The organism is Candidatus Nomurabacteria bacterium (genome assembly GCA_023898625.1).
Classification (GTDB): Bacteria; Patescibacteriota; Saccharimonadia; order Saccharimonadales; family JAGQNJ01; genus HK-STAS-PATE-36.
In genome coordinates, this window is record CP060231.1 from 749728 (window position 1) to 807398 (window position 57671).

The window sequence follows — 57671 nt, forward strand, 5'->3', positions numbered from 1 at the left end:
TTTGTTAGTTGTGGGGTCGCGACGTAAGTCAGGCCATACTATTGCATGCAAGGATTCCAAGATGTTAACAAGGAAAGGTCGTGAAGAATTATTCAAAACTTTTGCTATGTATTACGAATTTGGTGAAGGTTGGGTATCTGCCGATGAAATTGACCAATTGGGGTTGAGTAATGCCATGCGCCTAGGGGTTGAAAGGGCACTCAAAAATCTTAAAGCTGAACTAAACGAAAAGATTATTATGGACGGTAATATCAATTATTGCCCGGAGGAGTATACCAATACGACATTTTTAGTAAAGGCGGATAACGTTATTAATGAAGTAAGTGTAGCTAGTGTTTTTGCTAAAGTTGTGCGCGATAGATATATGTTGCTTGAGTCACACAAATATCCTAAATATTACTTTGAGAAAAACGTAGGTTACGGAACTCAAAAGCATCGGCAAGCTCTTAAAGTTTTTGGATTGACAAAAATTCATAGGCGATCCTTTGCGCCAATGAAGGGAATGATAAATGACTAACTATTCTACTGGGCATTACGCCGAACAAGTCGCTAGTCAGTACCTGAAAGGCCATGGTTATCAGATAATCGAAACAAACTGGAAGACTCCTAAATGCGAGATTGACGTCGTAGCTAAACAAAACGGAGCGATCTATTTTTTTGAAGTAAAATATCGGCGCACTCACAACCAGGGTGCCGGACTAGATTATATTACCTCTAAAAAGCTTTCTCAAATGGCTTTTAGTGCAGAGATGTGGGTGCAAACAAATAATTGGCGAGGTGATTATCAGCTTGGCGCAATCGAAATGAGTGGGGAGGAATTTCAGATTGACAACGTCGTTCTGGATATCTATGGCAACCGATAAGGGTATGGATTAGTGCTGTAATTTGAAATAATCAATAATCTTTTGACGGTCTCTCTTGCGCCAGGCAACACGAGCCTCAATATCTGCAAAACCAATTTTGATGTTGCGTTCTAATGTTTTGTTATCAAGCTTTGGTTCAAAAAACTCGTGGTAACGTTTTTGCCACTTTTCATCATTCATAGCATTTGCGGTATACACAGGCAAGAAATCGAAAGCTTTACTTTTAGATAGTGTTTCTTCAAACCATAACCAGTTTTGTTCCATAAATTCCCATATAGTTTCTCGGGTGTGACGATTGCGCAAAAACATGGCCATCCAGCGCATAATATCTTGTGGTCGGACAAAGCCGTCTTGGCCGAGTGCTTTAGATATTACTTTGTGTGCGACTTTGGGGTCTTTGGTACTCGACAGCCCACTGGTAATATCGGTTTGAACCTCAGAACTGGCTTGTTGATATTCATTGATTAATTTATCGATTACATCAGGAGATCCATAACGAACTGCCGAACTTAAAATTGTTGGTCTAATTTCAGCATCAATATCGGTTATTGATGAAACTTGGTTGTATTTGCCTAGAGCTTCACTTATCGCTGGCTTATGCTCTCCGGCTATCATGTAGGCAATCATTGTATGGCGTAACTGCTTGGTGTTAGGGTTATCTCTGGGTTGATCATCCCAGCCCAGTTTTTTGTACCAATCGCGAGCAAGCCGAATGCGGAGCTTTTTTAGCGCATCTTCGGTAGCCTGATGACCTTCGGTTAACTGGAGTACGTATCCTAATGTTCTGCTAATAAGCGCCCAAACACTATCGCGATCTTCTTTATGGCAATCAGATATTAATTTGACGGTAGTTAGAAGTGAATGAGTTCCTCCTCTTGCCAATAATAAACTATCATTAATGAGATTAATCCTAGTAACGGCATCAACGGTCATGTTGGCGATTGAACTAGCTAGAAATTCTTGATCTTCTTGGTCTTCGTATTCAACGAAGTAGTGACCACTACCATTAATATTTAACAAAATTGGCGAGTTCTTAAGATGGTTAATATTCTGGGCTGGCTTGCTTAGTAGTTCATGAGAAAGATTTTCGTTAGCAAGTAGTGGAATAGGCCATAGGGTGCCATTCGTAGCCTCATCTAGAACGAATCTTTTCTGAGATAAGCTAATGATATTGTTTTGATGATTAATTTTAACCACTGGCATACCAGATTGTTCAATCCAGGGCGTCATGAGTTTAGATATGTTTTTGTTGCTAGATTTAGAGAAAGCCTCCCACAGATCCTCGCGAGAAGTATTGCTATAGGCGTGTTTTTTGAAGTATGTGTTTAATCCTTTTCTGAAGGCCTCTTCTCCGATGTATTCGCGTAACATTTTCAGAAGTCTACCACCCTTGGCATAAACAATACTCGGATCAAAGAGGGTGTCTATTAATTCTGGGTCGGTTACCTTAACACCAACAGGCTGAATATCTTTATAGATATCTCGATTAGAAGTTGTAATGACATCTGTTGACGTGTAGAACTCCCATTGTCGCCAACTAGGATGCAGTTCATCTAGTGCGATATGCTCCATGATGCTGGCGAAACTTTCATTCAACCAGAGATCGTCCCACCATTTCATAGTTACCAGATTGCCGAACCACTGATGAGATAGTTCATGAGCAATTACTAGGGAGATATATTGCTCGCTACTTATTGATGGGTTGTCTGGATCGCTAAGCAGAGCAACTTCCCTATAAGTGATTAGTCCCCAGTTTTCCATAGCGCCAGCATCAAAATCTGGTAATGCTACCTGATCACATTTCTTAAGAGGATACTTTACTCCAAAATATGCTGTGAAAAACTCCAGCACTCTCACTGCTTCATCAACAGAGTAGCGTAGCTCTTTTTTTGGTCTTGCTAAACTGGACCAAGTACGAACTATAACACCGTCTTTTGTTTTGCTTTCAACGCTGTGCATAGGGCCAGTGACAAATGCAAGCAAATAAGTAGACATTTTTGGGGTAGTTTCAAAGATTGTTGTGGTGCGATTTGCAATTGTTTTTTGTTTAGAGACCGGAGTATTAGACAGTACTACATCTTTACTATCTGTTGTTAAGGTTAGGTCAAAAGTTGCTTTGGCAATTGGTTCGTCGATACAAGGGAAGGCCTCTCGAGCATAGTGACTTTCGAATTGAGTAGCGATGATTGTTTGAGCCTTACCCTCATACTCAAATTTCGATGGATATATACCCAACATGCTGTCAGTAATTTGGCCTTCAAACTCTAGTTCCAGTGTATAATTTCCTGCGTATAGTTGATCTTTAGAGTGTAACCGTACTTCGTCATAAGATTTGTGACACAGTATTCTAGAAAGTTCGATTTCTTGATCCTCGTTTTTGTTGTGTTTTATGACTTTAGCAGACGTTATGCGTAAATCTCTTTGATGCAATGTAATCCTTTGACTAGGTCTGCCAACTTTTTTCCCAGTAATAACAACCACACCCTTAAATTTTAAGTTTGTTTTATCAATATCTAGAGTTAGTTGATAGTTATTCGGTTGAAACTGTTCGTAGAGATGTCGTAATTTTTTGCTCATTGTTATAGAGTATCATAAATGCAGTCATCGAATTGATTTACTTTTGACAGCAGGAGTTTTTTTAAGTTATAATGTTTGTTGTAAACGTCGACCGACAGGTCGGCTTTTTTCATAGTTTAGTTAAGAAAGGTAGAAATATGGATTTAGATGTAAAACAAATGGCTATAGCACTAAGAGCTATCGCAGAAGAGAAGAACTTGCCAGAAGAGACAGTGCAAGAAATAGTCGAACAAGCACTCGCGGCTGCTTACAAAAAAGATTACGGGGACAGAGAGCAAGAAGTAAGAGTTAGTGTAAATTTACACACAGGTGATGTTGATGCATACGTCACTAAAACCGTTGTCGATAAAGTAGAAGATGAGCAAACCGAAATTTCATTGACCAAGGCTCAAGCTATTCGCAAGAATATTGCAGTTGGCGACACACTAGAGCTACATCAAGATGTTTCAACATTTGGACGAGTCGCAGCTCAGACAGCCAAACAAGTTATATTACAGCGTTTACGTGAAGCTGAAAGAGAAATTATTGTCAACGAATATCAAGACAAAATTGGAACAATCCTTAATGGTATTGTGGCCAGGATAGAGGGTCGTTTGATTCGTGTTGATCTTGGAAAGGCACAAGGAATTTTACCAGCAAGTGAGCAGATTCAAGGTGAACACTACTATCCAGGGCAAAGATTAAAAGTATTCTTAAAAGACGTAGAACGTGGCTTAAGAGGGCCACAGCTAGTTTTGTCACGGGGAAATAGTGAATTTATTGAATGGTTGTTCAGGGCAGAGGTTCCAGAAATGGAAAGCGGTGCTGTTGAAATTAAGGGTATTGCTAGAGAGGCAGGGGTTCGCAGTAAAATCGCAGTTTCAAGTACTGTTCAAGGTGTAGATCCGGTAGGAACATTTGTTGGTGGTCATGGAACTCGTGTAAATGCTGTGATGAGTGAAGTTGGCGAGCAAGAAAAAATTGATATTGTTATTTGGGACGATTCCACGAAAGAGTATATTATTAATGCATTAAGTCCAACAAAGGTCAGTAGTGTAGATATTGACGAGGGACGCAAAAAAGCTACAGTAAAGGTGCCCGAAGATCAGTTAAGTATTGCAATTGGTAAAAGTGGTCAAAATGTTAGACTTGCTAGTAAACTTACTGGTTATGAAATCGACATCGTAGGAACAAAGGAAGAGCAGAAGGAAATCAAAGAAGAGCCCAAACAACCACCAAAGTTAAAGAAGAAAAGTGAACTCGAGAGTAGTTTACTAGAGGCAATAGAAGAACACGGCGAAGAAAGTAATTAGCACTCTTGACTTGCGAGTGCTAATTTAGTTATACTAAAAACAGCGATTTTGCGCTACATATAATTTAACGAGGGTATAACTAAAAAATGCCACCAAATTCATCTGATTTTCAAGAGATCCTGAATCATTTAACCGAAAATGCTCTGCGAAGCTTACAGCAAGCTGACGGTATTGCTCGTGCTTCAGGTAGTCCGTATGTTGGAACACAGCATATTCTTTTGGGTATATTGGCACAAGAAGCATCTATCGGCGCAAAAATGTTACAAGATAGCGGAGTAACACTCGATAGGGCTAGACTTGCCTTAAATCTGACACCAAAAGCCACTGTCATAAATATGGGCGCCAAAGGTTTGAGCGAAACAGCAAAGCTGACATTAAAAATGGCTTACGAAACAGCTCAGGATTACAGCCAAGAGTTTTGTGGTACAGAGCATATTCTTTATAGTATCCTAAGCCAGAAGAACTCTAGAGCAACTGTTTTGCTTCGAGATATGAATACAAATGTCGATAACTTAATAAATGGCCTGGAACAATTTTTGAATAGGCAACAATATGAAGATTCAGCAAATCCGAGTGGAGGACGTGTACGTACAAAGCAAAGGCGAAAGACTGCACTCGATTTTTTCGGGACAGATCTTACTCGGTTAGCAAAACAAGGGAAGCTAGACCCAGTGATTGGGCGCGAAGCACAGATTAGGCGAGTCATTACAATTTTAAACCGACGAACAAAAAATAACCCAGTATTAATTGGCGAACCTGGCGTAGGAAAGACTGCTATAGTAGAAGGCTTAGCTCAGAGAATTGTTAATGAGGATGTGCCGGATACCTTGCTAGACAAGCGAATTGTTATGTTGGATTTGACAAGTATGATTGCCGGAACAAAATATAGAGGTGAATTTGAAGAACGCTTAAAAAAGGTCATGCAAGAACTCGAAAATGATAAAAAAACGATTATCTTTATTGATGAGGTACACTTGATTGTAGGGGCGGGTTCGGCAGAAGGCTCACTTGATGCCGGCAATATATTAAAGCCAGCTCTTGCTCGAGGCAAAGTTCAGGTTATCGGTGCAACAACCACAGATGAATATACTAAGTATATTGAAAAGGACAGTGCTTTAGAGAGGCGATTTCAACCGGTACAGGTTCCGCAAACTAATCTTTCAGAAACTGTAGCGATATTAAAGGGGCTACGTAAGCACTATGAATCTTTTCATAATGTAAAGATTCCTGATGAAGTTATAGAAGATACTGTTAATCTGGCAGATCGATATATAAATGACAGGTTTATGCCAGACAAAGCTATTGATCTACTTGATGAAACTGCAGCACATCTGCGAATAGACAAAGGCAGAACACCACCAGAGGTGCGACGCTTAAAAAATGAACTTAAACTTGTGAATTCTAAAATTGATGATGCCGTAGATAATGAGGATTACGAAAAGGCGGCGCAGTTTAAGCAACGTGTTAGCCAAATTGACGATGAGTTAAAGAAGTTGCAATCAGCATCAAAAAGCGTTAATGAGCTTACAATGACAAGCGATGACGTTGCTGAGATTGTGGCACGAATAACAGGTGTTCCTGTGCAAAAAGTAATTAGGTCAGAAGCTAAATATTTGCTCAATCTAGAAAGTAATTTATCGCGTTTTGTAATTGGTCAAGAAGAAGCAGTTCATGCTGTTTCTAGGGCTGTACGACGAAACCGATCGGGTGTAAGCAGTGCCAAGCGTCCCATTGGATCTTTTGTATTCTTGGGTCCTACTGGGGTTGGCAAGACCGAACTTGCTAGGGTATTGGCTCGAGAGTTTTTTGGCTCAGAATCTGCTTTAGTAAAAATCGACATGAGCGAGTTTGGCGAACATCATAATGTATCTCGTTTAGTGGGAGCCCCGGCTGGATATGTAGGGTACGATGATGGAGGTCAATTGACAGACAAGATACGTCGTCAACCGTACAGTGTGGTTTTGTTTGACGAGATCGAGAAAGCTCACCCCGATGTATTGAATATGTTATTGCAACTACTTGAAGATGGGCATTTGACAGACTCAAAAGGCCGTAAGATTGATTTTACAAATACTATTGTGATAATGACTAGTAACATCGGTGCTGACAAACTCCAAAAAGAAGTTTCTCTAGGTTTTGATGCAAATAGCAAGATTGATTTAAGTGATTTAGACAAACTCCATGAATCAAACAAGGATAAAGTTCTTGATCAGCTTAAGAAGATGATGCGCCCAGAGTTACTAAATCGTATCGATAAGATTATTGTATTTAGGGCTTTAACAAAAAACAATATTTCCAAAATATTAGATTTACAAGTGAACGAGCTCAAGAATCGTCTAGCAAAACAGGGCATAAGCGTAAAACTAACTACATCTGCTCGAAATTATTTATTAAATCATGGTTATGATTCACTAAACGGCGTAAGGCCAATGCGCAGACTTTTACAAGATACTCTTGAGGATCATATCGCTGTAGAGTTGATTAAGGGTTCATACGACAAAGGGTCGATAGTTGAGGTCGGCACCAAGAATCGTGAACTAGCATATTCTGTAATATCTGAATAGCTAATTTAAGCTTTAGTGATATATAATTAATGTATATGAAGTTCGCGCGTCGGATCGCTAGCCTACTTGTTACGTTAGTTTTAATAGGTGCAATATTAATAACTTGGTTTGCAAGAGAAGATATCTATGACTGGTGGGTGTTACGCAATTATACTCCACCCCAGGAAGTAGCATCGTTGGCTGATGAAACTACTATGACTTCTCATGCTCGTCGAATATTTTATGTAAATCATCCTGATATTGCTCAGGCTTCACAATTTAATCAGGCATGTAGCCAAGAAACTTCTATTGTTATCGGATGTTATATCCCTGGTAAGGGTATCTACATTTTTAATATAACAGATCAACGACTTGCTGGAGTCAAGCAAGTAACCGCTGCCCATGAAATGCTACATGCTGCCTACGATAGGCTATCCTTGTCTGAGCAAAGACATGTCGATGCGCTAACAGAAGCTGAATATGATAAATTAACCAATCAAAGAATTAAAGACAATGTCGAAAAATATCGCTCTCAGGATCCTTCGGTTGTATCAAACGAACTTCATTCTATATTAGCAACAGAAGTAAGCGATCTTTCGCCGGAATTGGAAAATTACTACAAACAGTATTTTACTGATCGTCAAGCAGTGGTTAGATATTCAAATCATTACGAAGCTGAATTTACTAATCGGCAACAACAAGTTGCAAATTACGACAAACAGCTAGCAGAGTTAAAAGGCTCGATAGATGCTGGTAAAAATGAGTTAAATCTGCAGTTGAATGCATTAAAGGCTGAAAAAAATAGACTAGATAGCCTGATAAGCCAAAATAGAATAGCCGAATATAATAATGCGGTGCCTGGTTTTAATGCCAATGTTGGTTCATATAATGTACTGGTACATAAGGTCGATAACGATATAAACACCTATAATCAAATCGTCCAATCTCGTAATAATATCGCAGGAGAGATGCAAGATTTAGCAAACTCAATAGACAGCCGACCACAAAGTTTTTAATTATCTGATAGACTAAAGTTATGGCAAAGACAACAAAGAGGTATATTTGTTCAAATTGTGGGGCTGTTTCGCAGGCTTGGTCAGGTAAATGTCATGCGTGTGGAGAATGGAATAGGCTGGAGGAAGATATAATAGTATCGGTTGCTGGAACCAACAAAAATGTAGTACAAAGCCTCAAACCTCAGCCTATATCAGAGGTGATAGCCGATAAAGAGGAGCGATACCCACTGAAGTTTGGGGAGCTAGATAGAATTTTGGGTGGAGGAATAGTTAAGGGTGCGGTGATGCTTTTTGCTGGAGAGCCCGGTATTGGTAAGAGTACACTGTTAATGCAGGTATGCGATGCTTTTGCAAAACAGAATCACTCAGTGTTGTATGTTAGTGGTGAGGAATCTGCCCACCAGGTTGGAATTAGAGCAAAACGTCTTGGTGTTAACAGTGATAAGGTTAAGATTGTTTCGGGAAATGTCACCGAGGAGATAGTCGAATTAATCAAGGTGGGTGGATACAAACTCGTAGTGGTAGACTCAATACAAACTCTTCAATGTTTAGGTGTTGGATCATCTCCAGGCAGTGTTAGTCAAATAACTAATAGTACTCACCAGTTAATGAATTGCGCTAAGCAAACATCAACTAGCTTGATAATCGTTGGTCATGTTACCAAAGAAGGCACAATAGCTGGACCAAAAATCCTTGAACATATTGTTGACGCAGTATTTCAACTAGAAGGGGATAGATATGGTGGATTCAAGGTGCTTAGGAGCGTAAAAAATCGTTATGGATCGACCAATGAGACTGTTTTGTTTGACATGATGGACTATGGTCTCCAACCGATAGATAATCCATCGAAAGCATTACTGGCCCAAAGGCGAATAACGGATGGATCAATAGTTCTAGCGACAATGGAAGGGTCACGCCCAATCCTAGTCGAAGTCCAGGCGCTAGTTAACAAAACAAGCTTTGGGTATCCAAAAAGGGCAACTAGTGGCCTAGACTTAAGTAGACTAAATGTTTTAGTGGCAATGCTAGAAAGACGTACAAAGTTGAATCTATCAGACAAAGACATCTATGTGAATATTGTCGGCGGGATCAAGATTCAGGAGCCGGCAAGTGATTTAGCAATATGCATGGCGATTGGTTCTGCCTCTAGAGGACTAACTCTTAAAAAAAACTGTGTTGTCTTTGGTGAGGTTGGACTGTCTGGCGAGGTTCGTCATGTACCATTCATCGACAAAAGGATTGATGAAGCCAAGAAGCTAGGGTTTGAGGGAACAATTGGTCCTGTAACAAAGAAAAATGATTTTCATATTACTGTAGGTGATGTAAAGGACACACTTAATATATTCCTGAAATCAAGTTAATCGAATTAACTAGTTTCTAATCATCATCGTGATTATTCCATGGGTTTGGCGATTGATTATTATGTGAATTTCCGTTGTTTGATGATTGTGAAGAGTTGGAGGATGCCGTTATAGTTTTTGAGTCGCTGGCATCGTACAGCACACTATCAGTTACTGTTGCTGTTATGGTTGGTGCAGTTCCATTTGCTGGCTTATAGTTTTGGTAAACGACCGAACCAGAAGCACTAATTTCGTAGGAACCACCGGCAAGCTGTTGACCATCAGCAGTAAATGTAACGTTTCCTTTGAACTTATCACCGGATAGTGGGTGAGTACCTTGTACTACAGTTGCGACTAAGGTGTACTGATCACCACTCTTTTGTACGGTTAGGGTGATAGTTGGTTTTACGTCTTCGCATTTATGGACATCGTCTTTATCGTCGCCATTACCGGATCCACTTGATGAGCTATTGCCATGTAGTGTATCACTTGAGAAGGCATCAGCACCGCTATCGCTAGTTTCTTGTTTTGCTCGCGGTGGCGTACAGTCTGTGGCTAATTTACCTGATACTTGATCGAGAATTCGCTTTTCCGTTGTTGCTTTCTTAGTATTCTTATACCAAGAAGGGAAGAGATCATTATTCGGACCAGGGACACGGGCTCGACCACCGGGACTTGTCCTCTGAACATAAGCTGGTAGTGTTTGAATCCCGGCAGGCTTAGCTCGTTCTTCGGGTTTTAGATTATCATGTACCGCATTCATCCAACCCTTCCATATTGGGGAAGTCATGTTCTCCATAAATCCGCTCATATCTTTTTGTCTAGTATGGTATCCGACCCACACCCCAGCTGCATACTGAGTAGAATACCCCATCATCCAACCGTCTTTGGAATCATTTGTAGTACCAGTTTTTACAGAAAACTTATGACCTTTGTAGTTTTGGATCTTTGTAGCCATGTAGCTAGCGTTTGGATCAGATAAAATGTCCGAAATTATATAAGCTGCTTCTGGGTTAACGGCCTGTTCGCCTTTGCTAGGCTTCCATTCATCGACAACTTTATTGTTTGAATCTTCAATTTTGAGTATATAAGTTTGAGGTATATTCAACCCATTTCGAGAAAGAGATGCATAGCCGTGGACGTGCTCATCTAGTCGTAAGTATGCACCGTCACCAATAGCAGATGAAGCATAGCACTGAGATTCTTTTGTTAGGCTTGCGTCTGCGTAGCACTTATAACCACTTTTTAGACCTAATTTTTCGGCAGTTTGAATAGTTTTATCTATGCCCGCAATAAGCATTGCTTTCACGGCAGGTACGTTTCGTGATCCGGCTAGACCATAGCGGATAGTTGTTGGTCCAGGGTATCTGAAATCATAGTCCCAAAGACAGTTTCCACCTTGCTGAGGACGTTGTTTATTTGTGCAGGGGTAACCTTCAACTGGACCTTGAGTATCATATAATACCGAACCTGCTCCAGAATTGGTGGTGTTTTCAATGAGTGTTGTATAGTCGTATGGCTTAAAGCTGGATCCTGGTGGTAGGCGCATCCGTGCATAATTGTTTTGGCCAAAATCCGGATTACTAAAGTCACTACCTCCAACCAGCGCAACTATTTGCCCGGTTTTAACATCTTCTGCGGCAAAGGCAGCAACATCCCCACCTTGTCGGCGTACTTGTTTTAGTCCTTTACTAACTTGCTCTTCGGCTTTTTGTTGCAGATCAAGGTCTAGAGTAGTAGTCACTTTCCATCCACTCCTCTTTACTGCGTCTTGTCCTCTAGTCTGTTCTAGTTGCTCTTTGGCTGCCAAAACAAACCAGGGTGATTTTATACCATCATATTTAGGTTTGCGAGGCTTGACCTTGGCAACTGTGTCAACTTTTTTTGCTTCCTCTTTTTCCTCGGCAGTTATCATTCCTTGATCAGTCATTTGGTCTAATACATAGTGCTGACGACCAACAAAAGCATCTTTATCGAAGCTATTGCTATACGGAGAATAGTAGGTTGGCGATTTTGGAATAGTAGCAAGCATGGCCGCCTCATCTAAGGTTAAGTCTTTTGCTGACTTTTCAAAATAATCTCTGGATGCTGCCTCAACTCCGTATTCAATCCCTCCGTAAGGGGCAGTGTCTAGATAACCAGCCAGTATCTGTTGCTTAGAATATTCTCTTTCTAACTCAACAGACAAGATAAGCTCTTTAACTTTACGAGTATAAGTTTGGTCTTTAGTCCAATCCTGAGATAGCTTTACAAGTTGTTGGGTTATGGTTGAACCACCTTGTTGGCCACCGCTGAGTCCAAAGACGTTATTAACCCCAGCACGCATAATGCCTCTTACATCGAATCCGCCATGCTTATAAAAATCACGATCTTCTATGGCTACAGTGGCATCTTTCATGTATTTATTGATGCCATTTTCTCCCACAGGTATTCGTTTAACAGCATCGTAATCTTCAAATAATAAAACTTGGCCTGTTCTATCATAATATCTTATGCTTCCTCCAATATTATTGCCAGATATGTCCTTAAGGTTAGGTAAATCCTTTCGAAAGTAGGCAAACATACCAGCTAGCAGAACAAACCCGACAATGAATGACAGCCCAACAATCTTGAGCGCCATTATCCCACCTTCACGGCTAAACCAATAGGCTGCTAGTCGTTTAGGATGTAATCGATAGAAGAATCTTTTAAAACGAGATTTAGGCATGCCACTTAAGCGTTCAGCTTTGCGTAATGCTTTGCTGTCCTTCATCCCCTGAACACGCTGTGAGAGGCTTCTGTTTACTTTTACGCTTTTGCCACTTCTTGTAGTAAATACGTTTTTATTAACGCGCCCACGACGTTTTGATGTTTTCATTTAAGTACTATTCCTCATCGTTATGTAGATATTATAGCAAAAATAACCATAATTAAAGCCATAATTTTAATGTTTTGTTCTCCTATAAAAATTTGTCAATCTGTATTATGATAGTAATCATGACATTATCAGAAGAACTAAAGTGGCGAGGTTTTATCAATCAAACCACCATATCTAATCTACAAATCTTAGATGAGAAAAAGCTGAAATTTTATCATGGTTATGATGCTTCTGTCGATTCGTTAACTATCGGTAATTTAGCTGCAATTATGATGGATAAGGTATTTATTCGTCACGGGTGGCAACCGGTTATTTTGTCGGGCGGGGCAACCAGTTTGATTGGAGACCCAGGGGGTAAAGATTCTGAAAGGCCAATGCAATCAGTTGACCAGGTGACTCACAATGTTGATTCAGTAACAAAGCAGATCGCCAAACTTTTTGGGAGTGAGATTGAATTCGTTAACAATCTTGATTGGTTTAGCAACATGAATGTCTTAGAGTTTTTACGAGATGTTGGCAAACATTTTAGTATGACACCTTTAACCCAAAGAGATTATATTGCTAAACGCCTAGGCGATGGAGGAAGCGGAATAAGCTATACTGAATTTAGTTATACTCTTCTTCAGGGTTATGATTTCTTGTATTTATATAAGAATTACGGGGTTGTTCTGCAGTTAGCTGGTAGCGACCAGTGGGGAAATTCATTATCTGGAGTTGACTTAGTAAGGCGTGTTGAGGGAGCAGAGGTTAACGTATTAACATGCCCTCTTATTATCAATAAAGCTACTGGAAAAAAGTTTGGAAAAAGTGAAGCTGGTGCAGTATGGCTAGATTCTGAAAGAACGTCAATATATCAGTTGTATCAATTTTGGCTGAATGTTGACGACGAAGGTGTGGAAGATTATCTTAAAATCTACACTGAACTTTCAAAAGAGCAAATCGATGAGATTATTCAAAAGTTTAGTAATGATAAGTCAAAGCGTCTGGCACAGAAGACCTTAGCCTATGAGGTTACTAAATTAGTTCATGGCAAAGACTCTGCAGATGCTGTGGTGCGCGTAACGGATGTACTGTTTGGATCGAGCGACTATTCTTTATTAAAATCTGAAGACTTCGTTGTTTTGAAGACAGAGTTGCCCTTAATATCTACAAACTCTAACTCTTTGATATCTAAATCACTGGTTGAAAATGGTTTTATCCAATCAAATTCTGAGGTAAGAAGGCAAATTCAGCAAAAGAGTCTATATATAAATGGCGTATCACTGTCCGAAGATCGACCATGGAATAGTGCTGACTTTATTGATGGCCACCATGCAATTATCAGGCGTGGTAAAAACCATAACGCCATTGTTCAACTAGATCAATAAAAACTGATATACTGTTTTGGTATGACAAAACATAGTAAGAAAGCAATCGAACAATCGAAACATCCAAAAAAGAAAGCAGATCAATATGATAGCGGAAACTACAATTACTTAAAATATTGGAAAGGTCGCGATTACGAGCATGCTTCTGAAGAAATGGCCATACATCGACTATTAAAAGATAAGCATTTCAAAAAGGCCGTCGATATTGGAGGTGGTTATGGACGATTATGTATTCTGCTTCAGCAATATGCAGATGACGTTACATTAGCAGAGCCTAGTCAACAGCAACTGAATATTGCTAAAGATTACCTTGAAGATTATCCAGAGGTGCATCAGATAAAAATGCAAGCCGATGATTTAAAGTTCAAAGACAGCTCGGTAGATTTAATAACTATGATTCGAGTTATGCATCATCTACCAGATCCTTCAGCAGAGTTTAAGGAGCTAGCCCGCGTATTAAGCGATAATGGAGTTTTAATACTAGAGATGGCCAACTATGCTCACGGCCGAAATAGACTTAAACATGCGCTAAAACTTAAGAAATTACCCGTTGAACCGGTTGATATCAGAAGTGCCAAGAACAAGCGTGATGATGAAGTTGCGTTTGTCAATCATAATCCCAAAACCGTAGTCAAACAACTTGCCCATGCAGGATTAAAAGTAGATAAAGTATTGTCAGTCTCTAACTTACGATCAACAACATTAAAAAAATATGTACCTCAGAGTGTCATGTTATCCCTAGAGACATTTCTTCAATCAGCATTAGCTAAGACATATTTTGGTCCAAGCGTATTCTTTTTAGTAAAAAAAGCAAAATAAATTAACTAAGAGTATACTACTGATTGTGCACTTGAGTGATAATATTAGCGCAATATCTGGAGTAGGCGACAAGCTAGCAAAGCTATATTCAAAGCTTGGATTGTCAACCGTCGAGGATTTATTAACCAACTATCCCAGGAAGTACAACGACTACTCAAAAGTTGAAACAATCGATCGAATAAAGCCTGGTCAAGTATCAATCAAGTCTAAAATCAAGCAGATTAAAGGTCGATACATTAGGGGTGGTTTGCACATTACCGAAGCAGTAGCAAGCGATGAAACGGGCAGTGTTAGGTTAGTTTGGTTCAATCAGCCATACAGAGCTAATGGTATGAACGAAAACGAAGATTATTATATTTCAGGCTTGTTCGAGTTTCGCTATAAACGGCTATCAATAACAAATCCAGCAACCGAATTAGTGTCATCATTTCCAATAAACACAGCAAGAATTATTCCAATATATAGAGAAACCAAAGGGCTTACCTCCAGGCAAATTCGCAAGTCAATAAAAGCTGCGCTTTCAACTCAAGATTTAATACCTGAGACTTTACCTCCTAGCTTGGTTCGTGAGCAAAAATTGATTAGTCGCTCACGAGCTATCAAGTTAAAGCATTTTCCAAATAACTCAAAAGATCTTATCGATGCAGATGAGCGTTTAGGGTTCGAAGAATTATTCGAAATAATTTTGGCTTCACAATATGCACGCCGAGATATAAATCAAACTGGTGGTATAAAGATAGATTTCGATGCAGAGTTAGCTAAGGCCTTTACTCAAGGACTTCCTTTTACCTTAACAGATGGACAAAAGAAAGCGATTTGGCAGTCATATATTGATATTGGGTCTGGAAAATTAATGAATAGGCTGATTGAAGGTGATGTTGGCTCTGGTAAAACAGTCGTGGCAACAATGATTGCTGTTATGGTCATGTCCAAGGGTTATCAAGTGGCTTTATTGGCACCAACTGAAATCCTTGCTCAGCAACATGCCTCAACAATACGGGATTTACTCAAACCACTAGGTCAAGAGGATCAAGTGGTTGCCTTAACAGGGTCGTTATCGGCAACCAAAAAAAATCATATCCGAGAAGATATCAAGCAGTCAAAGAAATTATTCGTAGTTGGAACGCACGCTTTGATTCAGGATTCTGTTGACATCAAAAGACTTGCTTTGGTTATAGTAGACGAACAGCATCGATTTGGTGTTGAACAACGTCAAAAATTACTATCTAAAGTCGGGCATATGCCTCATATGTTAAGTCTCACTGCAACTCCAATTCCAAGAAGTCTCGCCCTAACCATATTTGGTGAGCTAGACATTTCAATACTTAGTCAAAAACCAAAAAATCGGTTACCAATTATTACTGAACTTGTGAAGCCAACTGATCGCCAAAAAGCATACAAAGACGTGACAAGACAGCTAGAATCTGGTCGACAGGTGTTTGTGGTTTGTCCGTTAATTAATGAATCGGATGTATTGCAGGCAAAATCTGTGGAGAATACGTTCAGCGAGATTGAGCAAATCTTTAAAGAATATAAGGTGGATTTGCTACATGGACGCATGAAGGCAGACGATAAACAGCGAGTCATGGAAGAATTCACCAAAGGGAAAACGCATATTCTTGTTTCGACGACTGTTATAGAAGTTGGTGTTGATATTCCAAATGCAACTGTTATGTTGATCGAAGCGCCAGAAAGGTTTGGACTAGCTCAGCTTCATCAACTTCGTGGACGAGTTGGCCGTAGCTCACATCAAGGTTACTGTCATCTGATGCTTAGTGATTCGAATTCAGTATCACGTAGATTGCGAGCAATTGAGTCAACAAATGATGGATTCAAATTAGCAGAACTAGACTTAGAAATCAGGGGTGCTGGATCATTGTACGGCACTAGCCAGCATGGAGAACTAGATCTGAAAATTGCCGATTTTACAGATACAAAATTGATAGCTAGAGCCCAAAAGTCAGCAAAAGTGTTTATGCAAAATGACGAAAATCTGTTAAAATATCCCTATATCAAGAAAAGGATTCATGAGCTTCAATCTGTAGTTCATCTGAATTAACCGAAAGGATCTGTTACGAGTAAGTAACATGAAGACAACAAAGATATGTATTCTGGAACAACTCTAACGCCTGTTTCTGGGCGTATTATGGGCGCTCATCAAAAGTTTGACCGTGTTGCTCGTAATCAACTTAGCAAGATATTGCCAAACGATAAGGTTTTCCCTAGCTCTAGAAAAATATTGCATTTTGAAGGAAGGAAAGGGCCGGATGCTATTAAGCGAAAGAGTCCGGCCAGGGATGAACCGTGGCACTATTATAGTCCTTTTGATAACAACGACTCACAGTTGATAGAGTTAATACAATCACATTATTCACAATTGGTTAAAGAGCTTAAAAATGATAATAAAGAACGAGTAGCCTTCGAATCCGCTTGGTTGGCTCATGCTATTGTTGATGGCCTAACCCCTGCTCATCACTATCCATATGAGGAAGAGCTTAGTAAAATACGTGGATCAGGCAAAGAAACAAGAACGACTGTCCGTGAAAAGCTCCTTCCAAAAGGCGAAACAAAACGGGACACCCTTAAAAAAAGTTGGAAAGTTTACGGGCCAAAAGGTTTGATGAGCACCCATGGATTATTTGAGCTCGGCGTGGCTTTCATTATTGCCCCTTTAAGTATGTCAAATGCCACAATAACAGAGCAGGATATCAATAATGCTCAGGTTCTTGGAGTCGTTGAGCTGTTTCGAAGAACAGCTCGTGAAATTGCCGTCTTAGACATGTTTGAAAGATTCAAAGATCGAGGTTGGACAACTAAATTGATGATGGATGTTCGCAATAAACTAGCTCCGTCAATCTCAAAAATGATAACCATGTCTTGGTACTTAGCGTTGGTTGATGCCAAGCTCATCGAACCTCGGGATATTATTTAGGTATGCGAATCATTTCAGGTATTTACGGAGGGCGGACAATACAATCACCATCTGGTCACAAAACTCACCCAATGAGCGAGAAAATGCGTGGCGCAATTTTTAATGCACTCGGTGATATAAAGGGATTGTCATTTTTAGATGCCTATGGTGGAAGTGGCGCGGTGGCGCTAGAAGCCATTAGTAGGGGCGCAACTAATGTTACTGCAATTGATTCGGATAAAAACGCTATTCAAACAATCAAAGCAAATGCACATGCACTAAAGGCAGATGTAAAGGTTACTCAGGTCAATATAAGTTCATGGCTAGATAATAATCCAGGGCATTGTTTTGATATTATAGTCGCCGATCCACCATACAATAATGTAAACAAAACACATCTTTATAAGCTCGCCAAAGCATTAAATAGTGGTGGTGTAATCATATATTCGTTGCCACCAAAGGAAGATATCCGTCTTAGTGATTCTTACCAAATTTTGTCTGAACGAGAATATGGCGATTCTAGGCTGGTATTCTATCGATTTATCGGTTAAAATATACCTCGTATTAAATGTACATTGCTTGGGCGAGTGGTGGAATTGGTAGACACGCTAGTCTTAGGAACTAGTGTCGCAAGACGTGAAGGTTCAAGTCCTTTCTCGCCCACCATTTTTAAGAAAACCTCAAACATCGCTCGAAAGGGCGATTTTTTGCATTTTTGGATTTTCCCGCCGATTTTCTTTTTTTAGTTGAGAAAAGTCAGGACGGTCGGTTTGTTTACACTGTTAGAGTGATATAATCATTCCCATGAGTGAAACGAATAGCAGAACTATTGAAAGTTACGACACGCATATACAAGAATATATTGACGGCACACCTCACGAGGTTTCTGGAGTTGTCAAAGATTGGCTAGACGCCTCTCTTGCAGGTGTGCCAAAGGACGCACGAATTCTAGAGTTTGGAAGTGCTTTTGGGCGTGATGCTGAATACCTTGCAGGACTTGGTTACGCTGTTGAGTGTACAGATGCTAGCACGGCATTTGTTGAGTTGTTGCAGACAAAAGGTTTTGACGCAAAAGTACTCAATGCTATTACTGACGAACTTCCGCTAGGACTTGATTACGTGTTGGCAAACGCCGTATTATTGCATTTTACGCGCGTTGAAGCAGAGCATGTTATTGCGAAAGTCTACGACGCACTAAATACAAATGGTAAATTTGCGTTTACATTGAAACAAGGTGAGGGGGAGGGTTGGTCAGAGGCAAAACTAGGCGCTCCACGCTTTTTCTGCTACTGGACTGAGCCACAAATTCATGAAGTGCTTGAAAACACAGGCTTTGGTGCTGTTGAGATTAGTGGCGATAAGGCAACAGCAAACTCTACATGGTTGCATATAATTGCGAAGAAGACCGAGAATAATGTCTAATTTACCAACGCCTGAGCAAATCGAGTTGTTGCACAAAAAATACGCGCCAACAGAAAGTGTCTTTGAGTTGGTTTTTACACACTGCAGAATTGTTAGTGAAATCGCTGTACAATTAGCGAAAAAGTCGGGCGCAAATGTAGACATCGAGCTCGTAAAAGTGGGTTCTTTACTTCATGATATAGGAGTCTATTCACTATTTGACAACAATGGTGTTGAGATAGATGTCAGTAAATATATTACACATGGTATTCGTGGGGAAGAAATACTAAGAAACGAGGGTTTTGCTAAGGAACTCTGCAGATTTGCATCACACCATACTGGCGCAGGAATCACAAAAAGACAAATAATAGAAAATAAACTACCTTTGCCGGCTAAAGATTACCTTGCTGAAACACCAGAAGAAGAATTGGTTATGTACGCCGATAAATTCCATTCCAAAATCGATCCACCCGTATTTAACTCTCATAAGTTTTATACAGAATACGTTGCTCGTTTTGGCGTTGAGGCGGTAGAAAGCTTTGATAAGTTAACGAAAAAATTTGGCAAGCCTGAGTTAGAACTGCTGATATCAAAATATAAACACGGCTGGAGGGATTAGGCCTGCTGTTTTAGAAAGTATACTTATGCCAAATCTGCTAGTTACTAAGCAGATTAGCCTGAGTCAGTGTGCATATAAGCAAACTGATGATAAAATACAGGTATTATTTAAAAAAGGACAAATATGAACTTAGCTTTATTAGCTCAATCAACAACATCATCAGGATGTACTCTAAATGGCCAACCCGTAAGTTGCTCGGAACTTGCCGACAAGGCCGGACCATTAATTGGCGGAATACTGATATTTGTATTGTTAGGCATCATCTTAGTGGCTTTGTTGATTTTTTGGATATTTATGTTGGTGCACGCTATCAGACACAATAGTCCTAACAAAACCGTTTGGCTTGTTGTGTTGATTGTGTCATTAATTCTGGGGTTTGCACCACTGGCTGCTATTGTTTACTTTTTTGCCGAGAAAAAGAAAGCCGATCAATTTCCTGCCTCAAGTCAAGTGGCACCAGTTGCATCCAGTAACACACCTGTATCTTCACCAACAGATATAAGCAGTAATAATACAACTACAACATCTCCAACCTCTCCTACGCCTCCTACCTCACCTACACCTCCAACTGCACCACCCAATGCTTAAAGTTCTTTATATACGATAAGTTATGCAAATTTTGCTTAGCATAGAGTTTTTGAACAAGCAGTTCCCCATGCGAGCTACTAAATTTTCAATTAATAAATGATATCTACATGTTTTTTATCGATAACGATAATGCTATGATTACATTAAGACCAAAGACATGAAGCGTATCAAGATATTTTTCATTAAGAAGCGAGTTATTGCTTCTATTGTAGTTGTTGCAATTCTAGGATCTGTGATCATTTGGTCAATAAAAGCATCTACATTTTCAATATCCCTTGAAATTGAGCAGGGAAATAGAACCTCAGAAGTAAGTATTGGTTCTGAGAAAAATGCTTCAGGTGGTTCTTTTGTGCTATTTGGAACCAAGCAAAATAGTGATGATATTAGTTCAAGCAAGCCATGCGGAGCAACAGCACCACCAGCAAAGTGGAATCATGTTGTAGTGCTAATCTTTGAAAATAAGAAATATAGTGAAGTTATTACATCTAAAAACTCGCCTTATATTGCAGACCTAGCTAAAAAGTGCGGCACTTATGCTAACTGGAAAGATGCAGACTATAAAGTCAACGGCCAAAAGGATGGGTCGTATTCGTCCAAACCAAACTATGCAACTTTAACAAGTGGTTTATCGCCTTCTGCTCACAACATTAAGGATAACGATTATGTCGACACTACATCTGTGGATAATATTTTTAACAAACTAAATAGCCTTGGTAAGATGGCCAAATCATATATCAGTACAAAAAATAAGATTCCAAATTGCGCAAATAGCGGTGACCAGAAGGGTTCATATCATGATCCAATGAGGTTCTATTCTAATCTTGGCGGTCAATCTGCCAGTACGAGTACATATTGCAATACTCATGACGTCCCGGCTAATACTTTTTTAACTGATTTAAACAACGGTAACCTGCCGGCTCTATCAATAGTAATTCCTACAAATGACGAGAACACTCATGATAACTCCATCCCTTCTGGAGATGCATGGGCACATAATTTTCTTAATCCATTATTTGATAGTAATGCGTATAAGAAGGGAGATATAGCATTTTTCTTTTTATGGGATGAAGATACCCCGATACCATCAGTTTTTGTTGCTCCATCTATTATTCCAGGTTCATCTCCAGTTCTAAAAAGTGGGAGCAATCCATTTAGTCATTTCAGTGCTCTTAAAACGTGGCAAGAAATGCTAGATGCAAAGCCATTTTTAGGGGAATCGGGACAAGCACCAAGTTTATTAGATTACTATAATGGGAGATGATTTATATGGCTGAGATAATTTCAAAGAAGCTGTTAAGAAATTCTAAAGCATATGCAGGCATGTTATTTATTGGGTTGTTGATAATCGCTTGTGTAGTTTCGATTTGTATATTTGTGTATTCACGAGGCTTAAATAGAAACATCAATACAGCTAGCCCTTTAACACAGCCAAATAAAGCAGATCAAAGCAATACAACCGAAGCTTCAGGTGCTAGTGATGAGTATGCCTTGGTTAATGGAGGACCTAGCAAGATGGCAACAGCCGGATTGTCAACAACAGAGTATTTTGAACGTCTCGAAAAGCCTACGGTCACATTTAACTTAGTCGTTGAGGAAGGAAAATTGATTAGTGGGCCTTCAAAAATCGAGGTCAATAAAGATTCCACGGTTCGTGTAAATATAAATGTTGAGGATGAGGAGGCGCGAGTACGTCTAGAAGGATATGAGATCATTACGGAAAGTGACTTACCCTCTCCCGGTGGATATAGCTTTATAGCAAATAAGACAGGTGCTTTTAATTTTTATGCTCTCCCAGAAGACGAGCATGAGCAGTCTGACTTTAATAAACCTCAAGTATTAGGGCAAATTATTGTAAAATAGAATAATATCCAATTAATGGAACTAGCTGAACTTTAATCAATGTGCCCTATAGAAAATATTAACTCTGTAAAGCGTATATCTGATAACAGATGTATGAAACTGTAACAGAATTTATTTAAAATATATATCGATAGTGGTAATATTGATTAGAGATGAGTTTATCAACACAACCATATAAAGGTGCTAGGGACTTCTATCCTGAAGACAAGCGTTTGCAGGAGTGGATTTTTAATAAGTGGCGCAATGTTGTTGAGAGTTTTGGATATGAAGAGTATGACGCACCAATGCTTGAACCTACCGAATTGTATGCTAGTAAAACTAGTGACGAAATTGTTAATGAACAAACCTATAGTTTTACCGATCGCGGTAACCGCCAAGTAACTATTCGGACAGAAATGACCCCATCGGTAAGCCGTATGGTGGCTGGCAAGCGTCAAGAGCTGGCGTATCCACTGCGTTGGTATTCTATCCCGAATTTATGGCGCTATGAAAGGCCACAGCGTGGAAGACTTCGTGAATTTTGGCAGTTGAACGTTGATTTGTTTGGCATTGGTAATTTATCTGCAGATTTTGAAATGATTCAACTTAGTCATGAAATAATGAAGTCTTTTGGCGCTAAGCCCAGGATGTATGAAATACATATCAATAGCCGGAAGTTAGTAAATTACCTACTTCAAGGTTATCTTGGCATGGATGAGGTGCAAGCCTCAACGGTGATTCGACTTGTTGATAGACTTCATAAAATGCCCAGAAGTGAATTTAGTGCCAAGATAGACGCATTGTTAACAATGCAACAACGAGAGGATAGGCTTACGGAGCGATTAAATACCTTGTTGCACGTACAATCTGTTTCTGAATTACCTGACGTAACCCAGTCCAATGCCACAGTCATGGAACTAACTAATTTAATGACGTTAGCCAAACAATCTGGAATTACAAATGTAATATTTGACATAACATTAATGCGGGGCTTTGATTACTATACAGATATTGTTTTTGAGGTATTTGATACGCATACCGAGAACAATCGTTCAATGTTTGGAGGTGGCCGATACGATGGTTTAGTGGCTCAGTTTGGAGTTGACCCTGTGCCTACAGTCGGCTTCGGAATGGGCGATGCTACTTTATATAATTTTTTGGTTTTGCACGATTTGCTTCCGTCGATAACTACTAATACAGATGTTTATGTTGCATTGCTAGGAAATGTTTACGAGCAAGCCTTGAGGCCAATTTCATTACTACGTGAAATGGAACTTAATGTGGCAGTTGATAGTAGTGGCCGAAAGGTAGAAAAACAAATTAAAACAGCCGATAAAAAAGGAATTCGCTACGTACTCTTTATTGGTGACCACGAGCTGGCCAGCGAGCATTATAAACTAAAAGATTTAAAAACTGGTGTTGAAGAACCGCATAGCTTGGAGCGAATAGCCTCGATTATAAAAGACTATCGACGCAAGTAACCAAAAATACTTTTGATTGAAGTAAATGCTCTGGACTGAAATAGGATTTGATGATACAGTTAGTCACTATGCAGATTAAAAGAAATGACATATCATCAACGAAAATAAAACTAATTATTAGTGCTGACGACGATGAAATATCAAAACTTAAAGATAAGATTCTGACTAAATTTCAGGTAAAAAGCAAGATTCCTGGCTTTCGTCAGGGTAAAGCACCTCTTTCGGTAGTAGAAAAGCATGTTGAAAGCTCCGCTCTTCAGGCTGAATTCATCGATGAGGCAATAAATTCGTTATACATAGGTGCTATTAATCAGGAAAAGATTAAGCCATTTGGTTCCCCAAAGATTTCGTTATCAAAATTCGTGCCATTCACTACTTTAGAGTTTGAAGCTGAAGCTGATACGCTTGGCAAAGTTAAGCTAACCGATTATAAAAAAATAAAAAAACAGCCTGTGAAGGCGAAAGTAACTGCTGAAGATGTTAATGAAGTAATTGATAGTCTAAGGACTAGGTCTGCTACAAAGAAAGAAGTAACTCGCGCTTCAAAAGAATCTGACGAGGTTATAATTGATTTTAGGGGTGTTGACAGCAAGAAGCAACCAATACAAGGAGCAGACGGGAAAGATTACGCACTTACATTAGGTAGTAAGGCATTTATTCCAGGATTTGAGGATAATCTCATTGGCCTAAAGCCAAAGCAGGAGAAAACATTTGATTTGAAGTTCCCTAAAGATTACGGAGTTAAGGATCTGTCTAGCAAAAAAGTAACCTTTACAGTAAACATTAATCAGATTAACGAGATAACTAAACCAAAATTAGACGCTGAGTTTGCTGGCAAAATTGGGCCATTCAAAACCGTTGCTGAAATGAAAGAAGATATCAAAAAACACCTCTTAGCTGAAAAACAAAAGCAGGAAGATCAAAAGCTAGAGAACGAAATTGTCCTTGAAGTTGTTGATAAAAGTGAGGTTGATTTGCCGGATGTTTTGGTTGCAGAGCAAATCGAACGATTAAAGACAGAAGTAAGGCAAAATCTAACTTATCGAGGTCAGACTTGGCAAGAAATGCTCGAGGAAGAAGGATCTAGTGAGGAGCAGTTTATTGATAAACAACTGCGACCTGAAGCCGAGAGAAGAGTTAAAACTGGGTTAGTATTATCTGAAATTTCAGTTAAAGAGAATCTAGATGTAACTAAAAATGAGCTAGATACCAGGATGCAAGAATTAAAAGATCAATATAGTGATCAAGCTATGCAGGCAGAGCTTGCAAAGCCAGAAGCCAGGCAAGAAATTGCATCGCGAATGATTACAGAAAAAACAGTTAAAAAGCTAGTTGAAATTGCTACAAAATAATTTTACGATGATTATAAATTAGCACTCTTGACTATTGAGTGCCAAGTTCTGTATACTAGATACTATATGAATATCAAATCTACAAAATCTATTAAAGATTCCGTGCTAGTGCCAACAGTTATTGAATCAGAGGGTCGTATGGAGCGCGCCTTTGATATATATTCTAGGCTGTTAAAAGATCGGATTATATTTTTAGGTACGGACGTTAATGAGCATACTTCAAACTTGATTGTTGCTCAGATGCTGTTCCTTGAAAACGAAGACCCAAAAAAAGATATTAAGTTTTACATCAATAGTCCTGGCGGCAGCGTGTATGATGCCTTGGCAATCTATGACACAATGCAATACGTTAAATGTGATGTTCAAACAGTTGGTATTGGTGTTCAGGCTAGTGCTGCAGCCTTTTTGCTGAGTTCAGGGGCAAAAGGCAAGAGGTTTTTGTTACCACATTCTACTGTGATGATACATCAACCATCAGCTGGCACCCGAGGTAAGGTTACGGATATGGAGATTGACCTCAAGGAAGGCCTTAGACTAAAACAACTATTGAATCAGATCATGGCCAAAAATACTGGTCAGACAGTTAAGAAAATTGCTCAAGATGCGGAACGTGATTTCTGGATGGACGCACAAGAAGCCAAACAATACGGTCTTGTCGACAAAATACTAACAACCTAATCATTGGTACCCATAGGATGGCATATAGCCATTATATTAAATATGTATTCTGTGCAGTATATGCGAGCTGTAGTATTTGACGCCTCTACCATTTTTTATTATCATAAGAGGTATTACAATCATTTGTATGATAAGTTGTGATTAATAGACGATAAATAAAAGAGGGGTGTAATAAATAAACTAACCATGAAAAAGATACTAAATAAACTATCTATAACAAACAAAGTAAAAATTATAAACTATCTAGTACTATCCCTACTATTCACTATAACTACCCTTATACCATTAACTACCAGCACAGCCAATGCTACCCCACCAGACTCTTGTTTTAGTTTTAACTCTGGTACTAATACCATAGAAGACTACTACGATAACGAAAACAACGACTCAGGCCAACCAGCTTGTCCTAAGGCTGTAGATATACCTAGTACTATTGGAGGCAATGCAGTCACCACCATCGGCAACTCTGCATTTTATTCCAACCAACTCACCTCCGTCACCATCCCTAGCTCGGTAACCACCATCAGCAACTATGCTTTCCAATACAACCAACTCACCTCAGTCACCATCCCGGGCTCTGTCACTACCATCGGTGACTATGCCTTTTATTCCAACCAACTCACCTCCATCACCATTCCTAGCTCAGTTACCTCCATCGGCGACTATGCATTCCAAGGCAACCAACTAACCTCCGTCACCATAGCAGGCAATCCCACAACCCTCGGTACAAGGATACTTGAATATAACCCCATAACCTCAATCTCATACAATGGCACAGCCTATACCGATACCAGTACACTTGGTGAACAATGTTTTGACTTTGATTCCGGTACAGGCACTATAAACGACTACATATTTGCAGATCTAAACCTAATTAAAAGCAGTAGCATTGCTTGTCTAGACAGAAGCGTAGATATACCAAGCGCTATAGGTGGGGTTGGTGTCGAGCATATAGGTGCGGTTGCATTCTGTCAAAAAAGTCTGACCAGTGTGGTACTTCCAGCGTCACTACTAACTATAGAGAATGGTGGCTGGGGCTGTGGCGGTGCTTTCCGAGACAACCAACTCACCTCCATCACCATCCCTAGCTCAGTTACCACCATCAGCAACTCTGCTTTCTATGGTAACAAACTCACCTCCGTCACTATTCCTAGCTCGGTCACCACCATCGGCGACTATGCTTTTTCTAACAACCAACTCACCTCCGTCACCATCCCTAGCTCAGTCACCACCATCGGCGACTATGCTTTTTCTAACAACCAACTCACCTCCGTCACCATCCCTAGCTCAGTCACCACTATCGGCGACCATGCTTTTTCTTACAACCAACTCACCTCCATGTCTATTCTCGGAAGCCCCACCACACTAGGTAGCGGTATATTAATATCTAACCCCATAGAATCTATTACCATAAATGGTAATACCTACACTAGTTCATCACCTAATACTGATGCTTGCTTTGAATTTGATACAGGTAATGGCACCATTAATGGATGGCTCCAAGCAGACTTAACCACGGCTAGAGATGGAGGCTCTGCTTGTCTTAACAAATCAGTCACTATCCCTAACACTATTGGTGGTACATCAGTAACCACTATCGATAGCGGTGCTTTTTCTTCCAACCAACTCACCTCCATCACCATCCCTAGCTCAGTCGCCACCATCGGTAGCGAGGCTTTTTTTTTCAACCAACTCACCTCCGTCACTATTGGTAATGGGGTGGCTTCGTTAGATCCTTCTGTGTTTGCGTTCAATTCAGACTATACATTTGCAGATTTTGAGCTAGAAATGCAACAACTGGAGCAACAACACAAAGCTACTTGGGCAGACCCTAACAACCCAACACCTGCCGAACAACAAGCTGCTGTGCAAGAAATGTATCTCCTTTACTACAAATTCTACACCTCTGCCTGGTATGTCCAGGTGTATACAGCTGACCCATCTAACCCTAATAACTTGCAAGATGCTTCTACTTCTATGACCGAAGCAGATACTTTTGAAGTTGATGTAAACGGTAACGGCAACACTACTGACCCAGTCTTTTTTGGCGGTCACCTCATCAACCCAGCCTACGCTCAAATCAACTATCAGGATCAATCAGGTAACACCATCTCCCCCTCTACCAAAGTAACAGGCTATAACACAGACAACAGCACCAACCTAACAACCTACCTAGCTAAAGACAACCCTACCAGTAATATGAGCTTCTACCACAAAGTAGGTAGTACCGCTCATCTACCTACTCCCCCAAGTATTGCAGGCTACAGTATAGTATCTACTCCTCCTAGTACCCTAACCCTAAATAACACAGGAGCTAACGAAATAACCTATACCTACAAAATAGACACTAACTCTGACTCCGACTCCGATGGCATCCCTGACTCCGTAGAGACTAATGCCCCCAACTCTGGTGATGCTAACAATGACGGTATAGCCGATAGTACCCAAGCTAACGTAACTAGCTATCTAAACCCAGTAACTAATAACTATGTAGTACTCCAAACATCTAGTGCATGTAGTATTACTACCACTACTACAACTAGTGAAGATAGCCTATCTACTAAAGACTCTGGCTATGACTACCCAGTAGGCCTAACTAACTTCACTACTGACTGTAATACCCCAGGCTTTACAGCTACTATAAACCTCTACTACTACAACCTAGCTAGTAATAACTATGTTCTCAGAAAACATAACCCTAACAATAACTCTTTCCTTACTATAGCTAACCCTACACTAACTAACCTAACTATAGACAATAAACCAGTAACCAAAGTAACCTACCAAGTTACTGACGGACAACAACTAGACATAGACAACACCACTAACGGAACCATAGTAGACCCAGTAGGCCTAGCTACATTAGCTGTAGGGAGTCCTAATACGGGGTTGAGATAAAACAAGATAAAACCATAAAAAGCTATTCTCTGAGTCTCTGAGGACTGTCCTCATAAAGAGGGAAAATATGGTGTAGTATAGTTTTTGGTGGAAGTGTCTTAAGTTGGGGTAATGGATACGGTTTATCAACATAGATAAAATCTTTTGACACTTTTAAAACCATTGTGTAAAATTGATGTTAAGAAGTAGGGTAAGCGGGCTTTGCTATTTGTACCCTAGATAGCTACCCAAATTATGCTTAGAATCTTCGCGCGCATTTATCAACAATTTAGCATCCAAAATTATATTCGGTAGTTTTGGTTACAACTTTGGGTCATTGTAGCTGATACTCTGAATAAATTAGGATAGTATTAAGGAGAGTGCATACACGTTATGGCAAAAACGTCTGCAATTGCGTCTCAAAAACGCACGTACTTTACACAAAAAAATGACATCTTGGATCTTCCAAATTTGGTTGATCATCAAAACAAATCTTTTCAATGGTTCGTTGAGGAAGGTCTTGGCGAACTGTTAGCCGAAATTAGTCCGATTGATGACTATACAGGCACAAAATTATCACTCAGCTTTAAAGATTATCACTTTGAAGATCCCAAAACTACCGAAGCAGAGGCGAGAGAGAACAACGTCTCTTATGAAGCACCGCTAAAGGCTACAGTTGTACTAACAAATAAAGTAACTGGGGAAGTTAAAGAGCAGGAGATCTATCTTGGCGATTATCCATGGATGACTTCACGTGGTACTTTTGTGATTAATGGTGCTGAAAGAGTAGTTGTGAGTCAGTTGATTCGTTCAGCAGGTGTTTTCTTTACGGCAGAGCAAAATACATCAGGTAATTTGTATGGTGCTAAAGTTATTCCTGGCAGAGGCGCTTGGCTTGAGTTTGAAACCGCCAGTAATGGCGCTATGTACGTAAAGATTGATCGAAAGCGTAAGATTGCTGTCACAACTTTGCTACGGGCGCTTGGAATGACAGAAGCAAAGATAAAAGAAGCATTTGCTCATGTTGACCAAGGGAAAATAAACTATATAGATGCAACTATTGATAAAGATCCAGCAAGAGGCACCAATGAGGCCTTGATTGAGGTCTATCGTAAGCTTCGACCTGGCGACTTAGCGACTGTAGATAATGCCAGAAGCTTAATTGAAAATATGTTCTATAACTATAAACGGTTTGATTTCAGTAGAGTTGGTCGTTATAAGATAAACAAGCGTTTAGATTTGAAAGTGCCAAATACTGTAGAAAATCGAGTCATGCGTCTAGAAGACTTGACGGCGATTATTGCTGAAATTATTAGGTTGAATAATACCCAGGAGCCAGCAGATGATATTGATTCATTAGCAAATCGACGAGTTAAATTGGTTGGCGAGCTAGTACAACGACAGTTTAGAATCGGCTTGCTTCGTATGGAGCGCAATACTAAAGATCGTATGAGTATGTGCGAAATAGAGACCGTCACACCAGGGCAATTAATTAATGCTCGTCCAATTGTGGCTGCGGTTCGTGAATTCTATGCAAGCTCACAGTTATCTCAGTTTATGGATCAGATTAACCCTTTGAGTGAATTGGCTGCAAAAAGACGACTAAGCTCGATGGGGCCAGGTGGTTTGTCGCGCGAACGCGCCGGGTTCGAAGTTCGTGACGCGCACGCTACACACTATGGTAGGATTTGTGCGGTAGAAACTCCAGAAGGTGCAAATATTGGGTTGGTGCTTAATCTAGGTTTATATGCCCAGATAAATGAGTATGGATTTATCGAAACACCATACATAAAGGTAATCAATGCTGTAACCGCTAAAGATGCGCCAGGACACATCGCTAGTCAAGATCTTGAGGATGAATCTGGCAAAGTTCTAGTCAAGGCCGGTAGTAAAATATCAGAGGCAGACGCCAAAAAGCTGGCAAATGTAAAATCTAAAGTGACATGGCCGGTTAAGGCTAAGGTTACAAACAAGGTTATTTACCTGGATGCATCAGAAGAAGAACAATCGGTTATCGCTGGGTCTAATGAAGACGTCGGCGATGACGGTTATTTTGTTAACGAACGTGTTTCGGCGCGTAGTCATCTAGTATCTGGAGAGGTTGATGCTGATGAGGTTACTCATATGGATGCATCAAAGAAACAAATCATCGGCTCGAGCGCTGGTTTGATTCCGTTTATCGAAAAGAACTTCGTGTATAGAAGTTTAATGGGCAGCAACCAACAGCGTCAAGCTGTGCCTTTGGTACAGCCTCGTCGTCCAATCGTTGGAACGGGGCTGGAAGGTGTTGTTGCTAGTAATACTGGTCAGCTAGTACAAGCCATTGAAGACGGTGAGGTTATTAAGGCTACAGCAGATGAAGTTATTGTTAAGTATCCAAAGGCTGGAAAAGTTACATACAACCCACAACATTTTGTACGTAGTAACGAAGGATCATCAATCAATCAAAAAGTCGTTGTTGAAACTGGTGACAAACTCAAGAAAAGCGACCCAATAATTGAGGGGATGTCTATCGATGGTGGCGAATTAGCTCTTGGTAAAGACTTGATTGCTGCCTTCATGCCGTGGTCTGGATATAACTTCGAAGATGCAATTATTGTTTCTCGTAAGCTAGTAGAAGACGATACTCTGACATCGATTCATATAGTCGACTACATGACGGAAGTCCGCGAGACAAAACTCGGCCCTGAAATCGTAACTCGTGATATTCCAAATGTTTCGGATGAGGCACTTAGACATCTTGATGATGACGGAATTGTAACAATTGGCGCCGATGTACACCCTGGAGATATCTTAGTAGGAAAAATTACACCTAAAGGTGAACAAGAGCTTTCTAGTGAAGAGCGCCTACTTCGGGCAATTTTCGGTGAAAAGGCTAAAGATGTGCGAGATACTTCTCAGCGAATGAGCAATGGTAAACACGGTAAAGTGGTTGGCGTTAAGGTATTTAGCCGTGATAATGGCCATGAGTTAAAGGCCGGTGTGATTATGCAAATTCAAGTGTTTGTAGCACAGATGCGCAAAATTGCAGTGGGTGATAAATTGGGTGGTCGGCACGGTAACAAAGGTGTAATTGCGAGAGTATTGCCTGTTGAGGATATGCCGTTTATGGAAGACGGAACTCCGATTGATATTATTTTGAATCCTTTGGGTGTCCCAAGTCGTATGAATATTGGGCAATTGTTTGAAACTCACCTTGGTATGGCGGCTCGTGCACTTGGTTTGCATGTTGCTTCTCCATCTTTCGATGGAGTATCGACAGAAAAGATTCAGGACTTACTTAATGATGCAGGATTGCCAAAAGATGGAAAACAACAGCTGTATGATGGGCGCACAGGTGAGCCATTTTCTGAACGGACCACTGTCGGAAGCATGTACATGATCAAGCTTAACCATATGATTGTTGACAAGATCCATGCTCGTTCAACCGGGCCATACACCATGGTGACACAACAGCCACTTGGCGGAAAGGCACAAAATGGTGGTCAGCGTTTTGGAGAAATGGAAGTTTGGGCACTAGAGGCTTATGGCGCAGCGAGTACTTTACAAGAAATGCTAACTATCAAGTCAGACGATGTTTATGGACGATCTAAGGCCTACGAATCAATAATTAAGCAAACACCTATTATTGGGCCAAAAGTTCCAGAAAGCTTTAACGTACTAGTTAAGGAGCTACAAGGTCTCGGTTTGAAAGTTGACTTATTGTTGCCAGATAAAGCCGTCGATGCCGAGGATGTTTTGGCTGAAAATATCAAAGATGAGGCTAGCCATCAATCGGATGTTGATGTTCCAACTCCTGAGATTTCTGATGTTGACATAACAGCTGAAGATGGTGTTGACGAATTCGATTTGCTTGAGCTTGATGACCAAGTTCATGCTAGCGTAGGAGCAAATGCAGTTGGTAGCGAATCTGCTATAGATGAAGAAGAAAAGGAGGCAAAATAATGAAGCGTTACTCTAACGGACCAACTATTTCTGATTTTGACGCAGTTCGATTAGCTGTTGCAAGTGGCGAAGATGTTTTGGATTGGTCATATGGTGAGGTTACTAAACCAGAAACGATTAACTATAGGACTCAAAAACCTGAACGTGATGGCCTATTCTGTGAAAGAATCTTTGGTCCAGTAAAGGACATTAACCCTCATGATGCCAAATACAAAGGTGTTCGTTCGCGTGAGGCGGCAGTCGATAAGAATGGCGAAATCGTCACTAGGAGCATTGTGAGACGCGAAAGGATGGGGCATATTGCATTAGCTAGTCCTGTGGCACATATTTGGTTTTTGCGAGGAACTCCAAGCGCAGTAGGCTTGTTGCTTGGGATGACTGTTAAGAATCTTGAACGTGTTACCTATTTTGCAAGCTTTATTGTTAAGTCTGTTGATACCGCAAAGCGGGATCAAATGCTATCTGACAAAGAAGCAGAGTTTGTAGCTGCTCAAGAAGCTATAAAGGCAAGATATGAATCAGAATCCAAGAAGGACGATGCCAATATTAAGGCATTAGCTGAAATGCAGACCAAAGAACTTGAAGAAGTTGCACAGGCCTTTGAAGCCTATAAGGCTCAAGTCGAATCTCTTGTTAAGCTAGGTCTACTTAGTGAAAATGATTACTATAATTTGCCTGATGAGCTAGTAGATATTATCGAAGTTGGCATGGGTGGCTCAGCAATAAAAGACTTGCTTGAAGAAATTGATCTTAAAGAACTCATTAAAACTTTAACTGAAGAATCTGATGAGGCCAAAGGTCAACGAAAGAAGAAGTTGATGAAACGATTGCGACTTCTTGAGAGCATGGACGCCGCCAATATTAAACCTAGCTCCATGTGTATTTCGGTATTACCGGTTATTCCTCCGGATCTTAGGCCAATGGTTCAACTTACTGGTGGTCGATTTGCTACAAGTGATATGAACGACTTATATCGTCGGGTAATTAATCGTAATAACCGATTGAAAAAATTAATGGATCTGAACGCTCCGGAAGTGATTTGTCGGAATGAACAACGAATGCTTCAGGAAGCTGTAGATGCCCTGATTGATAACGGCAATGCCCGTTCAGGACGTGCCGTGGCTGCAACGGGTCAACGTCGTCGATTGAAGTCACTAAGTGATGTCCTAAAAGGAAAGCAAGGACGATTCCGTCAAAACTTACTCGGAAAGCGTGTTGATTACTCTGGCCGTTCAGTAATTGTTGCTGGACCAGAACTGTCAATTAATGAGTGTGGACTTCCAAAGATGATGGCCTTAGAGCTATTTAAGCCATTTGTAATTGGTAGTTTGATAGCTAATGATTATGCTCATAACATCCGTTCTGCGACTCGAATGATAGAAGCCGGAGAAACACCCGTTTGGGACGCACTCGATGAGGCTATTAAAGGTAAGTATGTCTTACTTAATCGTGCACCATCCTTGCACCGCTTAAGTGTTCAGGCCTTCCAGCCAATACTTATTGAGGGTAAGGCAATCCAGCTTCATCCTTTAGTGTGTAAAGGATTCAATGCTGACTTTGACGGAGACCAGATGGCAGTACACTTGCCTCTATCTGATTCTGCACAAAAAGAGGCTCAAGAAATTATGGCTGCTAATAAAAACCTGTTGAAGCCGGCAGATGGTTCACCGATATTACATATTGAACAAGATATAGTTTTGGGTTGTTATTACTTAACCTATGAACGACCTGGTACTAAGAAAGAATCGATGCTGCTTTCTGATCTTGCTGAAGCAGTCATGGCTTTTGATGCAGGTAAGATTACATTACAAAGCTACGTCAAACTTCCTTTTAGGGGCGAGATAAGATCAACAACTCTTGGTCGATTATTGTTTAACGAAATCTTCCCAGAAGATTTTGCATTCCAGAATGATACAATGACCAAAAAGAAGCTAAACACAGTTCTTTCGGAAATATATCAAATTTACGGTCAGGCAAAGACTGCAGAGATTGCTGATCAGCTTAAGTTTATTGGGTTTGAATATGCAACTAGGTCAGGCTTATCTCTTGGGATGGATGATTTCCGTGATGTTAAGGGACTAGATGCGATAATCAATGAAGGTGATGAACGAACGGCGCTAATTAGTGAACAATATGAACATGGCTTCATTTCAGAAGAAGAACGCTATCGACACACCGTCGAGAACTGGCTAAAGGTTGACGCAAAAGTACAAGATACTTTGAGTAAGCAATTTGCCGATGAAGATAGCGCTATGGCAACGGCAGTTGTGTCTGGTGCACGTGGAAACATCGGGCAAGTCAAGAATGCCGTGGGAATGCTTGGTGTCTCAATGGACACAACCGGGCGAGCAATCGAGTTACCTATTAAATCTGGATATAAAGCAGGCTTGACGCCGTTAGAGTACTTCACTTCTACTCGTGGTACACGAAAAACCATGATTGATACAGCTCTAAAGACAGCTGACTCAGGATACTTGACTCGTCGTTTAGTAGATGTTGCACAAGATGTGTTTACGATCGAAGATGATTCAGATCAAGACGACCCCGGATTCGCTTTGAATCGTTCAGATGCTGAAGAAATTGGAACTTCATACTCATCTCGACTTGAAGGGCGTTTCTTGGCGGAAGACGTTATCTCTATTGCCAAAAAGGGCGAATTAATCACTAAAGAAATTGCACAAAAGATTGAAGACGATAAATCATTGGATGGTGTGCGAATCATGAGTGCATTATCCGCTCTTTCAGCAAAAGGTGTGCCTCGTAAGTCATATGGGCTTGACCCAGCTACTGGCCAGCTAGTATCTGGTCATCATCCAATCGGAGTTATTGCTGCTCAATCTATTGGTGAACCAGGAACACAGCTAACCCTACGTTCATACCACGGTGGTGGTTCGGCTGCAGCTGATGATATTACTCAAGGTTTACCACGTGTAGAAGAGATTTTTGAAGTTAGAACACCAAAAGGACAAGCATTTCTTTCTGATATATCTGGCACAGTTAAAGCTTGGGAAGACGGCGATCACTACGTGGTAGAAGTGAAAGCTAAAGCTGACGAGCCGGTCGAGTATCCTCTCGGTGAACGAAAAGCTCATATTAAGAATAATGCTGATATCAACATTGGTGACGTTATAGCATCTGAAGAAGAAGGCGCAAATCCATTGATTGCTCCTGTTGCAGGTAAAGCAAAAGTTACTAAGAAGTCAATTTTCATTACTCCTGGTGAACAGTCAGCAATTCGTTATGAGATTCCTGGATTCAAGCAACTTCAGGTTAAAGATGGCGATGAAGTTGTTGCCGGACAAAGACTAACCAACGGTTCAATTAATTTGCATGAATTGTTAAGACTTCAGGGTGTTGAAGCGACACAACGTTATATAATGAACGAAATCTTGAAGATATTTGCTTCTCAGGGTCAAGACATCTCTGACAAACACCTTGAGATTATCGTTCGACAAATGTTTAGTCGAGTTCAAATCGAAGATATTGGTGACAGTGATTTTGTAACAGGCGACATTGCAAGTAAGATTGCCGTTCAGGATGCTAACGAAAAGCTTCAAGCCTCTGGTAAACAGCCTGTACAATATAGTCAGTTGTTGTTGGGAATCACTAAGGCATCCCTATCTACAGAGTCCTTCTTGAGCGCCGCGAGCTTCCAAGACACAACACGTGTATTGATTTCTGCCGCGACTAGTGGACGAGTCGATAAGCTGTATGGTCTGAAAGAGAATGTTATTTTGGGTCGTAAGATTCCTGTTGGTACAGGCTATAATTCTGAAAGTTCAATGGACGAGAGTCAGATACAACAAGAGCAAACTACTGCTGTGGCCTAGATAAGATTGCAGATTTGCCAAAATTACATCAATTTGTTAAAATGTTCAAGTTAAATAAGTAGTCCGAGCCTCTGCGATTGGCATTTGCAGTGTTGCGGTAGATTACAACTCAGTAAAGGAGAATCAATGCCAACAATCAATCAATTAGTGCGCAAACCACGCGCCAAGGTGACCAAGAAATCGAAGTCGCCAGCTCTTCACCGTGTGGTGAATAATTTAAAAACAACGAATTACGAGAAACCATCACCGTTTAAGCGAGGTGTTTGTGTCAAGGTGACTACCAAGACACCAAAAAAACCAAACTCTGCGCTTCGAAAGGTTGCCCGTGTTCGTTTACAAAATGGTCATGAGGTTTGGGCTTATATCGGTGGCGAAGGTCATAACTTGCAAGAACACGCCGTAGTAATGATTAGGGGCGGTCGAGTAAAAGACCTTCCTGGTGTTCGTTACCATATTGTACGTGGTGCATTAGATTTACAAGGTGTAGAAAACCGTAAACAAGGTCGCTCAAAGTACGGTACCAAGAAAGCAGGTAAATAATCATGCCTAGGAAGAAAACTAAGAGTCTAGTTCGTGATATTCAGCCAGATCGGTTATATAACAGCGTTCAAGTTCAAAAAGTAATCAATAGAGTAATGCTTAATGGTAAGAAGCAAATTGCTGAAAGGCTAGTTTATGGTGGAATGCAAAAATCTGCCGATAAACTAAAGGTTAAAAATCCACTGGATGTTTTTGAGCAAGCATTGAAAAATATTCAGCCAAGTCTAGAAACTCGTTCTCGTCGTGTTGGTGGTGCTAATTATCAGATCCCTTTTGAGGTTAAAGGGCAACGTCAACAACATTTAACAATTATGTGGTTTGTTCAAGCTTCTCGTGCAAGAAGTGGTATAAGTATGGAAGACCGAATAGCGTTAGAGTTAGTCGATGCCTATAACAATACCGGCTCTGCAGTTAAGAAAAAAGAGGATACTCACAAAATGGCCGAAGCCAACCGTGCTTTTGCTCACTTTGCCAGGTAATCATATGAGTTTAAAGTGTATCTATGAAGGACTGTGTCCAGCCTATATGGCTTGCGAATCTGCAACAGATGCGTTAGATGCGTTTGTTGACAAGAATTCGGTAGATCAAAGTTGGAAGCAAGAACAAGAACTAATAGTTCAAATGAGAAAGTACGCACTATTGTCTGTAGCAGAAAGAATTGACTGTGGTCGCTTTCAAGATAATGAAGAATGTGCTGATAATGTTTCACAATATTCTTGTCCATTGCCATTTGGTTTAGTAGAAAATACTGCTTTTGGACCTCCAGAAGAAATGCGACGTTCAGCAATACAAATTGTAAATAATAACAAGCCAAAAGGATTTTAATTAAGGAGAGGTAATGGCAGAGAAAAAGATAGAACTAAGTAAATATAGAAACATCGGTATTATTGCTCATATTGATGCCGGCAAAACTACCACCACAGAAGGAATTTTGTTTCGAACAGGTTTGAAGCACAAAATTGGGGCCGTCCATGAAGGCGAGACAACTACCGACTGGATGACCCAAGAACGCGAGCGAGGCATAACAATTACATCCGCTGCGGTCACTTGTTACTGGAAGGATCATAAGATTAACATCATTGATACCCCAGGACACATCGATTTTACGGCAGAAGTGGAACGTTCATTACGCGTACTAGATGGTGCTGTTACCGTATTTGACGGCAAAATGGGTGTAGAGAGTCAGTCAGAAACTGTCTGGCGTCAGGCCGATAAGTATGGTGTACCACGTCTTTGTTTTATTAATAAGATTAATCAAACAGGTGGTGACTTTTATAAGAGTTTGGATAGTATTCATAATCGTCTTAACAAACATGCCTTCCCAATTCATTTACCAATCGGTTTTGAACAAAGTATCAACGGTGTAGTTGACTTGATTACTATGAAGGCCTACACCTATAAAGAATTTACAGATAATGAATTGGTTGAGGGTGAGATACCAGAAGATATGCTTGATAAAGCCAAGAAGTATCGTAGTTTGTTGATCGAAAATGCTGTAGCCGAAGATGAGGTAATGCTAGAGAAGTTCTTTGAAGTCGGCGAAGAAGGACTGAGTGTCGAAGAAATTAAGCAAGCCGTCCGAACTGCAGTATTAACGGGTAAGTTTTATGCCGTTACCGGTGGTGATGGTCGTGGCGTGATTGTTGAAAAACTACTCGATGCTGTTAATGACTTTTTACCATCGCCTGTAGATCGTGGTTCAGTTTGGGGTACTCACCCTAAGACCGACGAGGAGCTAGAGCGAAAACCAGAAGAAACTGGAGCTATGGCCGGAATCGCCTTTAAGATTGCTACTGACCCATTTGTTGGTAAGCTTTGTTTCGTACGCGTGTACTCAGGAAAACTAGAGGCGGGATCGTATGTATTCAACAGTTCAACAGGGCAAAAAGAACGTATTGGCCGACTTGTGCGAATGCAAGCTGACAAAAGAGAAGACATTACCGAAGTCTCTGCAGGAGATATTGCTGCCATTGTTGGCCTAAAAGGTACTACTACCGGAAATACTCTTTGTGATCAAAACAACCCAGTCATCCTAGAGTCTATTACCTTCCCAGAGCCACCTGTGTCGATTGCCATTGAACCAAAGACAAAGAGTGACCAAGAAAAGATGAGCCTAGCTCTTCAACGATTGGCGGAAGAAGATCCAACCTTTAGGGTTCATGTTGATGATGATACTGGACAGACAATTATTAGTGGTATGGGCGAGCTACATCTTGAAATTCTAGTTGATCGAATGAAGCTTGAATTTAGTGTAGAAGCAAATATTGGTCAACCACAAGTGGCCTACCGCGAAACAATCCGTAAAGATGCCGTTGAGGTTGAAGGAAAATTTGTCCGACAAAGTGGTGGACGTGGTCAATATGGACACGTTTGGTTACGTTTGTCGCAGAATGAAGCTGGTAAAGGATTTGAATTCATTAACTCTATTAAGGGTGGCGTTGTGCCTGCAGAGTACATCAACCCAGTTAAGGCGGGTATTGAAGAAGCAATGGCTAACGGTGTATTGGCGGGTTATCCAGTTGTAGATATCAAGGCAGAACTTTACGACGGTAGCTACCACGATGTTGACTCTAGCGAAATGGCCTTCAAAATTGCAGGTTCAATGGCGCTACAACAAGGAGTTAAGCAAGCAAATCCGGTACTACTAGAGCCAATAATGAAAGTCGTCGTAGTTACTCCAGAAGAATTTATGGGTGACGTGATTGGTGACTTAAACAGTAAGCGTGGCCGTATTGAATCTATGGAAGACCTAACGACCGGCATTAAAGAAATCACATCATTCGTGCCTCTTGGAGAGATGTTTGGATATACAACAAACCTTCGTTCAATGACTCAAGGTCGCGCAAGTTCAAGCATGGAACTTGATCATTATGCCGATGTTCCAGGCCATGTCGCCGAGGCTATTGTTGCAAAAAATAGCAAATAACAGTTAGAACAATAATCTTCTATACAGGCATTAATCATAAGAAGAAGTGATACTACTGCATAAGTTCAGAAACATATTGGACTCCTGAAGGCTAGCGATAGCTAGCTGGGAAGGAGTCTTTTTATGCAACAGATATATACTGAATCATTCTTGAGGGGTTATGCTCGTAAGACTATGAGATCTATACAAGACATAACCCAACACCCATATAAACATGTAATTGAGCAAAGACTCAAGATAATTCAGTTCTATGATGATTTCGGGGAACAAGCCACCAGACAAGCTTTTAGCGTAAGTAGGAGCACTGTGTTCAGCTGGAAGAGGCGTCTAAAGGATAACAATGGCTCACTCAGATGTTTAGCTCCAAAGAGCACTGCACCAAAACACAAACGCAAGCGAATGGTAGATATGCGTATTACTAACTTTATTCTAGAACAAAGAAGCTTACACCCTAAGCTAAGTAAAGATAAGCTAGCCGTATTACTCAAAGATGAGTGTACAGCTTGGAATCTAAAACCACCTTCGGCATCTACCGTAGGTAGAATCCTCAAAGACCTTAAGTTTCAAGGCCTATTACCAAAATATACCAGGTTAACCGTTTCAGGTGCTACCGGCAAACTACTTGAGAAACAAAGTCGTAAGCCAAGACTCAATAAACAACGCAGGAATGGTTATCAGCCTGAGCAACCAGGAGATATGCTACAGATAGACACTATTGTTAAGTTTATAAACGGTATACGCCGTTATGTACTTACAGCAGTAGATTACAAAGGTAGATTCGGCTTTGCCTATGGCTATACTAGCCCCAGTAGTACCAACGCAGCAGACTTCCTGAACAAACTGCAAGCTGTTACCCCATTTGAGATCAGACGAGTGCATCATGACAATGGTAGTGAGTTCTACAAACACTTCATAAGAGCCTGTGATGAACGAAACATTGAACAGCTCTGGAACTATCCCAAAAGACCTAAGAATAACGGAATGGTTGAAAGATTTAACCGTAGCATCCAAGAAGAGTTTATAGACTGGAACCTAGATAATCTAGCCTATGACCTTGAGGATTTCAATAATTCATTGATGGACTGGTGTATATGGTATAACACAAAAAGACCACATTATGGACTTGGTTTAAAAAGTCCAATGCAGTACTTACTAGAAGTGTTACAATTAAGCCAACAGGAGTCCAGAATGTTATGGACGGATACAACTACTTGACAAATGTATGAATTAATGCTAATGTTAAGTGAATACAAAATTTAGATACATTTAGATATTTGTATTTATGTTAACGATTAAGGAGAAATATATGTTAGAGAAAAGAGAGATACTAGACCTTGAATTATTTGAAGGTGCTGGTGTTAAGCATGATCAAATTGCATTAATTAGTGCGGCAACTGACGCAATTGTTGCATGCAGTGATTGGGCAGAAAGACAGAAAGTTGCCGTCGCAAGTTTATTAGCTAGTTGCGTCACTATTGATAGTGATATACTGGGTGGAGATGTTGATTTTGATGATTCAGCCTGGCAAGACACTGTGTCTAGACTAGTTGCTGCTGGAGTTGTTGATGCTTCAGCGTATTACGAAGAAATAGACAGTTCTTGTTTATTTGATGAGGATAGTGATCCTACAACAATTTCAAGAACTAAGCTTGAAAGTATACTCTCCAGCGCAGAAGAATATAAACGGCAACAAAGTATCGTTCCTGAGGGAGATGACGAATCAGAGGACTATTCTGACGATTTTCTAGAACTTCTTGCTGATTCACGGGGCGACGATATTGTTGAATCGCGAGACTATACTAGTGGCGACGAAGAATCTAACGGAGAAGATGATCTCGATGATGATCAACAAAATGATGTCGTTATCATTGACGGCGTAGAATTTTAGTTATTTGTATATTAAAATTGTTAAATTTTGGATATCTGATCTATGAAATCGAACCCTGAGCTTATTGATGAGGTTTTTGAGTATGTATCCCCAATAGCAGTTGCTTACGGTGGTGATATATCATCTGTCATGTCTTCACTGGCTTTAACTAAGTCGATTCTTCAAACCGCTCATCCAGACAGAGGTTTTGAATATTCTGATTCATTGGTTAATGCAAATAGGCTATATTCGTCAATTAAAGACTCAAACAAAGTACAACACGAGATTCTAACAGAATGTACCGAAGACACAGTGGAGCCTCTCGGTAAGTTACGAAAAGCGGATGTTTTGAACCAAAATATTGATGTATTGATTGAGTCAATAACTAAAGAAACCAGACAAGATACACATGACGTATCTGATACTTCTCACTACATTGTCCCAAGTGATGTTGATATAGACGAAGACAGTAGTGATCATGATCTTTCCTTTTTACTGAACACAAAGATTATCGATCAGTTAAAAGAACTAGATGGTGAGGATCTTAATTTTGTGATTAAACAATTAAGGAAATATACTTTAAAAAATCAAAATTTAGAAATTCCGGATATATCTAGTAGTCAATGGTCAGTACTATTTGATAGAATTCAAAATGGTGATGTTTCATGGGAATCTCTAAATAAGTCGAATGGAGAGGTCGCTAGCGTGCATCTTAAAAACGCAGAAGATCGAGTGTTACCTTTTTTGAGTTTATTTAGTCCAGAATCAAGCTATATTTTCCCAAAAAACTGGTATAGGTCCTTCAGTGGTTTGGTATATGCCCCCATGTTTGATATTTATGATTACGAGGATCACCAAACAAGAATTGCGCGTAATAAAAAATCATATTGGCAAAACTTTAAAATCTTAAATGTACAGAATGGCATTGTTGTAGATGAAAGACAAATAGATTACGGGGACAGAGAGTCAATTCAACTTGTAGATGGTTTGCCAACAAAGAAGCACCGATCGATAATGGAATTAGTTAATGATGTGCTAAAGGAGATAGGTAGCGACGATAGCTTTTTGGTCACAAATTCTGAAAACGGAGACCAAATCGGTCCTGCAAATTTTGTATTTTTTGTCAAAAATCAAATAGCTACGGTAGTCGGTACTGACTTGCAACATGCTAAACACACCATAAATAACAAGATACAGCGTGAGGATGTGGCTATTGATGACGGAGTATATATGATTAAGGCTGGTAAACCACAAGGTGCTACTGAATATGATAAACAAAACTTACCTCTCGCTCTGATAAAATTAAAAGAGATGAAAATTCCAAAACGAAATAGCTACAAGGGTTTCGCTCTGGTAGGTGAGTGCTCATATGTTCTTGATGCTAATGACGATGTTTCAACAATGATACGCAATAACCAGATTATGGATGTATGTTTAGATCAGAAACCTGACACCGAACAAATTAACGGAAGGCAGAGAATAGAAGTTATGTTAAAAATCTTGTTACAGGATTCAATATCTAAAGTAACTCAAAGCTTATTAATGAAACGTGATTATATGAAGGTAAGTAGAATGTTGGCGGTTAATAAGGATAATCAGATGATCAATATTAATGAGCTTGACCCATATAGGCTTACGTTTATTAGCGAGTAATATTAGCATGTATGATCTTTTGATATTTGACAACTTAACTGGTGTAAAATACCATATAATTGGTAATCAACCCAAGAAAGGATTTGAAAATGAGTGAATATAATAGAAGGCAAACTTCTGATGAGGAAAGAGCCAAGGCAGAAGAATGGATGAGGAAGAACCAGGAAGCACTTGGTGATGATTTTTTGCAGGGTGAGCGTGTTCTATCACGCGAAGAACAGCAAAGTTATGTTGAAGAACAGTCTAACAGTGGACATAATGGCGATGAAGGCCAGCCTCAAGAGCTTAACGTTCCGAAAGAATAGTTATTACGAGAAATTATAGACAAACCAAAATGTTGGTATTGCGGGAAAGTTAAGGCGAACGCAATAGATTGATGAGATACGAAAAGTTCATCAATAGTTAGAATATACTTTACAATTAGTGGATAGTTGGATACAATTCATTGGTAACTCGTGTGAGTTGTTATACTCATGCAAGATAAAATTAAGTAATAAAAGGAGCTAATATTCATGGCTGACTTCGATCGAAGCAAACCGCATGTTAACGTAGGCACAATGGGTCACGTTGACCACGGTAAAACAACATTAACGGCAGCAATTACCCATACGCTTTCAAAGCGTTTGCCAAGCGACGTAAACAAACCTATAAATTACGATCAAATTGATAACGCCCCTGAAGAAAAACAACGCGGTATTACCATTGCTGTTTCTCACCAGGAATATGAAACCGAAAAGCGACACTATGCTCACGTTGATATGCCAGGACACGCTGACTACATCAAGAACATGATTACCGGCGCAGCCCAGGTTGATGGGGCTGTATTGGTTGTTTCGGCAGCGGATGGTCCTATGCCACAAACTCGCGAGCACGTTCTTTTAGCTCGACAAGTTGGTGTTCCTAAAATTGTTGTATTCCTAAACAAGATGGATCTTGCAGACCCAGAGCTTGTTGAACTTGTTGAAATGGACGTCCGTGAACTACTTGAAAAGAATGGTTTTGATGAAGATGCTCCAATTATCAAGGGTTCTGCTACTAAAGCTCTTGAAGGTTCAGAAGCTGATATGGATGCAGTTATGGAACTTGTTAAGGCTATGGATGAATTTATTCCAGAACCAAAGCGTGATCTTGATAAGCCATTTATGATGGCCATTGAAGATGTATTCTCAATCAAGGGTCGTGGTACGGTAGCTACTGGTCGTATTGAACAAGGTATCGTAAAGATTAACGACGAAGTTGAGATTGTCGGTATCCGAGACACTAAGAAGAGTGTTGTTACTGGTGTTGAGATGTTCAAGAAGAATCTTGATCAAGGTCAAGCTGGCGATAACGTTGGTATTTTGCTTAGAGGTATTGAGCGCGATGATATAGAGCGCGGTCAAGTTTTGGCTAAACCAGGAACAATTACTCCTCATACAGAGTTTGACGCAGAAGTTTATGTGTTAACTAAAGAAGAAGGTGGACGACACACACCATTCTTTAAAGGATATAAGCCTCAGTTCTACTTCCGTACAACGGATGTGACTGGCGAGGTTGAACTACCTGCCGATAAAGAGATGGTGATGCCTGGCGATACTGTTACGTTTAAGGTCAAATTGATCCAGCCAATTGCTATGGACCAAGGTCAACGTTTTGCTATCCGTGAAGGTGGTCGAACCGTTGGCGCTGGTGTCGTAACAAAGATTACTAAGTAATCCGAGAAGCCAAAAAAAACGAATGAGCCGAGCTTATCCTCGGCTCATTCAATTTATAAGTTATGGTATATTTTGTAATATGAGTATAGAATATTTTGATTCTAAAGAAATGAAGACTTATGGATTTGATCCACTAAGCAGTGTTGACCGTGAACTATGGTTGGCAACTACTCCTGACGAGTATGCTGAGACAGATTATAGCCAAGACCATCAAGCTTATGGTGGTTTATGTTCGGATGAAACATCTGGACAGAACTATGATATTAATGTAGAATAATGTGTGTAAATTAATTGTGATGACTAAAAGTCGTTGTATGCGTTCTAAATACTATACAAAGATGTTACATCACTAGAATAAAGGAGCTTATTCTATGGCGACTGCCAAAAAACCAGAATCTACAAAACCAAGGATACGTATTCGTCTTAAGGCATATGATCATAAAGTTATTGATCAATCAGCAAAGCAAATTGTTGAAACGGCGCTTAGGACTGGGGCAACGATTGCTGGGCCTATTCCATTACCTACTCAAAAAACAACCTATACTGTTGTAAAGAGCCCTCATGTTTATAAAAAAGGGCGTGAACAATTTGAGATGCGGATTCATAAAAGATTGATTGATGTCTTAGAGCCAACACCTAAAACTATTGATAATCTAATGAATCTATCGCTCCCAGCAGGTTGTGATGCAGAAATCAAAATGTAGCATTTCTACACTAAGACCAATGTGATAAACTACTAGTTAGTGTCAGCCAAACAAACAAACAAAAAAAATCGCAAAAAGTTAGCAGATAACAGATATCTATTGAAATTTGTTATCGCATTAATTCTGGGCTTCATTTGGGTTCGTGTGTCCATCAGTGGAATAGTCATACCTATCCCAATTGGCTTGATAGTTGGTCTGTTATTTATCAGTAAAAACAAGTTAAATACTGATAAAAAGATTGTTACAGCTGTTCTATTGGTTTCGATGTTGATTGGATATTGGGCTCAAACAGGGTTATTTATTAGCTTATAATACTTTGATGATTAAGGATGATTTTAAAATACAAGATCTAGATATTCCTGTTTCAATACAGGATTTTCAGGATGTGGCCATAAATATTGGGAGCGAGAAAGGTATCGGAACCAGACTATTTAGAGATATTAGCTTGAGAGGGTCGCTTTATCCAATTGCTTTAAAGACAAAACAAGGCGAACATTTAACTTTTGATGAACAAAGAAAGCTAGAACAATACGGGAGTGACTACCTTGAAATTCACTATTTTGGAGATGACGCCACAGACCCAAGCAATCTGTCGTTAAATGGACTGAATAGATTATTAAGTAGCGGTATGCTCGAAGGCGTTATGTCGACAACTAACAAGAGATATCAAGTAAGAAAACAAATATTAGACGAAGTAATCTCTAGCAAATCAGTAGTAAAGACACACCAACCCGACGATGTAGAATAAACAACATATTGACAGAGGTATAGGTAATCTGTTAATCTGTTATGGTATATTTTCAATTACTTGGTGTATACTCGTAAGTTCATGTCAATGAATACTGCAATATGCCAAGGATTTTTATGTCAAATAATCGGTAAAGAAATAATAGGAGAACTATGAAAGCATTAATTACTAGAAAGGTAGGCATGACAAGCATTATTGGTGAAGATGGTGTCTTGCAAGCAGTTACCTTGCTTTCCGCTAGTCCGAATGTCGTTACTCAAATAAAGTCTATTGAGAGTGATGGGTATATGGCAGTTCAGCTTGGTTTTGAAGAAGGTAAGAATCTCTCCAAACAAGTAGCTGGACACGTTAAAAAGGCGGGGGTAACACCAAAGAAAATTCGTGAATTTCGAATTGATGAAGTATCAGAAGATCTAGTAGTCGGTAGTAAAGTAACTGCCGACTCTTTTGTTGCAGGTGATACAGTTGATGTGGTGGGAACTAGCAAGGGTAAAGGCTTTGCTGGAACAATCAAACGACATAACTTCCACCGTGGACGGAAGACTCATGGTGGAAGAAGCTACAGAAGGCCTGGATCAATCGGCTCTATGTACCCTCAGAAGATTTTCAAAGGCAAGAAAATGGCTGGTCAAATGGGCGCCGAAAGAGTAACTGTCAAGAATCTTAAAGTAGCATTCGTGGATACTGATCTGAATATTATTGCAGTGGCTGGTGCTGTTCCGGGTCCAAGAAAAGGTCTAGTACTTATAAAGGAGGCTAAGTAATGAGCGTCCCAACATATACCAAGACTGGAAATAAGGCAACTACAACACAAACTTTAAATAAAGCAATTTTTGGGCTTAAGGTTGAAAGTCATGATTTATTAAAACAAGCTTATCATGCTTACCTAGCAAATGGGCGTGCTAACCTTGCTGTAACCAAGACTCGTGGATTAGTGCGTGGTGGTGGACGCAAACCTTGGAAGCAAAAAGGAACTGGACGTGCTCGTTTTGGATCAATCAGAAACCCTATTTGGCGAGGCGGTGGTATTGTATTTGGTCCTACTGGTCAAGAAAATTACACCCATACTCTAAACACCCAGTCAAAGCGAACTGCTATTAAACAAGCATTGAGCTTACAGAACAGCCAAATAAAAGTTATCGAAACATTTGAGTCAAAAGATGGAAAGACAAACGAAACTGCCAAGTTGCTTGCAAAACTCGGAGCAGAAAGAAGAATATTGCTAGTTGTTGACAACAAGAACGATTTAGTAGAGCGTGCCACTCGTAATATATCGAACTTGTTAGTAGTGCAGGCTAAGTATTTGAATGTTTTTGATATCTTAAATGCTGATTCTATTCTTATCACAAAAGAATCATTGAAGATTATTGATGAGTGGCTTGGAGGTGATAAATAATGAGTAAATTTATGACGCTAAAACCACGAATGAGTGAGAAAGCCTATGCATTAAGCCTTACATTAAATACTTATGTATTCAATGTGCCGATGACTGCAAATAAACTTACGGTGGCTAAAGCTGTCGAGTCGCAATTTGATGTAGTGGTGGATGATGTAAAAATCGCGATCGTTAAGGGCAAGGCAAAGAAATCGTACCAGAAGCGTAATCGTCCAGTAGATGGTCAGCGCGCAAAGGTCAAAAAGGCATATGTTAGGTTAGCTGAAGGAAGCTCAATTAATTTATTCGGTGATGAAGAAGATTCAAAGAAAAGTACGAAATCAAAGAAGGATTCATCAAAGAAAAAGGAGTCTAAATAATGTCAGTTACATTGTATAAGCCAACAACTCCAGCACGTCGTGGAATGACTACGCGCGATTTTAGTGAGGTTACCTCAAAGAGCCGGCCTGTAAAATCACTTATCGCCAAGCGTAAGCAAAATAGTGGACGAAATAATCAGGGTAGGATTACTGTGCGTCATCGCGGTGGTGGTGCGCGACGATTTTATCGCATCCTAAACTTTAAACTAGCCCCTGGTACGACTGCTACGATTGAGGCTATTGAATATGACCCAAATCGTTCTGCCAATATTGCTCGAATTAAAGATAGTAACAATAAGTATCATTATATTTTAGCCGCAAGTGGTATGTCGGTGGGTCAGAAGATTGAATCAAACGAGGAAACGCCCATAGAAGTCGGCAATCGTTTACCATTAAAGAATATACCAGTAGGAAGTACTATTCATGCAATTGAAATGCAACTGGGTAAAGGCGCTCAAATGGTAAGAAGTGCTGGAACGAGTGCACAACTTTCAGCTAAAGAAGGTGAATATGCATTAATTAAGTTGCCAAGTGGCGAAGTCAGAAAAGTTAATATTGACTGCACAGCAAGTCTTGGGGTAGTTGGCAATGTCCAACACCAAAACGTCAAGATTGGTTCAGCTGGACGAAAGCGTCATTTAGGATTTAGGCCAACTGTTCGTGGTGTGGTTATGAATGCCGTAGATCACCCACATGGCGGTGGAGATGGTGGCCGTCATGGTATTGGTGGTGGCAAGAATCATGGTGCAGCACCTCGTACGCCTTGGGGTCAGAAAACTCTTGGTTACAAAACTCGACGTCGTAAGAGTAGTAACAAGATGATTGTGCGAAGTCGTCATGAAAGTAAAAGAAGGTAAGTAGGAAGAAATTATGAGTCGATCACTAAAAAAAGGACCATTCGTAGATCCAAAATTGGCGAAAAAAGTCAGTGCATTGGGATCTGAAGACCGAACAATCATTAAGACATGGGCGCGAAGCTCAACAATTGCTCCTGAGTTTGTTGGCAAGACAATTGCAGTTCATAACGGTAAAGTTCATGTTCCAGTTTTTATTACAGAAAATATGGTTGGTCACAAACTTGGAGAATTTTCACCTACTCGTAAATTCCGCAGTCATGGTGGTAAGCTGGCGAAAGGTGGCAAATAGATGAGTGTTCAAGCTATAGCAAAAGGAGTACGCATTAGCCCACGTAAAACTGGGGTTGTAGCCTCTTTGGTACGTGGTCGTAGTGTGAATGATGCGCTTGTTATCCTAGAGCATACTCCACGACGAAGCGCTTTGGCCGTCGCAAAAGTTATTAAGTCTGCACAAGCAAACGCTGAGAATAATCATAACTACAAGCCAGGCACATTGCGCATTACTGAGATTACCGTTACACCCGGGCCACGACTTAAGCGATACAAACCAGCTGCTCATGGTCGTGCATTACCTTTCCAGAAGAAATCTTCTCATATCAGAGTTTTAGTGGACGGTGACAAGAGACAGCCAAAGAAAGCTACCAAAGCATCAGCTGAGAAGAAGGAGGCAAAGTAATGGGACAAAAAGTTAATCCAATTTCAATGCGATTGCAAGTCAATAAAGATTGGCGAAGTAAATGGTTTGTTGGCAAAAAAGACTATGCTACGTATCTGACACAAGATCTAAAGGTACGCAGAATGATTAGTGATAAGCTTGGATCTAGAGCTGCCATTAATAAAGTCGACATTGAACGATCACCTAATCTAGTAACAGTAACGTTATCAACGGCTAAAGCTGGTGTTGTTATTGGGCGAGGAGGTGCCGGTGCACAAGAATTAAAGTCTGCAATTGAGGCAATATATAAAGTACCGGTTAGAGTAAATATTGAAGAATTAAAAAAACCAGAACTTTATGCTAAGTTAGTAGCAGAGAATATCGCATTTCAGTTACAACGACGTATTTCATTTCGTCGTGCCATAAAGTCAACGGCCGCTTCTACTATGAGATCCGGGGCTAAGGGCATTAGGATTGAAGTATCGGGTCGACTTAATGGTGCAGAGATGGCTAGAAGAGAAAAAGAGATTGCTGGAAGTGTACCATTACATACACTACGAGCAGATATTGACTATGCTTATGTACCCGCTAAGACGCCGGCAGGCATTATTGGTGTAAAAGTCTGGATCTATAAAGGAGAGGTAGCTTAACCATGTTGATGCCAAAACGAACTAAATACCGCAGAGTCCGAGTTGGAAGGATGAAGGGTGTGGCTACCAGTGGTAACACAATTGCTTTCGGCCAATATGCACTACAATCTCAAGGCATGGAACGTATTACATCCCGCCAGATAGAGGCGGCACGACAGGCCATGACACGCTACATTAAACGTGGCGGAAAGATTTGGATTCGCGTTTTTCCTCATACCCCTGTAACTCGTAAAGCTTTAGGAACAAAAATGGGTAGCGGTAAGGGTAGTCCTGATTTCTTTGTAGCAAAGGTAAAGCCCGGTACCATTTTGTTTGAAATGCAAGGTGTTGATGAAGACATAGCACGCGAAGCTATGCGTCTTGCTGCACATAAGTTGCCAATTAAGACTAAGTTCCTTGTTAGAGAGGAAAACTAATATGAAGATTCAAGAAATAAGAAAGCTATCAACTACAGATTTAACCAAGCAAATTACCACGTTGCGTGAGGAAATCGCTTCATTACGACGCCAAATCGTATTGGGTGAAACTCAAAATTCTCGCGCAATAAGAAACAAACGTCGTGATTTAGCTAGGATGTTGACGGTCTTGAGTGAACAATTAATAAAGGAGGCTAAGTAGATGGCTAAGATCTTACAAGGCACAGTAACATCTGATCGACCAGATAAAACCATCGTCGTAACGATTGTTACACATAAAAGCCACCCACTATATAAAAAGCGATATATTTCTTCTCAAAAAGTTATGGCACATGACGAAAAGAACGAGGCAAAGATTGGTGATAAAGTTCAGATTTCTGAGACTCGACCATTGAGCGCCCGTAAACGTTATGAACTTAAGAAGATATTAGAGCGACCCACGTTGACTGATAAAGACGTAAAAGGAGAGGCGTAATGATTCAACAAGAGTCTCGATTAAAAGTTTGTGATAACAGTGGCGCTAAGGAGATTCTGTGTATTCGTGTACTTGGTGGAACGCGAAGGCGCTATGCACGGATCGGAGATGTGATAGTTGCTACGGTTAAGGACGCAAGTCCAACTGGAAACGTCAAAAAGAAATCGGTTGTGCGCGCAGTTGTAGTACGTTCTAAGTATGTAATAAAACGTAAAGACGGTTCAACGATTAAGTTTGACGATAACGCCGCGGTCATTATTGGTGAAGATAAGTTGCCGAAAGCTACGCGTATTTTTGGTCCAGTACCAAGAGAACTTCGCGACCAAGGTTATGCTAAGATTATCAGCCTAGCTCCGGAGGTACTTTAATATGAAAATTGTTAGTAAAATTAGACTAGTTAAGGGTGATACAGTTATTGTTTTGAGTGGGAAAGACAAAGGAAAAACCGGAAAGGTTGTCTCTACTCATCCAACATTAAATGCAGTTACTGTAGAAGGTATTAATGTATATAAAAAACATCTAAAGCCAAACAAGCAACACCCACAGGGTGGAATCATTGATATTACAAAACCTATTCTTGTATCTAAGGTAGCAATACTGGAGCCGACAACCAAAAAACCTAGTCGTATTGGTTATATCTTTGATAAAGACGGGAACCGTAAACGTATATATAAATCAACAAACAAGGAGATTAAGTAATGGCAACATCTACTATGATTCCAAGACTAAAGAGTCAATATGATGACAAGTTTGTTGAAGAGCTAAAAAAAGAACTAAAGCTAAGCAATGTTAGTCAAGTTCCAAAGCTAGAGAAGATTGTCGTGAATGTTGGTCTTGGTCGTGCTAAAGATGATAAGAGGCTCATGGAAGTAGCTACTACAACACTTAGAAAAATCACAGGACAAGAGCCAATTCAAACAACTGCCAAATTATCGATTGCCAGCTTTAAATTGCGAGAAGGCAATAAAATTGGCCTCAAGGTTACACTGCGAGGTGATAAAATGTATGAATTCCTTGATAGATTAATTAATATCGTACTACCTAGATTACGTGACTTTCATGGTGTTAGTAATAAGGCTTTTGACAAGCAAGGCAACTACAGTATTGGGCTGACAGATCAAACTGTGTTCCCAGAAATTAGCTTTGAAGATTCACCGATTACACATGGATTGCAGGTTGTATGTGTAATTAAGTCTGAAAAAGCAGAAGATTCTAAGGCGTTGTTAGTAAAGTTTGGGATGCCTTTTGAAAAGTCAAATAAGGAGACGAAATAATGGCTAAGAAATCAATCGTTGCACGTGATAAAAAACGACAAGAAATGATCAAAAAATATGCTTCAAAACGTGAAGCCCTTAAAGCAAGTGGAGATTTTGACGCCCTACATAAGTTACCACGAAATTCATCACCTACTCGTTGGAAGAATCGCTGTTCGGAGACTGGTCGACCCCGAAGCTACATGCGAACATTTGGATTGAGTAGAATTTCATTCAGAGAACACGCATCAAAGGGTGAGATTCCTGGCGTAACAAAGGCGAGTTGGTAAGGAGTAAATATGGTTTCAACAGACCCAATAGCAGATATGTTAACAAGAATTCGTAATGCAATTTTAGTTCGAAAAAACGAGATAGAATTGCCATATTCTAAAATTAAAGAATCTGTTGCGAAACTTCTTGTTGATAACAACTTTATAAGTAGTGTTAAAGCAGACGGAGACGGAATAGATAAGAAATTAATCTTGATAATTAATCCAGCTGGCACTAACGCAAATATTACTGAAATTCAACGTTTGAGTACTCCTGGTCGCCGACACTACGTAAATGTTAAGAATATTCCTGTGGTCAAGAATGGTCGTGGAATTGTAATAATTTCAACCTCGCAAGGTTTAATGACAGGTCAGGACGCTAGGGCTAAACACCTTGGTGGAGAGCTTGTTTGTAAGGTTTATTAATGAATTCAGCACTCTTTATATTGTTAGGTGGTTTGCTGTCTGCAATAGCATTGGGTGTATCAATATGGAATATAGGAAAGAATAAGAAAGGAAAGAAGTTATGAGTCGAATAGGAAAACGACCAATCAAGCTCCCAGCTGGTGTGACAATTACTGTCGATGACAATTTCATAACAGCCAAAGGGCCTAAAGGTGAATTGCAACAATTCACAATGCCCGGAATTACTGTTGCAGTTGATGGCGATATCGTAAACGTCACGCGCAAAGATGACGAAGCAATCCATCGTGCAAAGCATGGTTTGATGAGGTCGCTGGTTAATAATATGGTTACTGGAGTAACCGAAGGGTTCAGCAAAAAGCTAGAGCTTCATGGTGTGGGTTTTAGAGTAGCGCTGGCTGGAAATCAGCTAAAAATGAACTTGGGCTTTTCACACGAAGTAATATATACACTACCAGAAGGTATTTCAGCAAAAGTCGAGCAGAATACAATTACAATTTCAGGTATTTCAAAACAACAGGTTGGGCAAGTTTCAGCAGAAATCCGCGCACTAAAGAAACCAGAGCCATACAAAGGTAAAGGTATCCGTTATGAGGGTGAACATATCATCCGTAAGAGTGGAAAGTCAGGAAAGGATAAGTAGTATGAATCGTCTAGCAAAAACATCTCAGAATTTAGTACGACGCAAGAATCGTATCCGACACAACATAAGTGGTACTGCTGATCGACCAAGACTGACTGTATTTATTAGTAATCAACATGTCAGTGCCCAGGTTATTGACGATACTACACACAATACGCTGGTTTATGTGACAACTGTAGGCAGTAAATCTGCCAAAGGTAATTTAACGTCTAAAGCAGAATTTGTCGGATCAGAAATAGCCAAGAAATGTAAGTCAAAGAAAATTAATAAAGTCGTGTTCGATAGAAATGGACGACTGTATCATGGTCGAATTAAGGCGTTAGCCGAAAAAGCCCGAGAAGGCGGATTGGAGTTTTAATATGGCAGAACGTAATACAAGCACAAATCCAAGGCAAGTTCAGACCGAGCAAGACCCAAATCAATTAGACGAAAGAATGGTTCATATTGATCGCGTTGCTCGCGTAGTTAAGGGTGGTCGTCGATTTAGGTTTCGAGCATTAGTAATAGTCGGTGATCATAAGGGTAGAGTTGGTGCTGGAGTATCAAAAGGTCAGGATGTAACTACGGCAGTATCTAAGGCTACAGATGTCGCCAAAAAGAACATGGTTAAAATTTCACTATATAAAGACACTATTCCACATGAGACAGAGGCCAAAGTATCCGGAGCTAAGATTTTATTGAAGCCAGCCAGCCCTGGTACTGGTTTGATTGCTGGGGGAGTTGTCCGAACCGTATTAGAGGTAGCCGGAATTGGAAACGCTTTATCTAAATCGCTAGGTTCTTCAAACAAAATCAATATCGCTTATGCTACTATTGATGCTCTAAAGAATATGGAACCTGCCAGTAAGTGGGTCACCAAGAAAGATTCACCGACAAAGAAATCTACGGCAAAGACAACAACTAAGTCAAAGTCGGAGGATAAATAAGATGAAGTTTAATCAGTTACAAACAGCGAAGTCAAAATCAATCACTCGTGTAGGGCGTGGTATTTCTGCTGGTAAAGGAAAGACAGCAGGGCGTGGCACCAAAGGCCAAAATTCTCGAACAGGTGGTGGTGTGCGACCAGGATTTGAGGGTGGTCAAAATCCATTAGCTCAAAGATTACCAAAGCTTCCAGGGTTTAAGTCCAAAACACCAAAGGCTGAGAACGTATACACTGGACAACTAGATAGTTTAGGGGCTAACATAGATAATTTTAAACTTGCACAAGCAGGTATTGTCACTAATCCATATACTAGAGTTAAGTTGATATTAAAAGGTGATGTTACAAAGAAAACGACTATTAAGGTGCAATCTGCAAGCAAATCAGCAGTTAAGGCCGTTGAAAAAGCTGGCGGTAAGGTAGAGATTATTGAGCGCCAAAAAAGACAAAAGCAAGAAAAAACAACAAAATAAGTTTTTATTCTGACAATTTATAGATACAATAAGATTAATGAGAGGGAATAGTCGTTAATGAACTGGAAAATCATCCTTAAATCATTCACAAACAATGATATGCGAAAAAAGATATTTGCTGTCGTTGGAATGATTGTAATTTTTAGGATTTTGGCACATATACCTATTCCAATTGCTAATGGTGAAACTTTACAGCAAATTCTTGAAACACTTTTTAATTCCACTCAATCTTCACAGTTGTTAGGATTTATGGATGTTCTTTCGGGCGGGGCATTAGCTAATTTTTCAATAATGCTTGTAGGTTTGGGTCCGTTCATTAATGCCTCGATTATTATGCAGTTGCTAACAAGAGCAATTCCAAAGCTCGAAGCTCTGAATAAAGAAGGTGAATTTGGGCGAAAAAAAATAAATCAATACACAAGAGTATTGGCACTACCGCTTGCTATAATTCAGTCAATAGGCTCAATATATTTGGTACGTCAAACAGCATCTAGTATTGGTGGCTTAGGCGATATCACGGCCAATGCTAGTTTTTCTCAATGGGTTTTGATGGTTTCCGCGCTTGCTGGAGGTGCAATGCTGTTGATGTGGCTAGGAGAGTTGATTACCGAACAAAATATCGGTAACGGTATTTCGTTAATTATTACGATAGGTATCGTTAGTCAACTTCCAACAACCGGGATTAATTTATTAAATAGTGTTATCCAAGATGAAAAGAAATGGACCATTTTCGGTAAACAACTTCCAATTGATGAAAAGGCATTTTGGCTTAGTCTATTAATAATCTCGATAATTGTTATCACAACGATACTAGTGGTTAAACTAAATGAAGCTGCCAGAAACCTAACGGTTAACTATGCCAAACGTGTGCAAGGAAACAGAATTTATGGAGGAGTTACAACCATACTTCCGGTAAAATTAATAACAGCAGGTGTTATTCCAATAATCTTTGCCGTAGCATTCTTGAGCGTACCTAGCTTTTTAGGACAAATCTTTTCCAATTCATCAAGTGATCGTTTGAAAGAAATTGGAACACACTTAGTTCAACTATTTCAACCACCAAGCCCTCAGACATTTGCTACGGGAGGCTGGCAACCTTATGTTTACCCCATAGTCTATTTCTTGTTAGTATTTATCTTTACATTCTTTTATACATCGATTGCGTTTAACTCCAAAGAAATAGCTGAGAATCTCCAACAACAGGGTGGATTCATTGAAGGCGTAAGATCCGGAAATCAAACAGAGAAATATCTAAATAAGGTGATGAATAGATTGACGTTGTTTGGGGCTATAGCTCTTGGACTTTTGGCGGTTATGCCAATAATCGCTCAGGCATTTTTAGGTGCCAATATTTCATTAGGTGGAACCAGCTTGTTGATTTTGGTTGCTGTATCCTTAGAAACACTACGAATGCTCGAATCACAAGCCTTGATGTTAACATATGATCAGTACGATCAACCCGATTATTTGTACAAATCATCAGAAACTTTATCAAAGAAACAAAATAGAATAAAGGTTATATCTAAACTTGCATTACCCAAAGGTAAGAAAAAAACTAAATAAGTAACGTCTTATTAGGCTAAAGAAGTGGGATTAGCTAGATATTTATTTCCCCCTGCATAAGTTCAGAAACATATTGGACTCCTGAAGGCTAGCGATAGCTAGCTGGGAAGGAGTCTTTTTATGCAACAGATATATACTGAATCATTCTTGAGGGGTTATGCTCGTAAGACTATGAGATCTATACAAGACATAACCCAACACCCATATAAACATGTAATTGAGCAAAGACTCAAGATAATTCAGTTCTATGATGATTTCGGGGAACAAGCCACCAGACAAGCTTTTAGCGTAAGTAGGAGCACTGTGTTCAGCTGGAAGAGGCGTCTAAAGGATAACAATGGCTCACTCAGATGTTTAGCTCCAAAGAGCACTGCACCAAAACACAAACGCAAGCGAATGGTAGATATGCGTATTACTAACTTTATTCTAGAACAAAGAAGCTTACACCCTAAGCTAAGTAAAGATAAGCTAGCCGTATTACTCAAAGATGAGTGTACAGCTTGGAATCTAAAACCACCTTCGGCATCTACCGTAGGTAGAATCCTCAAAGACCTTAAGTTTCAAGGCCTATTACCAAAATATACCAGGTTAACCGTTTCAGGTGCTACCGGCAAACTACTTGAGAAACAAAGTCGTAAGCCAAGACTCAATAAACAACGCAGGAATGGTTATCAGCCTGAGCAACCAGGAGATATGCTACAGATAGACACTATTGTTAAGTTTATAAACGGTATACGCCGTTATGTACTTACAGCAGTAGATTACAAAGGTAGATTCGGCTTTGCCTATGGCTATACTAGCCCCAGTAGTACCAACGCAGCAGACTTCCTGAACAAACTGCAAGCTGTTACCCCATTTGAGATCAGACGAGTGCATCATGACAATGGTAGTGAGTTCTACAAACACTTCATAAGAGCCTGTGATGAACGAAACATTGAACAGCTCTGGAACTATCCCAAAAGACCTAAGAATAACGGAATGGTTGAAAGA

The 57671-nt window shown here is 40.0% G+C and carries 58 protein-coding genes and 1 tRNA gene (2 of these 59 only partly in view); 57 read left to right on the forward strand and 2 right to left on the reverse strand.

Annotated elements, in window-relative coordinates:
* Positions 1–517 carry the 3' portion of a ribonuclease HII gene (locus tag H6793_03785; protein ID USN95420.1) on the forward strand. It extends 44 nt beyond the left edge of the window, so 517 of the gene's 561 nt are visible here — the last part of the coding sequence; its start codon lies beyond the left edge, outside the window; it ends in the stop codon at positions 515–517.
* Positions 510–863, forward strand: a complete 354-nt coding sequence (locus H6793_03790) for a YraN family protein (GenBank protein USN95421.1) — start codon at positions 510–512, stop codon at positions 861–863. Before H6793_03785 ends, H6793_03790 begins: the two co-directional genes overlap by 8 nt.
* A 9-nt stretch (positions 864–872) precedes the next feature.
* Here the strand turns inward: H6793_03790 and H6793_03795 are convergent, their stop codons facing one another.
* Positions 873–3440 carry a M1 family metallopeptidase gene (locus H6793_03795; protein ID USN95422.1) on the reverse strand — a complete coding sequence of 856 codons (2568 nt, stop codon included), beginning with the start codon at positions 3438–3440 and terminating at the stop codon, positions 873–875.
* Between the two features lie 137 nt (positions 3441–3577).
* On the opposite strand from H6793_03795, the gene nusA reads away from it, so the two are divergent.
* The 4 genes from nusA (at position 3578) to radA (ending at position 9652) form a co-directional block, all read left to right on the forward strand.
* A complete protein-coding gene (nusA, locus tag H6793_03800) occupies positions 3578–4732 on the forward strand; it encodes a transcription termination/antitermination protein NusA (GenBank protein USN95423.1) in 1155 nt (384 codons plus the stop codon).
* Between the two features lie 86 nt (positions 4733–4818).
* Complete coding sequence (locus H6793_03805) at positions 4819–7296, forward strand: ATP-dependent Clp protease ATP-binding subunit (protein USN95424.1); 2478 nt, start codon at positions 4819–4821, stop codon at positions 7294–7296.
* Positions 7297–7331: 35 nt separating this feature from the next.
* On the forward strand, positions 7332–8291 hold the full coding sequence (locus H6793_03810) for a hypothetical protein (GenBank protein ID USN95425.1): 960 nt from the start codon (positions 7332–7334) through the stop codon (positions 8289–8291).
* A 20-nt stretch (positions 8292–8311) separates the two neighbouring features.
* On the forward strand, positions 8312–9652 hold the full coding sequence (gene radA / locus H6793_03815; GenBank protein ID USN95426.1) for a DNA repair protein RadA: 1341 nt from the start codon (positions 8312–8314) through the stop codon (positions 9650–9652).
* Between the two features lie 16 nt (positions 9653–9668).
* Here the strand turns inward: radA and H6793_03820 are convergent, their stop codons facing one another.
* On the reverse strand, positions 9669–12488 hold the full coding sequence (locus H6793_03820; GenBank protein USN95427.1) for a penicillin-binding protein: 2820 nt from the start codon (positions 12486–12488) through the stop codon (positions 9669–9671).
* A gap of 119 nt (positions 12489–12607) precedes the next feature.
* Between H6793_03820 and H6793_03825 the strand changes: the two genes are divergently transcribed.
* The 51 genes from H6793_03825 to H6793_04075 all read left to right on the forward strand — a co-directional run.
* Complete coding sequence (locus tag H6793_03825; protein ID USN95428.1) at positions 12608–13855, forward strand: tyrosine--tRNA ligase; 1248 nt, start codon at positions 12608–12610, stop codon at positions 13853–13855.
* A gap of 21 nt (positions 13856–13876) precedes the next feature.
* Entirely contained in the window at positions 13877–14674 is a 798-nt protein-coding gene (locus H6793_03830; GenBank protein USN95429.1) for a class I SAM-dependent methyltransferase, read from the forward strand.
* A gap of 25 nt (positions 14675–14699) precedes the next feature.
* The gene (gene recG / locus H6793_03835; protein USN95430.1) at positions 14700–16733 is read left to right on the forward strand and encodes an ATP-dependent DNA helicase RecG; all 2034 of its coding nucleotides are present in this window, start codon (positions 14700–14702) and stop codon (positions 16731–16733) included.
* A gap of 45 nt (positions 16734–16778) precedes the next feature.
* The gene (locus tag H6793_03840) at positions 16779–17606 is read left to right on the forward strand and encodes a hypothetical protein (GenBank protein USN95431.1); all 828 of its coding nucleotides are present in this window, start codon (positions 16779–16781) and stop codon (positions 17604–17606) included.
* A gap of 2 nt (positions 17607–17608) precedes the next feature.
* Positions 17609–18136 (forward strand): RsmD family RNA methyltransferase, encoded by a 528-nt coding sequence (locus tag H6793_03845; protein ID USN95432.1) that lies wholly within the window; start codon positions 17609–17611, stop codon positions 18134–18136.
* A gap of 30 nt (positions 18137–18166) precedes the next feature.
* Positions 18167–18251: transfer RNA gene (locus tag H6793_03850), tRNA-Leu, on the forward strand.
* Positions 18252–18389: 138 nt separating this feature from the next.
* Positions 18390–19007: a class I SAM-dependent methyltransferase gene (locus H6793_03855; GenBank protein ID USN95433.1), complete on the forward strand. Its 618-nt coding sequence runs from the start codon at positions 18390–18392 to the stop codon at positions 19005–19007.
* Positions 19000–19605 (forward strand): HD domain-containing protein, encoded by a 606-nt coding sequence (locus H6793_03860; protein USN95434.1) that lies wholly within the window; start codon positions 19000–19002, stop codon positions 19603–19605. Before H6793_03855 ends, H6793_03860 begins: the two co-directional genes overlap by 8 nt.
* Positions 19606–19728: 123 nt before the next feature.
* Entirely contained in the window at positions 19729–20193 is a 465-nt protein-coding gene (locus tag H6793_03865) for a hypothetical protein (protein USN95435.1), read from the forward strand.
* A 157-nt stretch (positions 20194–20350) separates the two neighbouring features.
* Complete coding sequence (locus tag H6793_03870; GenBank protein USN95436.1) at positions 20351–21454, forward strand: hypothetical protein; 1104 nt, start codon at positions 20351–20353, stop codon at positions 21452–21454.
* 5 nt (positions 21455–21459) lie between these two features.
* The gene (locus tag H6793_03875; GenBank protein ID USN95437.1) at positions 21460–22053 is read left to right on the forward strand and encodes a hypothetical protein; all 594 of its coding nucleotides are present in this window, start codon (positions 21460–21462) and stop codon (positions 22051–22053) included.
* A gap of 152 nt (positions 22054–22205) precedes the next feature.
* Positions 22206–23513 (forward strand): histidine--tRNA ligase, encoded by a 1308-nt coding sequence (locus H6793_03880; GenBank protein ID USN95438.1) that lies wholly within the window; start codon positions 22206–22208, stop codon positions 23511–23513.
* 68 nt (positions 23514–23581) lie between these two features.
* Positions 23582–24865, forward strand: a complete 1284-nt coding sequence (tig, locus tag H6793_03885; GenBank protein USN95439.1) for a trigger factor — start codon at positions 23582–23584, stop codon at positions 24863–24865.
* Positions 24866–24931: 66 nt separating this feature from the next.
* Positions 24932–25543 carry an ATP-dependent Clp protease proteolytic subunit gene (locus H6793_03890; GenBank protein ID USN95440.1) on the forward strand — a complete coding sequence of 204 codons (612 nt, stop codon included), beginning with the start codon at positions 24932–24934 and terminating at the stop codon, positions 25541–25543.
* Between the two features lie 186 nt (positions 25544–25729).
* A complete protein-coding gene (locus H6793_03895) occupies positions 25730–28441 on the forward strand; it encodes a leucine-rich repeat protein (GenBank protein USN95441.1) in 2712 nt (903 codons plus the stop codon).
* Positions 28442–28813: 372 nt separating this feature from the next.
* On the forward strand, positions 28814–32365 hold the full coding sequence (locus H6793_03900) for a DNA-directed RNA polymerase subunit beta (protein ID USN95442.1): 3552 nt from the start codon (positions 28814–28816) through the stop codon (positions 32363–32365).
* Positions 32365–36195: a DNA-directed RNA polymerase subunit beta' gene (rpoC, locus tag H6793_03905; GenBank protein ID USN95443.1), complete on the forward strand. Its 3831-nt coding sequence runs from the start codon at positions 32365–32367 to the stop codon at positions 36193–36195. The genes H6793_03900 and rpoC overlap by 1 nt, the downstream gene beginning before the upstream one ends.
* Before the next feature lie 126 nt (positions 36196–36321).
* The gene (gene rpsL / locus H6793_03910) at positions 36322–36735 is read left to right on the forward strand and encodes a 30S ribosomal protein S12 (protein USN95444.1); all 414 of its coding nucleotides are present in this window, start codon (positions 36322–36324) and stop codon (positions 36733–36735) included.
* A gap of 2 nt (positions 36736–36737) precedes the next feature.
* The gene (gene rpsG, locus H6793_03915; GenBank protein USN95445.1) at positions 36738–37214 is read left to right on the forward strand and encodes a 30S ribosomal protein S7; all 477 of its coding nucleotides are present in this window, start codon (positions 36738–36740) and stop codon (positions 37212–37214) included.
* A gap of 4 nt (positions 37215–37218) precedes the next feature.
* Positions 37219–37560, forward strand: coding sequence for a hypothetical protein (locus tag H6793_03920; protein USN95446.1), 342 nt, complete (start codon positions 37219–37221; stop codon positions 37558–37560).
* A 13-nt stretch (positions 37561–37573) separates the two neighbouring features.
* Complete coding sequence (gene fusA, locus H6793_03925) at positions 37574–39661, forward strand: elongation factor G (protein ID USN95447.1); 2088 nt, start codon at positions 37574–37576, stop codon at positions 39659–39661.
* A gap of 123 nt (positions 39662–39784) precedes the next feature.
* Positions 39785–40876, forward strand: a complete 1092-nt coding sequence (locus H6793_03930; protein ID USN95448.1) for a DDE-type integrase/transposase/recombinase — start codon at positions 39785–39787, stop codon at positions 40874–40876.
* Positions 40877–40967: 91 nt separating this feature from the next.
* Positions 40968–41549: a hypothetical protein gene (locus H6793_03935; GenBank protein USN95449.1), complete on the forward strand. Its 582-nt coding sequence runs from the start codon at positions 40968–40970 to the stop codon at positions 41547–41549.
* 42 nt (positions 41550–41591) lie between these two features.
* A complete protein-coding gene (locus H6793_03940; GenBank protein ID USN95450.1) occupies positions 41592–43181 on the forward strand; it encodes a hypothetical protein in 1590 nt (529 codons plus the stop codon).
* An 89-nt stretch (positions 43182–43270) separates the two neighbouring features.
* Positions 43271–43486, forward strand: a complete 216-nt coding sequence (locus H6793_03945; protein USN95451.1) for a hypothetical protein — start codon at positions 43271–43273, stop codon at positions 43484–43486.
* Between the two features lie 201 nt (positions 43487–43687).
* On the forward strand, positions 43688–44875 hold the full coding sequence (gene tuf / locus H6793_03950) for an elongation factor Tu (GenBank protein ID USN95976.1): 1188 nt from the start codon (positions 43688–43690) through the stop codon (positions 44873–44875).
* Between the two features lie 79 nt (positions 44876–44954).
* Positions 44955–45152 carry a hypothetical protein gene (locus H6793_03955; protein ID USN95452.1) on the forward strand — a complete coding sequence of 66 codons (198 nt, stop codon included), beginning with the start codon at positions 44955–44957 and terminating at the stop codon, positions 45150–45152.
* A 94-nt stretch (positions 45153–45246) separates the two neighbouring features.
* Positions 45247–45579 (forward strand): 30S ribosomal protein S10, encoded by a 333-nt coding sequence (rpsJ, locus tag H6793_03960; GenBank protein ID USN95453.1) that lies wholly within the window; start codon positions 45247–45249, stop codon positions 45577–45579.
* A gap of 39 nt (positions 45580–45618) precedes the next feature.
* Positions 45619–45891, forward strand: coding sequence for a hypothetical protein (locus H6793_03965; GenBank protein ID USN95454.1), 273 nt, complete (start codon positions 45619–45621; stop codon positions 45889–45891).
* 7 nt (positions 45892–45898) lie between these two features.
* Positions 45899–46327, forward strand: coding sequence for a hypothetical protein (locus H6793_03970; GenBank protein ID USN95455.1), 429 nt, complete (start codon positions 45899–45901; stop codon positions 46325–46327).
* Between the two features lie 152 nt (positions 46328–46479).
* Positions 46480–47091 carry a 50S ribosomal protein L3 gene (gene rplC, locus H6793_03975; GenBank protein ID USN95456.1) on the forward strand — a complete coding sequence of 204 codons (612 nt, stop codon included), beginning with the start codon at positions 46480–46482 and terminating at the stop codon, positions 47089–47091.
* On the forward strand, positions 47091–47723 hold the full coding sequence (rplD, locus tag H6793_03980) for a 50S ribosomal protein L4 (GenBank protein USN95457.1): 633 nt from the start codon (positions 47091–47093) through the stop codon (positions 47721–47723). The genes rplC and rplD overlap by 1 nt, the downstream gene beginning before the upstream one ends.
* Complete coding sequence (locus H6793_03985; protein ID USN95458.1) at positions 47723–48082, forward strand: 50S ribosomal protein L23; 360 nt, start codon at positions 47723–47725, stop codon at positions 48080–48082. Before rplD ends, H6793_03985 begins: the two co-directional genes overlap by 1 nt.
* Positions 48082–48939, forward strand: a complete 858-nt coding sequence (gene rplB / locus H6793_03990) for a 50S ribosomal protein L2 (protein ID USN95459.1) — start codon at positions 48082–48084, stop codon at positions 48937–48939. Before H6793_03985 ends, rplB begins: the two co-directional genes overlap by 1 nt.
* Before the next feature lie 13 nt (positions 48940–48952).
* A complete protein-coding gene (rpsS, locus tag H6793_03995) occupies positions 48953–49228 on the forward strand; it encodes a 30S ribosomal protein S19 (GenBank protein USN95460.1) in 276 nt (91 codons plus the stop codon).
* Positions 49229–49615, forward strand: a complete 387-nt coding sequence (gene rplV, locus H6793_04000; GenBank protein USN95461.1) for a 50S ribosomal protein L22 — start codon at positions 49229–49231, stop codon at positions 49613–49615.
* Positions 49615–50244, forward strand: a complete 630-nt coding sequence (gene rpsC / locus H6793_04005) for a 30S ribosomal protein S3 (GenBank protein ID USN95462.1) — start codon at positions 49615–49617, stop codon at positions 50242–50244. The genes rplV and rpsC overlap by 1 nt, the downstream gene beginning before the upstream one ends.
* A 2-nt stretch (positions 50245–50246) precedes the next feature.
* The gene (gene rplP / locus H6793_04010; GenBank protein ID USN95463.1) at positions 50247–50660 is read left to right on the forward strand and encodes a 50S ribosomal protein L16; all 414 of its coding nucleotides are present in this window, start codon (positions 50247–50249) and stop codon (positions 50658–50660) included.
* Position 50661: 1 nt separating this feature from the next.
* On the forward strand, positions 50662–50862 hold the full coding sequence (gene rpmC, locus H6793_04015) for a 50S ribosomal protein L29 (protein ID USN95464.1): 201 nt from the start codon (positions 50662–50664) through the stop codon (positions 50860–50862).
* Complete coding sequence (rpsQ, locus tag H6793_04020) at positions 50863–51135, forward strand: 30S ribosomal protein S17 (protein USN95465.1); 273 nt, start codon at positions 50863–50865, stop codon at positions 51133–51135.
* The gene (gene rplN, locus H6793_04025; protein ID USN95466.1) at positions 51135–51503 is read left to right on the forward strand and encodes a 50S ribosomal protein L14; all 369 of its coding nucleotides are present in this window, start codon (positions 51135–51137) and stop codon (positions 51501–51503) included. The genes rpsQ and rplN overlap by 1 nt, the downstream gene beginning before the upstream one ends.
* Positions 51504–51522: 19 nt before the next feature.
* Complete coding sequence (rplX, locus tag H6793_04030; GenBank protein ID USN95977.1) at positions 51523–51834, forward strand: 50S ribosomal protein L24; 312 nt, start codon at positions 51523–51525, stop codon at positions 51832–51834.
* A gap of 14 nt (positions 51835–51848) precedes the next feature.
* Positions 51849–52409, forward strand: a complete 561-nt coding sequence (gene rplE / locus H6793_04035; GenBank protein ID USN95978.1) for a 50S ribosomal protein L5 — start codon at positions 51849–51851, stop codon at positions 52407–52409.
* Positions 52409–52678, forward strand: coding sequence for a 30S ribosomal protein S14 (rpsN, locus tag H6793_04040; protein ID USN95467.1), 270 nt, complete (start codon positions 52409–52411; stop codon positions 52676–52678). The genes rplE and rpsN overlap by 1 nt, the downstream gene beginning before the upstream one ends.
* 9 nt (positions 52679–52687) lie before the next feature.
* Positions 52688–53083 (forward strand): 30S ribosomal protein S8, encoded by a 396-nt coding sequence (gene rpsH, locus H6793_04045; GenBank protein USN95468.1) that lies wholly within the window; start codon positions 52688–52690, stop codon positions 53081–53083.
* 100 nt (positions 53084–53183) lie between these two features.
* Complete coding sequence (gene rplF, locus H6793_04050) at positions 53184–53723, forward strand: 50S ribosomal protein L6 (GenBank protein USN95469.1); 540 nt, start codon at positions 53184–53186, stop codon at positions 53721–53723.
* Between the two features lies 1 nt (position 53724).
* Positions 53725–54081, forward strand: coding sequence for a 50S ribosomal protein L18 (locus H6793_04055; protein ID USN95470.1), 357 nt, complete (start codon positions 53725–53727; stop codon positions 54079–54081).
* Between the two features lies 1 nt (position 54082).
* On the forward strand, positions 54083–54649 hold the full coding sequence (gene rpsE / locus H6793_04060) for a 30S ribosomal protein S5 (GenBank protein ID USN95471.1): 567 nt from the start codon (positions 54083–54085) through the stop codon (positions 54647–54649).
* A 1-nt stretch (position 54650) separates the two neighbouring features.
* Positions 54651–55118, forward strand: a complete 468-nt coding sequence (rplO, locus tag H6793_04065) for a 50S ribosomal protein L15 (protein ID USN95472.1) — start codon at positions 54651–54653, stop codon at positions 55116–55118.
* A 57-nt stretch (positions 55119–55175) separates the two neighbouring features.
* Positions 55176–56681, forward strand: coding sequence for a preprotein translocase subunit SecY (gene secY, locus H6793_04070; GenBank protein ID USN95473.1), 1506 nt, complete (start codon positions 55176–55178; stop codon positions 56679–56681).
* 120 nt (positions 56682–56801) lie between these two features.
* Positions 56802–57671, forward strand: the 5' portion of a protein-coding gene (locus H6793_04075) for a DDE-type integrase/transposase/recombinase (GenBank protein ID USN95474.1). Its footprint extends 237 nt past the window's final position; the window shows 870 of its 1107 coding nt (coding positions 1–870); its start codon is at positions 56802–56804; its stop codon lies off the right edge, out of view.

Coding starts and splice junctions, on each gene's coding strand:
- H6793_03970 (USN95455.1), top strand. CDS start 45,899: ATGATTAAGGATGATTTTAAAATACAAGATCTAGATATTCCTGTTTCA.
- H6793_03820 (USN95427.1), bottom strand. CDS start 12,488: ATGAAAACATCAAAACGTCGTGGGCGCGTTAATAAAAACGTATTTACT.
- rplP (USN95463.1), top strand. CDS start 50,247: ATGTTGATGCCAAAACGAACTAAATACCGCAGAGTCCGAGTTGGAAGG.
- secY (USN95473.1), top strand. CDS start 55,176: ATGAACTGGAAAATCATCCTTAAATCATTCACAAACAATGATATGCGA.
- rplD (USN95457.1), top strand. CDS start 47,091: ATGAGCGTCCCAACATATACCAAGACTGGAAATAAGGCAACTACAACA.
- H6793_03790 (USN95421.1), top strand. CDS start 510: ATGACTAACTATTCTACTGGGCATTACGCCGAACAAGTCGCTAGTCAG.
- rpsN (USN95467.1), top strand. CDS start 52,409: ATGGCTAAGAAATCAATCGTTGCACGTGATAAAAAACGACAAGAAATG.
- rpsH (USN95468.1), top strand. CDS start 52,688: ATGGTTTCAACAGACCCAATAGCAGATATGTTAACAAGAATTCGTAAT.
- H6793_03810 (USN95425.1), top strand. CDS start 7,332: ATGAAGTTCGCGCGTCGGATCGCTAGCCTACTTGTTACGTTAGTTTTA.
- H6793_03900 (USN95442.1), top strand. CDS start 28,814: ATGGCAAAAACGTCTGCAATTGCGTCTCAAAAACGCACGTACTTTACA.
- H6793_03920 (USN95446.1), top strand. CDS start 37,219: ATGAGTTTAAAGTGTATCTATGAAGGACTGTGTCCAGCCTATATGGCT.
- rpsL (USN95444.1), top strand. CDS start 36,322: ATGCCAACAATCAATCAATTAGTGCGCAAACCACGCGCCAAGGTGACC.
- rpoC (USN95443.1), top strand. CDS start 32,365: ATGAAGCGTTACTCTAACGGACCAACTATTTCTGATTTTGACGCAGTT.
- rplB (USN95459.1), top strand. CDS start 48,082: ATGTCAGTTACATTGTATAAGCCAACAACTCCAGCACGTCGTGGAATG.
- H6793_03895 (USN95441.1), top strand. CDS start 25,730: ATGAAAAAGATACTAAATAAACTATCTATAACAAACAAAGTAAAAATT.
- H6793_03875 (USN95437.1), top strand. CDS start 21,460: ATGGCTGAGATAATTTCAAAGAAGCTGTTAAGAAATTCTAAAGCATAT.
- H6793_03865 (USN95435.1), top strand. CDS start 19,729: ATGAACTTAGCTTTATTAGCTCAATCAACAACATCATCAGGATGTACT.
- H6793_03805 (USN95424.1), top strand. CDS start 4,819: ATGCCACCAAATTCATCTGATTTTCAAGAGATCCTGAATCATTTAACC.
- H6793_03795 (USN95422.1), bottom strand. CDS start 3,440: ATGAGCAAAAAATTACGACATCTCTACGAACAGTTTCAACCGAATAAC.
- H6793_03860 (USN95434.1), top strand. CDS start 19,000: ATGTCTAATTTACCAACGCCTGAGCAAATCGAGTTGTTGCACAAAAAA.
- H6793_03870 (USN95436.1), top strand. CDS start 20,351: ATGAAGCGTATCAAGATATTTTTCATTAAGAAGCGAGTTATTGCTTCT.
- rpsG (USN95445.1), top strand. CDS start 36,738: ATGCCTAGGAAGAAAACTAAGAGTCTAGTTCGTGATATTCAGCCAGAT.
- rpsE (USN95471.1), top strand. CDS start 54,083: ATGGCAGAACGTAATACAAGCACAAATCCAAGGCAAGTTCAGACCGAG.
- H6793_03830 (USN95429.1), top strand. CDS start 13,877: ATGACAAAACATAGTAAGAAAGCAATCGAACAATCGAAACATCCAAAA.
- H6793_03955 (USN95452.1), top strand. CDS start 44,955: ATGAGTATAGAATATTTTGATTCTAAAGAAATGAAGACTTATGGATTT.
- fusA (USN95447.1), top strand. CDS start 37,574: ATGGCAGAGAAAAAGATAGAACTAAGTAAATATAGAAACATCGGTATT.
- H6793_03855 (USN95433.1), top strand. CDS start 18,390: ATGAGTGAAACGAATAGCAGAACTATTGAAAGTTACGACACGCATATA.
- rplE (USN95978.1), top strand. CDS start 51,849: ATGATTCCAAGACTAAAGAGTCAATATGATGACAAGTTTGTTGAAGAG.
- H6793_03890 (USN95440.1), top strand. CDS start 24,932: ATGAATATCAAATCTACAAAATCTATTAAAGATTCCGTGCTAGTGCCA.
- rplC (USN95456.1), top strand. CDS start 46,480: ATGAAAGCATTAATTACTAGAAAGGTAGGCATGACAAGCATTATTGGT.
- rpsJ (USN95453.1), top strand. CDS start 45,247: ATGGCGACTGCCAAAAAACCAGAATCTACAAAACCAAGGATACGTATT.
- H6793_03930 (USN95448.1), top strand. CDS start 39,785: ATGCAACAGATATATACTGAATCATTCTTGAGGGGTTATGCTCGTAAG.
- H6793_04055 (USN95470.1), top strand. CDS start 53,725: ATGAATCGTCTAGCAAAAACATCTCAGAATTTAGTACGACGCAAGAAT.
- H6793_03940 (USN95450.1), top strand. CDS start 41,592: ATGAAATCGAACCCTGAGCTTATTGATGAGGTTTTTGAGTATGTATCC.
- tig (USN95439.1), top strand. CDS start 23,582: ATGCAGATTAAAAGAAATGACATATCATCAACGAAAATAAAACTAATT.
- H6793_03945 (USN95451.1), top strand. CDS start 43,271: ATGAGTGAATATAATAGAAGGCAAACTTCTGATGAGGAAAGAGCCAAG.
- H6793_03935 (USN95449.1), top strand. CDS start 40,968: ATGTTAGAGAAAAGAGAGATACTAGACCTTGAATTATTTGAAGGTGCT.
- rplF (USN95469.1), top strand. CDS start 53,184: ATGAGTCGAATAGGAAAACGACCAATCAAGCTCCCAGCTGGTGTGACA.
- H6793_03985 (USN95458.1), top strand. CDS start 47,723: ATGAGTAAATTTATGACGCTAAAACCACGAATGAGTGAGAAAGCCTAT.
- radA (USN95426.1), top strand. CDS start 8,312: ATGGCAAAGACAACAAAGAGGTATATTTGTTCAAATTGTGGGGCTGTT.
- nusA (USN95423.1), top strand. CDS start 3,578: ATGGATTTAGATGTAAAACAAATGGCTATAGCACTAAGAGCTATCGCA.
- H6793_03840 (USN95431.1), top strand. CDS start 16,779: ATGTATTCTGGAACAACTCTAACGCCTGTTTCTGGGCGTATTATGGGC.
- rplV (USN95461.1), top strand. CDS start 49,229: ATGAGTGTTCAAGCTATAGCAAAAGGAGTACGCATTAGCCCACGTAAA.
- rpmC (USN95464.1), top strand. CDS start 50,662: ATGAAGATTCAAGAAATAAGAAAGCTATCAACTACAGATTTAACCAAG.
- rpsC (USN95462.1), top strand. CDS start 49,615: ATGGGACAAAAAGTTAATCCAATTTCAATGCGATTGCAAGTCAATAAA.
- H6793_03880 (USN95438.1), top strand. CDS start 22,206: ATGAGTTTATCAACACAACCATATAAAGGTGCTAGGGACTTCTATCCT.
- H6793_03845 (USN95432.1), top strand. CDS start 17,609: ATGCGAATCATTTCAGGTATTTACGGAGGGCGGACAATACAATCACCA.
- rplO (USN95472.1), top strand. CDS start 54,651: ATGAAGTTTAATCAGTTACAAACAGCGAAGTCAAAATCAATCACTCGT.
- rplN (USN95466.1), top strand. CDS start 51,135: ATGATTCAACAAGAGTCTCGATTAAAAGTTTGTGATAACAGTGGCGCT.
- H6793_03825 (USN95428.1), top strand. CDS start 12,608: ATGACATTATCAGAAGAACTAAAGTGGCGAGGTTTTATCAATCAAACC.
- rpsS (USN95460.1), top strand. CDS start 48,953: ATGAGTCGATCACTAAAAAAAGGACCATTCGTAGATCCAAAATTGGCG.
- rpsQ (USN95465.1), top strand. CDS start 50,863: ATGGCTAAGATCTTACAAGGCACAGTAACATCTGATCGACCAGATAAA.